Source organism: Pseudoalteromonas sp. NH0006-46, assembly GCF_057547735.1.
In genome coordinates this window covers 1-57,671 of the sequence record NZ_BAAJML010000003.1, presented here as the reverse complement: position 1 = coordinate 57,671, position 57,671 = coordinate 1, and the positions used below count along the sequence as shown (strand labels likewise).

Annotated in this window: 48 protein-coding genes (1 of these 48 running past the window's edge); 31 read left to right on the top strand and 17 right to left on the bottom strand. The window is 38.9% G+C overall.

All coding sequences use genetic code 11. From position 1 onward, the window contains the following. Together fadD and rnd are read left to right on the top strand one after the other, a co-directional pair. Window positions 1-468: the end of a long-chain-fatty-acid--CoA ligase FadD gene (gene fadD / locus AC27I2_RS08045; protein ID WP_058405299.1), read on the top strand. 1,185 nt of this gene lie to the left of the window's left edge; 468 of the gene's 1,653 nt are visible here — the last part of the coding sequence; the start codon falls outside the window, past its left edge; its stop codon occupies window positions 466-468. A gap of 51 nt (window positions 469-519) precedes the next feature. Next, entirely contained in the window at window positions 520-1,650 is a 1,131-nt protein-coding gene (gene rnd, locus AC27I2_RS08040; RefSeq protein WP_487203944.1) for a ribonuclease D, read from the top strand. 388 nt (window positions 1,651-2,038) lie between these two features. Here rnd and AC27I2_RS08035 read toward each other — a convergent pair whose 3' ends face one another. The 7 genes from AC27I2_RS08035 to AC27I2_RS08005 all read right to left on the bottom strand — a co-directional run bounded on the left by AC27I2_RS08035 (window position 2,039) and on the right by AC27I2_RS08005 (window position 9,611). Further along, window positions 2,039-2,911: a sugar phosphate isomerase/epimerase family protein gene (locus AC27I2_RS08035; RefSeq protein WP_487203943.1), complete on the bottom strand. Its 873-nt coding sequence runs from the start codon at window positions 2,909-2,911 to the stop codon at window positions 2,039-2,041. A gap of 77 nt (window positions 2,912-2,988) precedes the next feature. After that, window positions 2,989-3,744 (bottom strand): gluconate 2-dehydrogenase subunit 3 family protein, encoded by a 756-nt coding sequence (locus AC27I2_RS08030; RefSeq protein WP_487203942.1) that lies wholly within the window; start codon window positions 3,742-3,744, stop codon window positions 2,989-2,991. Window positions 3,745-3,746: 2 nt separating this feature from the next. Beyond that, on the bottom strand, window positions 3,747-5,426 hold the full coding sequence (locus tag AC27I2_RS08025; RefSeq protein ID WP_487203941.1) for a GMC family oxidoreductase: 1,680 nt from the start codon (window positions 5,424-5,426) through the stop codon (window positions 3,747-3,749). 2 nt (window positions 5,427-5,428) lie between these two features. Beyond that, window positions 5,429-6,121, bottom strand: a complete 693-nt coding sequence (locus AC27I2_RS08020; RefSeq protein ID WP_487203940.1) for a 3-keto-disaccharide hydrolase — start codon at window positions 6,119-6,121, stop codon at window positions 5,429-5,431. Window positions 6,122-6,156: 35 nt separating this feature from the next. Next, a complete protein-coding gene (locus AC27I2_RS08015) occupies window positions 6,157-7,374 on the bottom strand; it encodes an MFS transporter (protein WP_487203939.1) in 1,218 nt (405 codons plus the stop codon). A 13-nt stretch (window positions 7,375-7,387) separates the two neighbouring features. Next, the gene (locus AC27I2_RS08010) at window positions 7,388-8,443 is read right to left on the bottom strand and encodes a sugar phosphate isomerase/epimerase family protein (RefSeq protein ID WP_487203938.1); all 1,056 of its coding nucleotides are present in this window, start codon (window positions 8,441-8,443) and stop codon (window positions 7,388-7,390) included. 7 nt (window positions 8,444-8,450) lie between these two features. Further along, the gene (locus AC27I2_RS08005; protein ID WP_487203937.1) at window positions 8,451-9,611 is read right to left on the bottom strand and encodes a Gfo/Idh/MocA family protein; all 1,161 of its coding nucleotides are present in this window, start codon (window positions 9,609-9,611) and stop codon (window positions 8,451-8,453) included. A gap of 161 nt (window positions 9,612-9,772) precedes the next feature. On the opposite strand from AC27I2_RS08005, the gene AC27I2_RS08000 reads away from it, so the two are divergent. Next, window positions 9,773-10,489, top strand: a complete 717-nt coding sequence (locus AC27I2_RS08000; RefSeq protein WP_487203936.1) for a PAS domain-containing protein — start codon at window positions 9,773-9,775, stop codon at window positions 10,487-10,489. A 674-nt stretch (window positions 10,490-11,163) separates the two neighbouring features. On the opposite strand, the gene minE is transcribed toward AC27I2_RS08000, so the two are convergent. From minE to minC, 3 genes are read right to left on the bottom strand one after another with little or no spacing between them, the layout of a single operon-like run. Further along, window positions 11,164-11,427 carry a cell division topological specificity factor MinE gene (gene minE, locus AC27I2_RS07995; protein WP_487203935.1) on the bottom strand — a complete coding sequence of 88 codons (264 nt, stop codon included), beginning with the start codon at window positions 11,425-11,427 and terminating at the stop codon, window positions 11,164-11,166. Window position 11,428: 1 nt separating this feature from the next. Then, on the bottom strand, window positions 11,429-12,238 hold the full coding sequence (gene minD / locus AC27I2_RS07990; protein ID WP_006793462.1) for a septum site-determining protein MinD: 810 nt from the start codon (window positions 12,236-12,238) through the stop codon (window positions 11,429-11,431). 5 nt (window positions 12,239-12,243) lie between these two features. Then, window positions 12,244-12,948: a septum site-determining protein MinC gene (gene minC / locus AC27I2_RS07985; protein ID WP_487203934.1), complete on the bottom strand. Its 705-nt coding sequence runs from the start codon at window positions 12,946-12,948 to the stop codon at window positions 12,244-12,246. 155 nt (window positions 12,949-13,103) lie between these two features. Between minC and AC27I2_RS07980 the strand changes: the two genes are divergently transcribed. Both AC27I2_RS07980 and AC27I2_RS07975 read left to right on the top strand, forming a co-directional pair. Continuing rightward, on the top strand, window positions 13,104-13,385 hold the full coding sequence (locus AC27I2_RS07980; protein WP_487203933.1) for a YcgL domain-containing protein: 282 nt from the start codon (window positions 13,104-13,106) through the stop codon (window positions 13,383-13,385). Further along, entirely contained in the window at window positions 13,378-14,394 is a 1,017-nt protein-coding gene (locus tag AC27I2_RS07975) for a lytic murein transglycosylase (protein ID WP_487203932.1), read from the top strand. Before AC27I2_RS07980 ends, AC27I2_RS07975 begins: the two co-directional genes overlap by 8 nt. Window positions 14,395-14,428: 34 nt before the next feature. On the opposite strand, the gene AC27I2_RS07970 is transcribed toward AC27I2_RS07975, so the two are convergent. The 3 genes from AC27I2_RS07970 to AC27I2_RS07960 all read right to left on the bottom strand — a co-directional run bounded on the left by AC27I2_RS07970 (window position 14,429) and on the right by AC27I2_RS07960 (window position 19,232). Then, complete coding sequence (locus tag AC27I2_RS07970; RefSeq protein WP_058405304.1) at window positions 14,429-14,974, bottom strand: GbsR/MarR family transcriptional regulator; 546 nt, start codon at window positions 14,972-14,974, stop codon at window positions 14,429-14,431. Window positions 14,975-15,154: 180 nt separating this feature from the next. Continuing rightward, window positions 15,155-17,572 (bottom strand): TonB-dependent receptor, encoded by a 2,418-nt coding sequence (locus AC27I2_RS07965; protein ID WP_487203931.1) that lies wholly within the window; start codon window positions 17,570-17,572, stop codon window positions 15,155-15,157. Between the two features lie 382 nt (window positions 17,573-17,954). Then, window positions 17,955-19,232: a Xaa-Pro dipeptidase gene (locus tag AC27I2_RS07960; protein WP_058405306.1), complete on the bottom strand. Its 1,278-nt coding sequence runs from the start codon at window positions 19,230-19,232 to the stop codon at window positions 17,955-17,957. 143 nt (window positions 19,233-19,375) lie between these two features. Here AC27I2_RS07960 and AC27I2_RS07955 point away from each other — a divergent pair, with 143 nt between their 5' ends. The 18 genes from AC27I2_RS07955 to AC27I2_RS07870 all read left to right on the top strand — a co-directional run bounded on the left by AC27I2_RS07955 (window position 19,376) and on the right by AC27I2_RS07870 (window position 43,779). After that, a complete protein-coding gene (locus AC27I2_RS07955) occupies window positions 19,376-21,205 on the top strand; it encodes a DUF885 domain-containing protein (protein ID WP_487203930.1) in 1,830 nt (609 codons plus the stop codon). Between the two features lie 96 nt (window positions 21,206-21,301). Continuing rightward, complete coding sequence (locus AC27I2_RS07950) at window positions 21,302-21,814, top strand: YcgN family cysteine cluster protein (RefSeq protein WP_058405308.1); 513 nt, start codon at window positions 21,302-21,304, stop codon at window positions 21,812-21,814. Beyond that, on the top strand, window positions 21,814-22,329 hold the full coding sequence (locus tag AC27I2_RS07945) for an RNA methyltransferase (protein ID WP_058405309.1): 516 nt from the start codon (window positions 21,814-21,816) through the stop codon (window positions 22,327-22,329). The genes AC27I2_RS07950 and AC27I2_RS07945 overlap by 1 nt, the downstream gene beginning before the upstream one ends. A gap of 156 nt (window positions 22,330-22,485) precedes the next feature. Next, window positions 22,486-23,391, top strand: a complete 906-nt coding sequence (locus AC27I2_RS07940; RefSeq protein WP_487203929.1) for a substrate-binding periplasmic protein — start codon at window positions 22,486-22,488, stop codon at window positions 23,389-23,391. 85 nt (window positions 23,392-23,476) lie between these two features. Further along, window positions 23,477-24,727, top strand: coding sequence for a sugar MFS transporter (locus AC27I2_RS07935; protein WP_487203928.1), 1,251 nt, complete (start codon window positions 23,477-23,479; stop codon window positions 24,725-24,727). Window positions 24,728-24,982: 255 nt separating this feature from the next. Continuing rightward, on the top strand, window positions 24,983-26,872 hold the full coding sequence (locus AC27I2_RS07930; protein ID WP_058405312.1) for a methyl-accepting chemotaxis protein: 1,890 nt from the start codon (window positions 24,983-24,985) through the stop codon (window positions 26,870-26,872). A gap of 2 nt (window positions 26,873-26,874) precedes the next feature. After that, window positions 26,875-27,963 (top strand): GGDEF domain-containing protein, encoded by a 1,089-nt coding sequence (locus AC27I2_RS07925; RefSeq protein WP_487203927.1) that lies wholly within the window; start codon window positions 26,875-26,877, stop codon window positions 27,961-27,963. A gap of 8 nt (window positions 27,964-27,971) precedes the next feature. Further along, window positions 27,972-28,586 carry a DsbA family protein gene (locus AC27I2_RS07920; protein WP_487203926.1) on the top strand — a complete coding sequence of 205 codons (615 nt, stop codon included), beginning with the start codon at window positions 27,972-27,974 and terminating at the stop codon, window positions 28,584-28,586. A 222-nt stretch (window positions 28,587-28,808) separates the two neighbouring features. Continuing rightward, window positions 28,809-29,561 carry a DUF3450 domain-containing protein gene (locus AC27I2_RS07915; RefSeq protein WP_138528195.1) on the top strand — a complete coding sequence of 251 codons (753 nt, stop codon included), beginning with the start codon at window positions 28,809-28,811 and terminating at the stop codon, window positions 29,559-29,561. Window positions 29,562-29,571: 10 nt separating this feature from the next. Next, window positions 29,572-30,939: a MotA/TolQ/ExbB proton channel family protein gene (locus AC27I2_RS07910; protein WP_058405316.1), complete on the top strand. Its 1,368-nt coding sequence runs from the start codon at window positions 29,572-29,574 to the stop codon at window positions 30,937-30,939. A gap of 3 nt (window positions 30,940-30,942) precedes the next feature. Next, window positions 30,943-31,470, top strand: coding sequence for a MotA/TolQ/ExbB proton channel family protein (locus AC27I2_RS07905; protein ID WP_138528197.1), 528 nt, complete (start codon window positions 30,943-30,945; stop codon window positions 31,468-31,470). A gap of 52 nt (window positions 31,471-31,522) precedes the next feature. Continuing rightward, complete coding sequence (locus AC27I2_RS07900) at window positions 31,523-31,933, top strand: ExbD/TolR family protein (protein WP_006793481.1); 411 nt, start codon at window positions 31,523-31,525, stop codon at window positions 31,931-31,933. A 9-nt stretch (window positions 31,934-31,942) separates the two neighbouring features. Next, entirely contained in the window at window positions 31,943-32,548 is a 606-nt protein-coding gene (locus AC27I2_RS07895; protein ID WP_138528199.1) for an energy transducer TonB, read from the top strand. A 30-nt stretch (window positions 32,549-32,578) separates the two neighbouring features. Further along, a complete protein-coding gene (locus tag AC27I2_RS07890) occupies window positions 32,579-33,907 on the top strand; it encodes a CDC27 family protein (protein ID WP_487203925.1) in 1,329 nt (442 codons plus the stop codon). A gap of 305 nt (window positions 33,908-34,212) precedes the next feature. Further along, window positions 34,213-38,301 carry a hypothetical protein gene (locus tag AC27I2_RS07885; protein ID WP_487203924.1) on the top strand — a complete coding sequence of 1,363 codons (4,089 nt, stop codon included), beginning with the start codon at window positions 34,213-34,215 and terminating at the stop codon, window positions 38,299-38,301. A gap of 63 nt (window positions 38,302-38,364) precedes the next feature. Further along, entirely contained in the window at window positions 38,365-41,067 is a 2,703-nt protein-coding gene (locus AC27I2_RS07880) for a TonB-dependent receptor domain-containing protein (protein WP_219422239.1), read from the top strand. A 210-nt stretch (window positions 41,068-41,277) separates the two neighbouring features. Further along, the gene (gene asd / locus AC27I2_RS07875; protein ID WP_219422240.1) at window positions 41,278-42,417 is read left to right on the top strand and encodes an aspartate-semialdehyde dehydrogenase; all 1,140 of its coding nucleotides are present in this window, start codon (window positions 41,278-41,280) and stop codon (window positions 42,415-42,417) included. Between the two features lie 246 nt (window positions 42,418-42,663). Beyond that, a complete protein-coding gene (locus AC27I2_RS07870) occupies window positions 42,664-43,779 on the top strand; it encodes a DUF748 domain-containing protein (RefSeq protein ID WP_487203923.1) in 1,116 nt (371 codons plus the stop codon). Between the two features lie 52 nt (window positions 43,780-43,831). On the opposite strand, the gene AC27I2_RS07865 is transcribed toward AC27I2_RS07870, so the two are convergent. Beyond that, window positions 43,832-44,635, bottom strand: coding sequence for an ion transporter (locus AC27I2_RS07865; protein WP_006793489.1), 804 nt, complete (start codon window positions 44,633-44,635; stop codon window positions 43,832-43,834). Window positions 44,636-44,735: 100 nt separating this feature from the next. On the opposite strand from AC27I2_RS07865, the gene AC27I2_RS07860 reads away from it, so the two are divergent. The 6 genes from AC27I2_RS07860 (at window position 44,736) to AC27I2_RS07835 (ending at window position 53,202) form a co-directional block, all read left to right on the top strand. Further along, window positions 44,736-44,948: a hypothetical protein gene (locus AC27I2_RS07860; RefSeq protein WP_058405325.1), complete on the top strand. Its 213-nt coding sequence runs from the start codon at window positions 44,736-44,738 to the stop codon at window positions 44,946-44,948. 9 nt (window positions 44,949-44,957) lie between these two features. Continuing rightward, complete coding sequence (locus AC27I2_RS07855) at window positions 44,958-45,239, top strand: hypothetical protein (RefSeq protein WP_487203922.1); 282 nt, start codon at window positions 44,958-44,960, stop codon at window positions 45,237-45,239. A 68-nt stretch (window positions 45,240-45,307) separates the two neighbouring features. Continuing rightward, complete coding sequence (locus AC27I2_RS07850) at window positions 45,308-45,499, top strand: YwbE family protein (RefSeq protein WP_138528213.1); 192 nt, start codon at window positions 45,308-45,310, stop codon at window positions 45,497-45,499. Further along, window positions 45,499-46,014 carry a DUF4240 domain-containing protein gene (locus AC27I2_RS07845; protein WP_487203921.1) on the top strand — a complete coding sequence of 172 codons (516 nt, stop codon included), beginning with the start codon at window positions 45,499-45,501 and terminating at the stop codon, window positions 46,012-46,014. Before AC27I2_RS07850 ends, AC27I2_RS07845 begins: the two co-directional genes overlap by 1 nt. Window positions 46,015-46,292: 278 nt before the next feature. Then, complete coding sequence (locus AC27I2_RS07840) at window positions 46,293-52,604, top strand: M4 family metallopeptidase (protein ID WP_487203920.1); 6,312 nt, start codon at window positions 46,293-46,295, stop codon at window positions 52,602-52,604. 130 nt (window positions 52,605-52,734) lie between these two features. Continuing rightward, on the top strand, window positions 52,735-53,202 hold the full coding sequence (locus tag AC27I2_RS07835) for a hypothetical protein (RefSeq protein ID WP_487203919.1): 468 nt from the start codon (window positions 52,735-52,737) through the stop codon (window positions 53,200-53,202). Here AC27I2_RS07835 and AC27I2_RS07830 read toward each other — a convergent pair. The 3 genes from AC27I2_RS07830 to AC27I2_RS07820 form a co-directional block, all read right to left on the bottom strand. After that, window positions 53,197-54,459 carry a Y-family DNA polymerase gene (locus AC27I2_RS07830; RefSeq protein ID WP_487203918.1) on the bottom strand — a complete coding sequence of 421 codons (1,263 nt, stop codon included), beginning with the start codon at window positions 54,457-54,459 and terminating at the stop codon, window positions 53,197-53,199. The two genes, AC27I2_RS07835 and AC27I2_RS07830, sit on opposite strands and share 6 nt — an antisense overlap. Then, a complete protein-coding gene (gene umuD / locus AC27I2_RS07825) occupies window positions 54,447-54,860 on the bottom strand; it encodes a translesion error-prone DNA polymerase V autoproteolytic subunit (protein ID WP_010556176.1) in 414 nt (137 codons plus the stop codon). Before umuD ends, AC27I2_RS07830 begins: the two co-directional genes overlap by 13 nt. An 83-nt stretch (window positions 54,861-54,943) precedes the next feature. Then, entirely contained in the window at window positions 54,944-55,363 is a 420-nt protein-coding gene (locus tag AC27I2_RS07820) for a MarR family winged helix-turn-helix transcriptional regulator (protein ID WP_138528223.1), read from the bottom strand. A gap of 122 nt (window positions 55,364-55,485) precedes the next feature. On the opposite strand from AC27I2_RS07820, the gene AC27I2_RS07815 reads away from it, so the two are divergent. Further along, the gene (locus tag AC27I2_RS07815) at window positions 55,486-56,229 is read left to right on the top strand and encodes a siderophore-interacting protein (protein ID WP_487203917.1); all 744 of its coding nucleotides are present in this window, start codon (window positions 55,486-55,488) and stop codon (window positions 56,227-56,229) included. A gap of 329 nt (window positions 56,230-56,558) precedes the next feature. Further along, on the top strand, window positions 56,559-57,551 hold the full coding sequence (locus AC27I2_RS07810; RefSeq protein ID WP_138528227.1) for a patatin-like phospholipase family protein: 993 nt from the start codon (window positions 56,559-56,561) through the stop codon (window positions 57,549-57,551). Window positions 57,552-57,671: the final 120 nt, after the last annotated feature.

Below are 57,671 nucleotides of genomic sequence, written 5' to 3'. Positions count from 1 at the left end.
GAAGAAGCAGCTAAAGGTGAGCCTGGTGAGTTATGTGTTAAAGGTCCTCAGGTTATGCTTGGTTACTACAAACGCCCAGATGCAACTGCTGAATGTTTAAAAGACGGTTGGTTTGCTACAGGCGATATTGCAACATATGATGATGAAGGTTTCTTTTACATTGTAGACCGCAAAAAAGACATGATTATAGTATCTGGCTTTAACGTTTTCCCAAATGAGATCGAAGAAGTTGTTGCAATGCACGACGGAGTGCTTGAAGTAGCAGCGGTTGGCATTCCTCATGATGTAAGTGGTGAACAAGTTAAAGTTTTTGTTGTTAAAAAAGACCCTTCTTTAACTGAAAAAGATATAATAAACCATTGTCGTGATAATTTAACTAATTATAAGGTTCCAAAACTCGTTGAGTTTAGGGATGAGTTACCTAAAACTAACGTAGGTAAAATACTCAGACGAGCCTTGAAAGATTAGAAAACTATAAAAAAGCCGGCATTAGCCGGCTTTTTTATTGTAGGAGACTAAGTGCAATACCAATTAATTCAAACACAAGTTCAGCTCAATACTTTTGTTGAGCAGATCCAAAGTAAGCCTATTTTAGCTATTGATACTGAGTTTATGCGTCGTCGTACTTTGTATCCTGAAGTTGCACTCATTCAGGTTTTTGACGGTGAGCACCTAGCACTTATTGATCCCTTAGCTGAATTATCGTTATTTGATTTTTGGCAGGTATTAAAAGATCCAGCAGTTTTAAAAGTATTGCATTCACCTTCTGAAGATATTGAAGTATTTCAAAAATATGCTGGGTTTGTTCCTGCTCCTTTATTTGATACTCAATTTGCTTTGCAATTACTGGGTGAAGGTAATTGTATGGGCTTTGCTCTTATGGTTAAAACATTACTTGGTATTGAAATAGATAAAAGCGAATCACGTACTAATTGGCTACAGCGCCCGTTAACCACAAAGCAGCTAGATTACGCCGCCGCTGATACATTTCATTTATTACCGTGTTTTGAATTGATCATAGATCGTATTAATAAAGCCGGTTTATTTGAAATTGTATTGGATGAGAGCGAATTAATTGCTAATAAACGCGCGTTTCAAACACCAGATGAATTGCTCTATAAAGATATAAAAAATGCGTGGCAATTAAAGCCACACGAACTATCAGTGTTAAAAGAGTTAGCCGTTTGGCGCCGTAATAAAGCAATTCGTAAAAATTTAGCTCTTAACTTTGTGTTGAAAGAACAAAACATGACTGAAATTGCTAAGCGTGGGCCTTCTAGTTTAAATGCATTACGTCAAATACCGGGCGTGGAGTCGATTGAAGTTAATCGCTCAGGCGTTGAGATTTTAAAGTGTATTGAGCAAGCTAAAGCTATCCCACCTGAACAGCACCCAAAAGTACTAAAGCGTTTAATTGATTTTCCTACGTATAAAAAAGTAGCGAAAGAGATCAAACAAAACATTACTAAGGTTGCAAAAGAGCACAACATACCAGAAGACGTTATGGCCTCCAAAAAGCAAGTGAATCAACTTATAAGTTGGAACTGGAAACTTACAGATGAACAAAAATCACAGCAGATAAAACCAGATTTACTCAATTCTTGGCGCTATGAATATCTTAAAGATACACTCAAAGAGTGGGATGTTTGAATAGACTGAGGAACTCGTCTTTATATTAAATTAGTTTCACTAGTTCAGGAACTGTTTATCTTTGCGGATTAAAATTTGTTCAAGCTAGGGGGGTAATCGCGGCGCAAGGTTTGTAACCTAGCGGGCTCGATAACTGCTCCTACGTTATTCTACTGGCTTACATCCATGTAAGAATAAGTAAAAACCGAGCAAAGCTTCCGCGATCTGCTCACGCCTCTTACCTACATCCATCTAGGCAGTAAAGAGTAAATCGCCCCTAGGCAGCGCCTGTTTGGCATTGATGCTGCTTTATCGCCTATTTATGGGAAATAACCACACCACATAGGCGCTGCCTTGGCTAAATACCAAACAGACTGCTGCAAATTCAACCTTGAAAGGTAAGCAGACCCTAGTTTTGCATGGTTTTTAATATTGTATCTAAGTTTGCTTTTGATTTGGCAACGCTTTGTAATGGACTCATACCGGCTGGAAACTCTTCTTGTTCTATTACTAACCACTTCGTTTTTCCATCATTTATGAGAGAGCTAATTATTTTTTTCCATGGATAGTTGTTTTCACCGAATATAGGGCTTAAACGGTCATTTTCCTGGGTGCGAACTTTTAAATGTGCTGCATAGGTCCTACCAGTGTATTTCTTTATAAAATGTATAGGCTCTTTACCCGCATAATGTACCCAACCTATATCAAGTTGCAGTGGCAAGTTATTTGGTGTATTGCTGGCTATAGCATCCCAATAAGTTTCATTATTAAATTGTTCAAACTCTTTGTTGTGATTATGAAAACCAATATGCATATCATATTTTAGTGCAATCTCATTAAGTTTTTTTAGTTGCTTTGCCAACGGTATTATACCTTCGGGGTCCCATGCTCGCTCATCCCAAGGCACGAACAAATTACTAACGCCGAGTGTCTTATAAAATAATAGAGTACCCATTAATTGGGTGTCTGAAAGTTTATCAAAACCAATATGTGCACTACTTGCAACCAAGTTCAAATCATCGAGTTTGTTCCTTAATGCTCTTGGGTTATCTGCATAGGGGCCAAACTCACCAGCAAACTCAAGTCCTTCAAAACCCATATCAGCAAGTGCTTTAATGGTTGCATTAAAATCTGCCTTTAAATCATCTTTAACTGACCATAATTGCACGCTTACCTTAGCTGACTCGAACGAACTAGCGTTACTTGTTAAAGGTTGCAGCATGAGTATGATTAAAATGCTCGCAATAGAATTAATTAAGAAGGAATTAGAGAATTTGAACATAAGATTACACCTAAATATAAGCAGGGAATAAATCCCTGCTTGGACTGGGCTAAGAAAAAAGGGACTCAGATTACTAATCAGTCAGTATAAGCATATTGGCTTAAACCAAGTTCATTTAATATGTTATCAAGATGTTGCTTTGCTTCAGCTGTAGGGCCAGGGTAATCACCAGCTATAGGCACATTACCTAAGTAACCAATGTCTTTACAGCCTTGTGGTGTACAAAAGAAAGCGCCTAGCACTAACTCTTTAAATCGTAAAAACGTTTTACCAATACGTTTAAATTGGACTGGGGTATTTTCATTTAAATATGCAATATCATCTAAAATTGCGCGATGCTGTTGCTCATTGAGCGCAACAAACTGCATATTGAAACGAAGCTTTGATTCATCGTTAAGCCAAGCGAGTGAGTTTAATATTTTAATGCGATCTCGTTGTTGCCCTTCATAAGGTGCACTCACCCATTCATTAATCACTGCGGGTACTTGAAGTTCACTCGCCGATGGAATATCGCCTTCACGCGGTACAATATAATCAGCTAACAGCGCTACTAAGGTAATTTCGTCTCTCGTTAAGGTCAATGGCCAAGGGGATTCTGGTGGCATCACTAAGTTTGGATCTTGACCATAACCTTTTGCTGTCACTGGCTTAATATCTAAATCAGGCCAATGTTCTTTTGCAGAAACTGCTACATCATCTTCAAGTGCCTTTGTGCAGCCTGCTGTTAAACCAACCGCAGATCCTGCCGCTAATAAACCAAGCCATTTTAATGACTCACGGCGGCTCATGTTTGAAACATAGTTATATGATTCATTTTCGTTACGATGATGCATAATTAAAGTACTCCGTTATCAATTTGTTGAGCCAGCCACGTTGAGTTACGCATTGCCAACGTCATGATGGTGAGCGTACAGTTTTTATGTGGGTTTGAAGCAAATACACCAGCATCCATTACAAAAAGGTTATTACAATCCCATGTTTGACCCCATTGGTTAGTTACAGAGTCTTTCATTGAGCTGCCCATTCGGGTTGTACCCACTTCGTGAATGATTTCACCGCCTTTAGATATCGCTTTTTCAGCAGGTGGCAGTTCTCCAACGGTTGCTCCCATGTTTTCTAAAAGCTGCTTAGCTGTTTTTAAACCATGTTCGATTTGCTTTAATTCTCGGTCTGACCATTTAAAGTGGAATTTTGAAACCGGAATACCCCATTTATCTTTAACGGTTTCATCAATTTCCATGTAGGTATCTTTGTTTGGTAGCATTTCACCGCGCAGTGCAAAACCAACATACGACCCATACGCATCACGAATTTGTTGCTTAAGGGCAGGGCCATAGCCTTGTTTATCACCGGATACACCAGAGCCTGGCTGCCTAAAACCACCACCAATTTCAAAGTGATAGCCGCGCGGAAAATCGAGTTCATTTTTGGCTTGCGCTTGGTGGCCCCACCAAGGAATAAATAAGTGATTGGCTGTATGCCCATCTTCATTATATCGTGGGCGCCCTTTAAGCGCTGGAATTTGTGCACCTAACCATGCACCGGTAGAATCCATGAGGTTACGGCCTACCTGATTACTTGAATTTGCCAAGCCCTTTGGGTGTTTTTTATGTTTAGAATTAAGAAGAATACGGGCTGACTCACAAGCACTCGCTGCAAGAATAACGATATCAGCTGATAATGACTGTTCAGATACCGACTTTTTGTCAACATAAGTAACGCCGGTAACTTTACCATTATCGTCAACGGCTACAGATTTAACCATTGCATCGGTTATAATTTCTAAGTTACCTGTCGCTTTAGCCATAGGCAGTAAAGACGTGGTTGTTTGAAATGCAGCGCCAATGGAGCAACCTGAGCCACAAGGTGTTGCATAGAAACACGCTAAGCGGTCATCTTTAGGGCGTGTTAATACCGCACGGTGCATAGGCACTGCTTGGATCCCCATTTTCTTCGCTGAAGCGGCAATTAAAAGCTCTGGCACTCGCGGTTTAGGTGGCGGCTGTAGGATACCAGGGGCAGAATCTGGCATATCATCATGCCCTGTATTTGTACCACAAATACCTACTAATTCTTCTGTTTTGTCATACCATGATGCTAAATCATTATATTCAAATGGCCAATCGGCACCATGTCCATCACGGGACTTAGCTTTGAAGTCGTGCTCACTAAAACGTAATGAATAACGCCCCCAGTGGTTTGTACGGCCACCAAGCATGCGCGCTCGCCACCAATAAAAATCACTTCCTTTCGCACTGGTATATGGCTCATCAGGAACTTGCCAGCCACCATCAACGGTTGCGTCATAAAAACCAAAGTTTTTATCTTTATTACCAGCGCCCATTAACGGAGCCTCACTGTTTCGGCGAAACATCGGGCTTTCCGTTTTAGGGTCGTAATCACGACCAGCTTCTAGTAACAGTACTTTGTGACCAAGTTTAGTTAAAGTATATGCGGCCATTGCACCGCCGGCACCAGAGCCAACAACGAGCACTTTATGGTTGAATTTTGTCATCGTTATAGCTCCTTAATTTTTATATTTTTGAACCAGACTTTGTCACCATGATCTTGCAAACCAATATGGCCTTGTTTTGAGGTTGCAAAGTTAGACCATGTAGCAAATTTACTGTTCTTTACTAATGTATTCCAAGGGCTACTGCCTATAACCATACTGACGGTACTCACGCCGTTCTGCCAAACTTGCAGATGATTATCGAGCATTTTTATTCGTACTGTATTCCATTGCATAGCTGGTTTATGTGCAGCAGTCGGTGCTGAGAGTAAATCGTAAATTGACCCCGCTAAATGCGAGTCTATTTCGGTATCCGCATGACGTTCATTATCAATTATTTGAATTTCTGGGGCGTGAGAGTAAATATAACTTCCTAGTTCATCAGCAAGGACAAAAATACCACTATTGCCAACTTCACTAATTTTCCAATCGAGTTTAAGGTCAAAATTCTTATAGATTTTTTTTGTTAAAATGTCACCACCACCTTTTGTAAGTAACATTGCACTATCGTCTATTTTCCATTTTGAGCTAAGTTCATCACTTTTAAAGTTACGCCAATGAGACATATCTTTACCATTGAATAGTAATTGCCAGCCTGTGGCGTGTTCTTCTTTTGTTAATTTATTATCTTGAGTCTGTGCAATTACAGTGCTACTGAAAAGCAGTGCAAGTGACATAATCGAAATTGATTTAAGCATATGTTGCCCCTTATATTGTGTGCTATTTATTGCTATTAAATGCATTTCTCTACATTTTTTTGTTTTGTTATAAACAAGTGAAAACCAATAAATACAACAATTAGTAAAATTGGAAAGATTAATAGGTTCTCTAAAACAGCTTGTCCGGCAACGATTTCAATTTGTTCAATTGAGATATTGCTCGCTTGCGCTTGTTGTTTGGCATCATCAATCCAATAACCTATCACTGGATTCCACAGGCTCATTGCAAACATGCCTGCTCCACCAATTAACGACATACCTAATGCGCCGGTTTTAGGTGTATATTCGGCAACACAGCCAATCATGGTCGGCCAGAAATACGTTACGCCAATGGCGAATAGCGCTGCTGCAAAGTAAATTGCGTTCCCTTGAGCTTGGCTCATTAAAAATATACCGATGGTTGAAAATACCGCTGAGCCTAGTAGAACGCCAGATGGACTAAAACGATGAACAATTGGACCAGCAAAGTAACGGCCCAGAGCCATAAGACCTGTAATAAGCGCTAAAATAACCATAGGAGAGGCACCAGAAGAACCTAAAATTTGTTCAATCCATTGTTGAGTGCCAAACTCCGTTACTGCAGTTAACGTCATACAAATGATTAAGAAAATATACAAAGGTGAAAGCAGGTTTTTCACATTGCTGCTGGTGGAGTTTTTCTGGGCATCAAATTTAGGAAATTGTGCTGTAAGCATCATTGCACCATATATGGCAGTGGGTATTAATATTAAAGCCACTTGCCATTGCCAGTTGAAGCCAGCTGATGTCATTGCGCTTGAAGCTAATGCGCCTATAACAATACCGCCGGGGAACCAAACATGGAATCGGTTCAGCATTGTTGTTTTATTATTAGGGTACATTTGCGCAATGAGCGGATTACAACCTGCTTCGACAGAGCCATTTGCAAAACCAATTAGAAATGTTGAGATCAGTAACGCCCAAAAACCATCTGCTGAGATTGTTAATAACAGGCCAAGTAAATGACAAGCAAACGCGAGTGCTACTAATTTTTTAGCGCCAATGGCGTTGTAGATAATACCGCCGAGCATCGTCGCTATCGGAAAACCTAGAAAAGCCATTGCATTGACCCAACCAAGTTGGGTGCTCGTTAAGCCAAATTGCTCACCAAGTTGGCCTAAAATACCGGCACGAATCGCGAATGTCATTGAGGTGACTATTAACGCGATACAACATAGGCGAAAAATGAGGCTTTGATTATTATTGTTATTCATTGTGTAGTCCTATCTAGTTAATACCCAATATCCGCTTATTACGTTGGGGATTGGTATTCATTGCACTAAAATCATCAAACGCTTTGCTGGCAGGTGTAATTATGTGTTGTTCAATAAATGGTGCGCCTTCTTTAGCCCCTTGTTCAGAATCTTTAATGCAACATTCCCATTCCAAAACAGCCCAGCCATCAAATCCATATTGGGTTAATTTACTGAATATTGATTTAAAATCTATTTGACCATCACCGAGCGAGCGAAATCTCCCTGGTCGATCTTGCCAATTTTGATAGCCACCATAAACACCACTGCGGCCATTTTGATTAAACTCTGCATCTTTCACGTGAAAAGCTTTTATTCGCTCATGGTAAATATCTATAAATGCAAGGTAATCCAGCTGTTGCAATACTAAGTGGCTCGGATCATAGAGAATATTTACTCTTGGATGATTGCCTGTTGCAGCTAAAAAGCGCTCAAATGTAATGCCATCATGTAAATCTTCACCTGGGTGTAACTCGTAGCAAACATCTACGCCCATTTCGTCAAAGTAATCAAGTATCGGTAGCCAGCGTTTAGCAAGTTCGTTAAAGCCTTCTTCAACTAGGCCTTGCGGTCGTTGCGGCCAAGGATAGAAAGTATGCCAAAGTAGCGCACCCGAAAATGTTACGTGGTTTTTAAGTCCTAAATTTTTACTTGCTTTGGCAGCAAACATTAATTGTTTAATCGCCCATTCAGTTCTCTTTGTTGGGTTACCACGTAACTGCTCTGGTGCAAAATTATCAAACATTTCATCATAAGCAGGGTGTACAGCAATTAACTGTCCTTGTAAATGCGTTGATAACTCGCAGATTGTAAGCCCTGCATGTTTAGCAATGCTAGTCACTTCATCGCAGTATTCTTGGCTTTGAGCTGCTTTTTCTAAATCAAATATCTCAGTATCTGATGTGGGTAGTTGAATTGCTTTATAACCGAGCTTTGCCGCCCATCGGCAAATATCTTTAAAATTATTAAATGGCGCTTCATTGCTTATGAATTGCGCTAAAAATATTGCTGGGCCTTTTATTTTTTTCATACTATCTCTATCCAATTTTAAATGTGTGCCATTTAGTCTCTTCTTTAGAAGCTGCTACTGCATTTTCAATAAATGCCATGCCTCTAATCGCATCTTTTATACCTGGTACATCGAACTCAACATTAGTTGCTGATTTTCCGGCTTTTTTGGCGTTTATTTGATTTGCAAAGTTGACGTATATATTGGCAAAAGCTTCGAGGTAACCTTCTGGGTGGCCTGCAGGTGTACGCAGTGCGTTTTGTGCTGCTTCACTTTTTAGCGCAACCCCTGCACGTAATAGTATTGTTGGCGCGTTATGATTTTTCAGCCATAAGCTGTTTGGCTCTATTTGGTTCCATTCTAAACTTGCTTTATCACCGTAAATACGAAGAGATAAATTATTTTCTTCACCAAGCGCTACTTGGCTCGCAAGTAACACGCCTTTACTATCGTTATTAAAGCGCAGCAAAACTGTACCATCATCATCCAGTGTTCGCCCTGGCACAACCTGATTCAGATCAGCACAAAGTGCGTTAACTTCGAGGCCGCTAACATATTCTGTTAAATTAGCTGCATGAACGCCAATATCAGCAATACAACAACTTATTCCTGCTTGCTGTGGGTCTAAACGCCATTGGGCTTGTTTTACCTGTTCATCTTCGGTTTTACTAAGCCAACCTTGCGAGTATTCAACAATGACTTTACGAATAGTGCCTATCTCGCCTTGGGATATACGGTATTTCGCTTCTTTGATCATTGGATAACCGGTATAGGTATGGGTTAATCCGTATAAACAATCACTGTTATCTAAACTTTGTTTTAAGCTCAATGCTTCATGGAGATTTAATGTGGCAGGCTTATCTGATAAAACGTGAAAACCACTTTCAATGGCTAATTTAGCGATAGGAAAATGAAGATGGTTGGGGGTTACAATAACCACAAAATCAATGCGTTCATTAACAGGTAGCTTTGCTTCTTCAATAAACATTTGTTGATAAGTGTTATAGCTTCTACTGGAATCGATCCCCAGCATGGCTGCTGTTTTTTTTGTCAGTTCAGGGTTAGAACTAAAAGAGCCCGCGACAAGACTGATCATTCCATCGAGTCTAGCTGCAATACGATGAATGCCACCAATAAATGCGCCTTCAGCGCCACCCACCATTCCCATTCTGATTTTGGGATTATTCATCTAAAATACCACCTCAATAGTAATCTATTGAATTTAGTTAACATCATGTTATTAATAATAGAGAATGGTAATCATCAGGGGTAATAAAAATTCGGTTGACAATGCAACAAAATCGGCGTTTTATATATTTAGTTTAAAGTAAATTATCGAGGTCAAAAGCATTGGATATTCAACAGATTATTGATAGAGCAGGGGTCAATCAACTAATCTCGGCATTTGATTTGTTGCCTGATATTTTATTTTGGGTAAAAGACACTGAAGGCCGGGTTGTTTTTGCTAATCAACATTTTATTGAACATCAGGGTTATAAAACGTTTGATCAAATAGCGTTCAAAACTGATTACGATTTTTCACCAAAACACCTCGCGTTCCAATATGTAAACGATGACAAGCGAGTGATTTTGGGGGGAACTGTCACCGACAGGCTTGAATTAAACCACACATCAAATGGAGACTTGGCTTGGTTTTCTACATCTAAAAAAGCTATTTATTTAGATCAAGAAATTGTTGGAACTTATGGTGTTACACGTCACCTTCAAAAGACCTCTAAAGCTTTGTCCCATGTTAGGGCAATAGAAGGGCCAGTAGATTATATTCGCGAACATTATTCACGCCCTATCAATATAGAACACTTAGCGGATATTGCTCATTTATCTGTGAGTGCATTAGAAAGGCGCTTCAAAAAACATTTAGCGAAAACGCCGAACCAATTTATTAACGAAATACGTTTAGAAAATGCACGTAAGTTGCTTATTGAAACGCGATTACCAATTTCACAAATAGCCTATCAATGTGGTTTCTCAGAGCCAAGTTATTTTAGTAAACAATTTAAGCGCTTATTTGGTGATGTTCCATCGAAAATACGTGCAAAAATATAATCTAAGAGTAATGCTAGTTAGATACGGTAACTAGTATTTTTCAGATGGATATTAAGGAGGTCTGGTTTTTACTTACTTAGGATATTTTAAGGCCCATAATTGAGACAAAAGAAAATTACTGTGTTATAACCATTGAATAGCTAGAGCAACTAATTTGATTAGACCATATAATTTTGATTTTTAGCGACTATTGTCATTAGTCTCTTCGCCAACTTGTTTACTAAAAGAATTCCTCATAACTCTTCTTAAACCATACCGTTACAGCTATACCTCAAATGATAAGAATTATTTAAAATAGTTTATTTTATTCCTTGGTATCAAAGAACTATTTGCAAAATAATGACTTCATAAATCACGGTTTACTTAGTCAGAAATCACAGTCTTTTCGTAACTGACGTAAGTCTTATGAGCTGGTGATTTTCATATTACAAAACATTAAATTGCACAAAAGATTTATCACCATATTGATACTATCTGACGAGAATACTTCTCGGTTTTTGGAGAGTTGCAGATCTCCAAACAGCATCATCACCAGCAAATATATCAAAACCAGATTTACTCAATTCTTGGCGCTATAAATATCTTAAAGATACACTCAAAGAGTGGGATAATTAAATAAAGTTTACAAGACGAGTTAAAAACAGATGATAAAGGGCGCTTAGCGCCCTTTATCATTATTTCTTTTCTTCGTCAGGTAGTGTGACATTGAGTTCGAGTACGGCTAAATCATCTTCATTTTGATCAAACTGAACTTGAACTGCATCGGCGCCTACATTCACGTACTTGCGAATTACATCCAAAATATCTTGTTTTAATTGTGGTAGGTATTCAGGTGTTCCACGCTGCGAACGTTCGTGTGCGACAATTATTTGCAATCGCTCTTTTGCAAGAGACGCACTGTTTTTCTTTTCTGAGCGGAAATAGTCAAGTAACGACACATTAGCCTCCAAAAATCCGTTTAAAAATGCCTTTCTTCTCTACATCTAAGAAGCGAAAATCGACGGTTTCACCAAGTAAGCGGTTTATGGCATCAGCATAAGCCTGGCCAGCATCTGATTCACCATCTAATATGACCGGTTGGCCTGAATTTGATGCACTTAATACTGCTTGTGACTCAGGAATAACACCGAGCAAATCGATTGCTAATATGTCTTGTACGTCTTCTACAGAAAGCATTTCACCTTTAGCCACACGCTCAGGGTTGTAGCGTGTTAATAGCAGGTGCTCTTTGATGTTTTCTAGGCCTTCTTCAGCGCGTTTAGATTTGCTATGCAAAATACCTAATATACGGTCAGAATCTCGTACAGATGAGACTTCTGGATTGGTGGTTACAATCGCTTCATCAGCAAAGTACATTGCCATCATCGCGCCTGCTTCAATACCTGCTGGCGAGTCACATACAATATAATCAAAATCTTCTTTAAGCTCGTTTAAAACGCGTTCTACACCATCGCGAGTTAGTGCGTCTTTATCACGAGTTTGCGATGCTGGAAGCAAAAATAACTTTTCTACACGCTTATCTTTAATAAGTGCTTGGTTTAAGTTTGCTTCACCATTTATAACGTTAACAAAGTCATAAACAACACGGCGTTCACACCCCATAATTAAATCAAGGTTACGTAAACCGATGTCAAAATCGATAATAACCGTTTTGTAGCCTTTTAATGCTAAGCCTGTGCCTATTGCGGCGCTTGATGTTGTTTTACCAACACCACCTTTACCCGAGGTAACGACAATTACTTTTGCCATGAGATTTATCCTTTAACCAAAGCTGAAATTTCTAATGATTCATTTTTTTGTTGTATTTGCACAGCACTGCCCCAAAACTCACCTTGTAGAGAGTCACTGATCCAGTAGTTGCCATTTATGGAAACAAGTTCCGCTTCTAGCTTTTGGCAAAATATATGTGCGTTTTCTAATCCTTTTGCGCCCGCTATAGCGCGACCGCGAAGGGTCCCGTAAATATGTACGTTGCCATCTGCTATTACTTCTGCACCATGACTAACAGCGCCTAGTACAATAAGGTCGCGGTCTTTTGCATAAACCTGTTGACCTGAGCGCACTGTGCCGTTAATTATTTGTGCAGGAAGTATAATGTTTTTTTCAACAATTGATGTGTTTGGTTGTTTTTCAACGGGCTCTGCTTTTACGTCTTGCGAGTAATTTAAAACTGAGAAGCCAGCTTTTTTTGCACTTGTATGTTGCTCTTCAGAGCCATTACATATACCCACTGCGTTAAAACTCATTCGCTCTATAAGTGACTTTAAATGAACAAAGTCCAAAGAACTGCTTTTTACTTCTTCTAAATTAACAACAACAGGCGCTCCCTCAAAAAAACGGGGGGCTTGGGCTATTTTTACGTAGAGTTGCTCTGCTAAAAGATTAATATCAGCACTATAAAGATGTAAAACTGATAACGTAAAAAGATTCCCTTTTAACTCAAAAATTTGGTCCGACATACACGCTCAATTGAATTGTATGATAAGAAATTGTAATTAAATAAACACAGGCTGAATAAGGCGTTTATCGAAATTTCTAATCTAAATTTTCTAACTTATTATTACTCTCATGGTATAGTGTGCGGCATTGTTGTGCAAGAATTTATAAGGTCATAATGTTAACTGCAGTGTATAAAAGTAAGAAAAAAGCGGATACCTTCTTATTTGTTGAAAAAAGAGATGATTTTAGCAAAGTTCCAGAACCTTTAATGGCTATGTTTGGCAAACCCCACTATGTGATGATTATTAATTTGGCTAATCGTGAGCATCTAGGCGGTGCTGATTTAGAGACTGTTAAGGGTGCATTAACCGATCAAGGTTACTATTTACAGCTTCCACCACCGGAAGATAATTTGCTTACTGAACTAAGAAAACAAAATGGAGCCGATCGTGATTAAAAAACTGGCAGTTGTATTATGTGGTTTATGTTTAAGTTCGTCAGTGGTTGCAAAAACACAAGCCGAATTTAAAGATTACTTAACAAACTTAAAAAAAGAAGCAATCGCAAAAGGCTACGAAACATCGTTAATTGATAGTGCGTTTGCAACCGCGACCTACAAAGAAAAAGTAGTATCGGCTGACAAAAACCAGCCTGAAGTTAAAGAAACACTTGAAACCTATTTACCAAAACGTGTTCCGCAATGGAAAATTGACCGTGCTCGTAAACTGTATGCTGAAAATAAAGACATTCTTGAGCAAGTAGCTAAAGAGTTTGGCGTACAAGCGCGTTTTATAGTGGCTTTGTGGGGGCTTGAAAGTAACTTTGGCACCATTCAAGGGGGGCACAATGTTATTTCATCATTAGTGACGCTTGCTTTTGATGGCCGCCGTGAAGCTCTTTATAAACGCCAATTATGGGCAGCTTTAGACATTTTAAAATCGGGCCATATTTCCTTAGATAAATTTAAAGGCTCTTGGGCTGGCGCTATGGGGCAAACTCAATTTATGCCTACGTCTTTTAATGCTTACGCCGTTGACTATAACAACGATGGTCGCAAAGATATTTGGACGACTAAAGAAGATGCGTTTGCTTCTATTGCTAATTATTTAAAGCAAGAGGGTTGGAACGATTCATTAACTTGGGGCCGTCAAGTCAAACTCCCAGATGGATTCGATAACAAATATATCTTAGTACGTGGTACCAAAACGCGTAAGCAATGGCTTGAATATTGGGATGATTCAGAGCGTTCACTTGCTGATTGGCAGGCACTAGGGTTGAGAAAAGTCGACGGCAGTGCTTTACCTAATGTAAACGTACGTGCTGCGTTAGTGATGCCTGATGATATTAACGGCCGTATGTTTTTAGCCTACGATAACTATAAAGTGTTAATGCATTGGAACCGCTCGTATTATTTTGCAACGAGTGTCGGTTATTTATCTGATCGAATTGGCTATCCAAAAATATAATATTTAATTAATAATAAAGCCGCACAGTGCGGCTTTATTCTTTTTTAAAAATCTTATCTTTTAGGTCTATTACCTTGCCAATGCCAGAACCGAGTTTCATTAGTTTATTGAGTTGCTCAGGAGTTAAACGTTGTAATTCAGAAGACCATTTAGTCACTGTTTCAAGTAAGTTGTGAATTTCACCCATTTGTTTTTGTGCATAGATTTCTTCTTCATTACTTGCTTCGTCTAATAAGTTGTCGCGCAATAGGCTAAGTGTTGGATCGATTTCACGTTTTTTACGCTCTTCAAATACACGATTTGCCATATCCCAAATATCGCCTGCGGGTGCATAATACTCTTTACGGTCACCAGGAATGTGCTGAACTTTAATTAATTGCCAAGACTGAAGCTCTTTAATGCCCATACTCACATTGCCTCGTGAAATACTCAGTGAATCGGCAATTTCATTCGCGGTCATTGGGTTTTTAGTGATAATAAGTAATCCACACATTTGACCAATAGTACGGTTAAAACCCCAGCGGCTTCCCATTTCGCCGCAATGCATTACAAAGGTAAAATTTTTCTCAGATAAAGTCATATCATTAACTTTCAGTAATTTCAGAAACTAAATGCTAGCATGTTGGTTAGTGATAGCAAGGAATTAGACTCATTAAAATACAGCTTAAGGTAAAACCTTAAACTTAACTAATGTCCTTGGCTAATCTATCCGTTATGATTAAAAAGCGCTCACAAATGCAAGCGCTTATACATGAGCAAACTACAGTGTATAGCTAAAGCTTAGCTTAGCGTTACGTTCTTCACCCGGCATACCACCTAAAAACATCGCTTTAGAATAATATTGCTTATTGAATATATTGTTTAAGTTAAGTTGCATATGCCATTTGTTTGTTGTGTATGAAACAGCCGCATCATGAACCGTGTAACTTGGTACATAGCCATCAGGAATACCAAAACTTGATGAGTTGGTACTCCTATCATCAACATAAGTTACACCTGCACTTATATTTAGCGTTTCAGGCAAACTAAAAACAGTTGCGTAGTAAGTTACCCACGTACTGGCAGTTACATAAGGAACCCCTTTTTTACGTGTAGCGTGATTGTTTATATTAGGGTTTAGTTGGTTTCTTGCATCTTGATAAACACCATTTATATTTACTTTCCATTGCTCATTTAAATGCGCATTTAAATCAAGCTCAACCCCTTTTGTTTTTTCTTCCCCATCATAAAAGCTTTTAACTACATCTGGTGCCGAAACGCCCGCTTCATAAAGTGGATTGCTGTATTCTAGGTTGGTTCGCGCACTTTCAAAAACAACGAAAGAGGCAAGCAGTTGGTCGTCAAACGCTTTATATCTAAATCCTAAGTCGTTGCTCATTGATTCTGAGTCTTCTCTATCCGCTTCGTTACCAGCAATGGACCCTAATACACTATATGCAGTGCGGCCTTTAGCGTGATTAGCAAATATAGAAAAGTTTTCAGTGGGTTGATATGTTGCGCCTAAATTATACGTTAAACCACTGTCTGAAGTGTCAGCCTCTGGTGTTGGTTCTGCTCGACTTGCGCTATAACGCTCATCTACACCAAAATGTTCATAACTTTGTTTAATGCGGTTATAAGCAACACCTACGCGTGTTGTTAATTGCTCATTAATATAGGCAACATGTTGGAGGCCCAAACCCCAGGCCTTTACTTTTTTATTGTAGTCACTGGTTTTAAGAGGATCGTAATCGTAAAAATTACCTGTTGGCCAATTGGGATCTCGTATATCAAATATATAGGGTAGGGAACCTTGATATGTTACTTCGTTGTTTGTATCTGTAATAACGTAATCTTTATCCCATATAGAATATTGTTTAAAACGAATATCGCGATCTTCATAATTAGCATTAACCAAAAGTTCGTTATCAATATCACCCAACATAAAATCGTAGCGCAAATCTAAAAAGTACTGCCATGACTTTTCATCAGCCTCAACTTGGCGGTATTCTTGGCGACGAGCAGCAAAAGGGTAAAGCACATCGTCAACGACTAACGGTGAACGTGGATCTTGATTAATAACACCACGACGATTCCAATAAACATAGTTATAAGCCCCCGTTTGACGTGCGAAACTTGATGTGTAATTACGGTATTGTAACTGTTGATTTAAAAATAAGTCATCAGTAATAAAGTAATTATGAGTAAGCTTAAAGCGCAACTCTTCACCTTCGTTATCATCAGCCATTGGCGAAATAATTCCGTTAGTTCCAAATTGATAAGGTGTTAATCCGTCGTTATCTGACAATGAGTTTGCCAGTTCATTGCGCTGAGATTCACTAAGCTGTAAACCACTACCCGTAGGATCGTTAACTAAATCAGATCCTGTTACTTTTGAGGCTGTTAAACCATTAGCAGAGTCTGCATTATAAATTCGAATAGGGTGACCAATAGAGTCCACCGCTATTGAGTCTTTAATGTATGCAGCAGAAACCATAACGTCTTGTTGATCACTCAAAATGTATTTAAGTGATGTATATATTTCGTCTCGGTCTTCTTTTAAATCACGAAAACCATCACTTGATGCTGTTTTAGCCATCACGCGGAATGCTAAGTCATTGGTAATTGCATTGGTGCTATCAAAGGCAAGTGAATAGCTATCCCACTGACCAAGCTCTATGGCTACTTTATGCTTTTCTTCAAATTCAGGTTTTTTTTCAATTAAGTTAATTACACCACCAGCGCTGCCAATACCATACAAGCCTGTTGCTGGACCCTTTAACACCTCGACCGACTCAACATTGGTTAATGAGCGCGTTGGATTAAAGGTGTTACCAAGGCCTGCTCCGCCATACATCCCATCGTAAGTATAATTAGCATCTAGACCTCGAATAACTAAGTTATCGCCAATCCCGTAGTTATTACCTGCTTGGGTTAATCCACTTACATTACGTACAAGCTCTTGCAGGCTATCTACACCTTGGGATTCAATTAGTTCACGGTCAATAATAACGACAGGTGCTGGGGTTTCCATTAACGACATATCTGACTTAGTTGCAAGCCCTGAGCTCATAACAACTTGGTTTTGTTTTTGATAAACACTTATATGTTCGATATCTTGATTTGCAGTGGCTTGTGCTAAAACGGCTTGCGCATTTAAACAAGCGAGGGTGAGTAATGAGTAATTGAAACTTTTCATTATGATAATCATTCGCATTTAATAAAGTGCGGCAATAGTAATGATTGTTATTTGCAAAATAAACTAAAAGTTCAATTAATATTAGATTTAAACAACTGCTTGCATGTTTTTTAAACAACCGAGTAGATTTAGAGTATGTAAATCAACGAAATATAAAAGAGGTGGGAGTTACGTGGCGATCATAATAAATAGATTGCAACATGCCTTGGCTAAAACAACCTCTCAATGAAGGGTAATCAGATCAAAATGACAATAGAGCTAAGCTAAAGTAATGCTATTTAAGTGTAACTTTTAACATATTGTTTAGCTAAGGCCTTTAATTTTTTAACGTTAAATGTAAAGGCTAACACTATAAAGTTAGCCCTTATTTAGAACGAAATTTTTATTTTTCAGCTTTATAAACAATACCCGCTTTCATAACGAAAGGAATTTGCTCTAATGTAGAAATGTTTTTTAATGGGTTTCCCTCTACTGCAATAATATCTGCAGCAAATCCGGTTTTTATTTGCCCGAGCGTATTTTGCATTTTTAAAAGCTTAGCACTGTTTATAGTTGCTGATTGAATGGCTTGCAGTTCAGTCATGCCAAATTCAACCATGCGTGAAAATTGCTTTGCATTATCACCATGTGGGTAGATGGCCGCATCGGTTCCAAAGACCATATTTACACCGGCTTTAACTGCTCTGCTAAAGCTATCTCTTTGTTTTTTTGAAACTTGACGTTCTTTATTTAAGTTTTCTTCGTCTACACCATTTTGTTCGCCAAAGCTTAATGTATATTCTGTGTTGTATATGTCCATTGAAAGCCAAGTCCCATGCTTTTTAGCCAAGGCAATGGCTTCATCGTCTAAAAAGCTTGCGTGTTCTACGCTGTCAACGCCTGCAATAATGGCTGTTTTAATCCCACTTGTACCATGTGCATGAGCAGCAACAGGAAGGTCGCGCATGTGTGCTTCTTCAACAATGGCCTTCATTTCTTCAAGTGAGTATTGTTGTACTCCTACTTTTGTGCCCTTTGAAAATACACCGCCTGTTGCGCAAAACTTTATAGCATTGGCTCCATACTTTATATTTTCACGCACTTTTGTCCTTACGGCCCATGGCCCATCGGCTACGCCGGTTGAGGTATATTTTAACTCAGGCGGTAAGCGGTTATTGTCACAATGCCCGCCTGTTATACCAAGAGATGGACCTGCAGCCCAAATTCTTGGGCCTATAATATCACCTGCATTAATACCGTCACGCACCGCAATAACACTATAACCATCTGCGCCAACATTTCTCACAGTGGTAAAACCGGCTTCGAGCGTTTTTTTAGCAAAATAGGCCGATTTAACGGCCATGCGTGGGATTGACTGACCTAACCGCTCACTACGTGAAACAGTAGGATCACTTGTTAAATGCACATGCATATCCATTAAGCCAGGCACTAATGTTAACTGCGGTAGATTTATATGTTCATCACTTTTGCCAAGTTGCGGCTTTTTGTTGCGTTCTATCGAGGTGATCACGCCGTTATCAACAGTAATAAGAGGGGATTGAATAAGTGTGCCATTTTCTACATCTAACATGGACTTTGCAGAAATGTAGGTGACTGCTTGGGTGGGTAAACTACTCAAACTTAATATTGCGACTGAGGCTGATAACAAGTGCTTTTTCATTTTTTAATTCTTTTATATGACATTAAAGTTGTTTTGACTTTACCAAGCTTAAGTAAAAGTGCAATAAAATAACGACTAAGTTACTACTTTATTTAGCTTAATTTAAAGCTCATAATCGGCTTGTATTTTTTAAAAGGATTAACATGAAATTATTAAAATTAGCACTTGTGGCTACATCAGTGATAGGTGCTTTAACGGGGTGTAGCAATACTGCGCCTCAACAAAGCAATAGTAAACCGGTTTCTTCATCTATAAATGCTGTGGTGTCAGAGCTATCTTCTAAGCAACAACTTGATGTGCTAGTTAACCAATATTATGAAGAGTCACTCACGTTTGCACCAATTCGTGCTACATACAGCGGAAAAAATGAATTTAATGATGTATTCACGCCTGAGATCTCAGTTTTAAACCGTGATAAGAAAGCGGCTTTTTATAAAAAGTATCAACAACGCCTTGGCTACATTGATTCCGAGCAGTTAACAGGGCAAGCGCTATTAAGTTATGAAATTTTAAAGCGCGACTTAGCACTTAATTTAGAAGGAATGCAGTTTCCTAGTTATCTTTTGCCAATAAATCAAATGTCGGGTGCGCATAATATTTTTGCGGGCTTTGGCTCGGGTCAAAGTGCACAACCTTTCAAAACTATGAACGATTACGCTAATTTCATAAAACGTAGTGGTGGGTTTGTTAAGTGGCTTAAAAGTGTTGAGCTTTCTATGGCTGAAGGTATAAAACAAAATATTGTTTTACCTTCTCCACTTGCCAAAAAATTAGCGCCACAATTTAGTGCGCATGTTGTCAATAAGGCTGAAGACTCACTGTTTTGGGGGCCTATCAACAATTTACCAGACTCGTTTACAGCAGAGCAAAAACAAGAAATAACAGCCCAATACCGTGATTTGATCATGACGCAATTAGTCCCAGCTTATCAAAGCATGCACACATTTTTAATTAATGACTATATTCCTAATAGTCGTGCTTCAGTAGGCTACAGCGATTTTACCAATGGTAAAGCTTGGTACGAATATCAAATAAAGAAAAACACAACACTTAGACTGTCTGCCGATGAAATTCATGATATAGGTTTAAGTGAAGTATCTCGTATTTTAAGTGAAATGAAACAGGTCAAACAAACAGTCGGCTTTGATGGCGATTTACCTGCATTTTTTACTCATTTACGTGATTCTGATGAGTTTTACTTTAATACCGCTGAAGAGCTTGTTGAAGCGTACGAAAACGTTAAGAAAAAAATAGATGCTAAAGTACCGCTGTTATTTGATGTTGCGCCTAAAGCCCCTTACGTTGTTAAACCAGTTGAAGCGTACCGTGCGCAATCTGCGGCAGGTGCTTCTTATGCTGCTCCAGCCCCAGACGGTTCTCGCCCAGGTATTTTTTATATTAATACATTTAATTTAAAAGCACAGCCTAAGTTTTTGCTTGAAACACTCTCCATTCATGAAGCGGCGCCGGGTCATCACTTTCAAATTGCTCTTCAACAAGAAATTGACGGCTTACCTGATTTTCGTAAATTTGGAGGGTATACGGTTTTTGCTGAAGGGTGGGCGCTTTACGCTGAAAGCTTAGGAAAAGAGCTTGGTTTATTTACCGACCCGTATATGTGGTACGGGCGTTTAGCCGACGAGCAATTACGAGCTATGCGCTTAGTACTTGACACCGGTTTTCATGCAAAAGGATGGACACGCGAGCAAGGTATACAATATATGCTTGCCAACTCTTCAATGGCTAAAAGTGATGTTGTTGCAGAGGTTGAGCGTTATATTGCGTGGCCCGGGCAAGCTCTCTCATACAAATTAGGGGAGTTTAAAATTAAAGAACTTCGCGATTATTGTAAAAAAGAGTTAGGAAACCGGTTTGACATTAAGGCGTTCCACACGCAAATATTAATAGATGGCGCATTACCAATGCCTATTTTAGAGAAAAAAATTAAACGTTGGGTGCAGTCGCAGCAATAAACTACGCGCAAAGCGAGTATCGTTTTAAGGTATTGGCTTTGCGCCATTTAATGCATTGCGGTAGAATGCGCGCTCTAAAAGGGGCGTGAGTAAACTATGTTTGATCAACAGTTAGCAAATACACAATTTTGGCTTAAAAAAAGCCTGAGCGAAATGAGCCAAAGTGAATGGGAAGCTATTTGTGATGGCTGTGGTAAGTGTTGTTTAAATACATTTATAGATAGTGAAGACGAAGATGATTTTGCCCCAACCGATCAGCTACGTGAAGGTGAGCAGCTTATTTTCACTAATATTGTTTGCCAGTATCTTAATAACAATACCTGTGGGTGTAGTGAATACGAAAACCGACAAACTTTGGTGCCCTCTTGTGTAAAACTTACTAAAGAAAACCTTAAAGATATATTTTTTATGCCGCAAAGCTGCAGTTACCGACGTTTACACGAAGGACGAGGCCTTGCATCGTGGCATCCGCTAGTGAATAACGGCGATAAAAGTCACATGCACGAACTCGGTATTTCAGTGAAAGACAAAACAGTGAAAGACTGTGATGTAAAATTAGATGACTTTGATTTATATATTGCAGAATGGCCAACAAAGGATTGCGATTAATGAGTAAGTTACAAGCAAGTATTGGCTTAATAAACCCAAAAAGTCCCACCAACGTTGGCGGCGTTTTGCGAGCTGCAGGGTGTTACGATGCAAATCAGGTTTACTTTACGGGTAATCGTTATCTTAACGCAAAAAAGTTTCATACCGACACTAAAAATGTGGTTGAGCGTATTCCATTAACACCTACGGATTGTTTGGAACAATGTAAACCGCAAGGAGCTACTGTCGTTGTTATTGAGCTCATTGAGGGGGCGACCCCTTTACCCGAGTTTGAGCACCCAGAAAATGCATTTTATGTATTTGGCCCTGAAGATGGCTCAGTTTCAAAAGACGTACTAAAGTGGTGCGACGAAGTCGTGTATATACCGACCATTGGCTGTATGAACCTTGCAGCAACCTGTAATGTCGTGCTTTATGATAGGCTTGCTAAATTAGGTGGCGTTAAAAGTAGTGATGACACCATAATAAGCTCGCGCGATACCAACAACAAAATGAAATGGGTAAAGCCAGCTTAATACCTTCCTTTAAACGCCAATAAACCTTATTAATTGGCGTTTAAACTTTGTATAAATTCCCCTTTTAACGCTTACTTAGAGTCATTTTAATTAAATTTTATTTCACTGCTAGTATGTGAACTACACTTAACTAAATAAATTTTTGATAATTTTAATATGTATATTGTTATTATTTTATTAGCGTTAGTTAGTTGTTTTAGTGCTGCAAGCACATCAATGAGTTATCTTAACAAAAGCACACTTACCACTGTTGAGGGTCAGCGTTATAAGTCAGGAGTATTATATAAATCACCTAACAATAAGCGTACTTTGCATATTGCTACTTTGAACTGGCCGCCTTACATAAGCGATAGCCTTTGCAATAAAGGTTGGGTTTATCATTTTGCTGTTGCTTTACTAAATAGCCGAGGTTATGACGTTTATATCGAGTTTTTACCTTGGGCGAGAGCTGTACGAAATGTCGAAATAGGGAAAGCCGATATTTTAATGCCTGAATATTTTATAGAAGACACAGCCCCTTCTGACTTTGTTGAAAACAAAACCAGACGAGAGTTATTAGGTATTTCAAATACATTTAAAGGTGGGAATATTGCTTTTTTAAAACGTAAAAACTCACCGGGTATTTTTACAGGCAACTTAAATTCGTTAAAAGGTGCAAAAATTGGCGTTGTTAGAGGGTATCAAAATACCCCTGAGTTTGATGCAATGATGGATAACAATGAATTTAGTGTTATAGGTGCTGTAGATGACCTACAACTAGTACAGCTACTCGCTGCAGAACGTGTGGATCTTATTATTGGCGATCCAGTTGTATTGGCGCATTCAGTCAAATACTCAACATTGAATGACAATGCTAAATCAAAGTTGCTTGATTTTATAGAGCAAGATGGCAAGCCACTTCGTTATAACCCATTGTATTTTGCCATTAGTAAGCAAACACCTAATTGGCGTGAAGTTCTTGAAGATATAAACCAGGCTTTATATCACTTTAATAATAGCGGCGAAACTAAGCGATTAATTGATGTAATTTCAGCTGAGTGTCCGAGCACAAGTTTGAATTGAATTGGAACGTTCTTAATTTGGTGTGGTAAAAAAACTTATTAACAATGTAGAATCAGTTTAACTTGTTAATGGAGTGAAAATAAAAATGAGCACACTGAACACTAATCAACCCTATGGCGTGAATGAACAGCAAAAAAATAATTATCTGTTTCCTTTGACTGCCATGACTACCTTATTCTTTTTATGGGGATTTATAACCGTTTTAAACGACGTGCTTATTCCTAGATTAAAAGGTGTATTTGATCTCACATATTTTGAAGCAATGCTGGTGCAGTTTTGCTTTTTTGGTGCCTATTTCATTGTATCTATCCCTGCTGGTATTTTAGTTAAACAACTAGGCTATAAAAAAGGAATATTAACGGGGCTCATTGTTGCCTCTATTGGTTGTATGCTTTTTTACCCTGCCGTAGTGGTTCATGAATATTGGTTGTTTTTAGGCGCATTGTTTGTACTTGCTGCAGGTATAACGGTGTTACAGGTGTCTGCCAACCCATACGTAGCGGCTCTTGGTCCTGACAAAACCGCCTCTTCACGATTAAATTTAGCACAAGCGCTTAATGCACTGGGCACTACAGTAGGGCCTTATGTAGGAGGGATTCTATTTTTCGGAACGGCAGGCACATTAGCAGCATCTGCTGCATCTGCAGAATCAGTAAAAGCACTTTACCTAATGCTAGCTGCGGCACTTTTACTTATTGCTATTATGTTTGCATTTATTAAGTTACCAGAAATAGAAGCCCACAAAGAAGACAGCACTGATACCGAAACGCGCTCATTAATGCAAGCACCGCATTTAACCATGGGGGTTATTGCTATTTTTTGTTATGTAGGTGGCGAAGTGGCCATCGGTAGTTTTTTAGTTAACTATTTTGGTGAAGCACACATTGCCGGGCTTGAAGAGCATGCAGCCGCTGCACTAATTAGTTATTACTGGGGTGGCGCTATGGTAGGGCGTTTTATTGGCTCTGCTTTATTACAAAAAATTGCGCCCTCTAAGGCTATTGCTTTTAATGCGATAAGTGTTATTGCTCTGTTATTAATCACTATCTTTACACAAGGTGACGTGGCTTTATATTCAGTACTGGCAATTGGTCTATTTAATTCAATTATGTTTCCGACTATTTTTTCTGTCGCAATTGAAAAATTAGGCGCGCTAACAAGTAAAGGCTCTGGTTGGTTATGCTTGGCTATCGTAGGTGGAGCTTTGGTTCCATTATTACAAGGATATATTGCTGATACTGTGAACATTCAAGATAGCTTTTTTGTTCCTATGCTATGTTATGTATTCATCGCTTGGTATGGTTTAAATGTCGTTCGTTTAGCTAAAAAGTGGTAAAGAGCAGGCTGTATAATAATGACTGAATACGTATTCAGTCATTATTAACCCTCATTTTAACTGGAACATTCCAAAATGAGTTCTTATCTAAAAATAAATATGTAAAATTAATTACTTAAAATTTACAATCAAATTTACCTAATCCTTTTTTATTGTTTTTAAGTGGTATTTTCGTAAAAAGCGAAAATTGCTAAGACAATCCTCCCAATATTTGCTAAAACTAAACTGCTAAAAATTAAAAAATAAAGGGCATTTATGTTTGGGGCACTTAAGTTCACAACAAAAGTTACAATAGCAGCGTCAGTAGTACTTGTTTTGGTGTTAGGCTTATTTACCGTAAATAACTACACCACTTTAAAAAACCAAACACAAACGCAACTTGCTTTGGTGCTTCAACAAAACTCAGAGTCAGTGTCGCAAAACATTGCAAGCTGGCTAAATGCCAAACTATCAATCGTCAATGCGTTTGCCCAAACGCACAAACCATCTGATTCAAACACATTGACGCTTTCTCAATTAAATACGGCTGAATTAGCAGGTGACTTTAAAAATACTTATATAGGCCAATCAAACGGTAATTTTATTTTAAACGACCAAACAGTAGTTTTACCTCCTGATTTTGATGCGACGTCGCGCCCCTGGTATAAATTGGTTGAAAATAAAACCAACACCGCTTTTACAACTCCTTATATAGACGTAACAACCAATGAGCTAACTATATCTGCCGTTGTGCCTATAAACCACAATGATCGCTTTGTTGGGGTTGCAGGCGCTGATATAGACATGCAAACGGTCACAGACATTATTAACGACATTGACTTTTTAGGGTTAGGCTACGGCTTTTTGCTCGATGACAACGGTCAAATATTAAGCCACCAGCAAAGCAGCTTTAATTTAAAAAATATTTCAGCGCTTTTTGGCACTAAGCCACCTCTGAGTAGCGAGTTTGTTGAATATAAAATTGCAGGCGAAACTAAATTGGTTTCGTTTAATAAAATCAGTGGAATCGAAAATGTAAATTGGTATTTAGGGGTTGTTATAGATCAACAAAAAGCATTTGAGAGTGTATCCAGTTTTGGTAAAACAGCATTTATATATTTAATTGTAGGTACGATAGTCATTGTAATTTTAATGCAATTTTTGCTTCGTTACTTAATGCGCCCAATGAATCGGTTAAATGATGCTATTAAAGATATTTCTCAAGGAGAGGGCGATTTAACACGTCGTTTAGAAATAGAAAATGACGATGAGTTTGGTGAGTTAAGTCATTCATTTAATGTGTTTATCGAAAAAATTCAATCTTCAATAGGGCAAGTTAAAGATACAACTGTCCTTCTTGATGGTGTTATAGCAAGCCTTCTAACGCAAACGCATTCATCACTTGCTATGTATGACGATCAAAGTATGCGTACTGATAGCGTTGCAGCTGCAATTAATCAATTTACAGGGATGACATCAGATATATTCAATAGTGCGTCTGACGCATCAACACTTGCAAAAGATGCAAATCAACACTCGACAAAAAATCAAGAAATATTAAGTAACAACGTTGCTGGGATTCACGAACTGTCTGCCAATATAGAGCAAGCTCAACAAACTATTAATAGCTTAAATGCACATACAGAAAGCATTGGTAATGTTTTAGAAGTGATTAAAGGCGTGAGTGAACAAACCAACTTACTTGCATTGAATGCGGCTATTGAAGCAGCTCGCGCAGGTGAAGCAGGTCGAGGTTTTGCAGTAGTGGCAGATGAAGTTCGACAATTAGCTCATCGCACCAAAGAATCAACACAAGAGATAGAAGAAACAGTTATAGAATTGCAAAAAGGGTCAACTTTGGCGGTTGAGTTAATGAAAACAAGCTTGCAAGGCAGCGAAAAAAGCGTGTCAGAAGCGGATGCTGTTGGTGAATTAATGCAGCAAGTAATAGAAGATATAAAACAAATAAGCGCTGCCAATCATGTTGTTGCAGGCGCTACAGAAGAGCAAAATCAAGTTGTTAAATCACTTGATGCGGATATACAAACCATTAGCGAGTTGTCGATTCAAAGTAAAACCAACCTAAATAATACGCTAAACGAATGCACAAAACTGAGGCAACAATTCGGTGATTTAGAACAAATGGTTAAAAAGTTCAAAGTATAAATATGGAAAAGGAAACCTTGAGTAAGTCGAGCTGGCGCAATTTAATTAACATAGATAGCGTTTACAATTCTGACAGGCAGCGTCAAGCATTTTCGTTATTTGCAATGATAGCCTTCGCAATTGTTGTGTTAGTTTTTTTACTTTTAGCTAATTATGATGTGTATTCACCTATTCTCAGTGTCGCTTTGCTCGTTGCTAATATGACGATTATTGCCTGTACCGTTTACTTTTTTAAAACAGGTAAACTAGAGGTTGTATCTATAACGACCATGTCGATCATATTTATTATGTGTATTGCGCTGATATATACGGGAGGGAAAGAAAACACGGCGCTTTACTGGCTTATGTTTTACCCAGTTGTTACTTTTGCAACGTTAGGAGTAAGATTGGGGTTTTGGCTAAGTTTTAGTCTGATCCTTTGCTGTATAGCGCTTTTATATGGTCCTAATTTTGGACAAGTCGATTACGGCATTGTTGAAAAATCACGCTTTATGGCTTCGTTTAGTTTGGTATTTACGTTTTCGTTTATTGGTGAATTTTTTAGGCAAAAAAGTCACGCGTCTATTGCTGAAATCACATTGGCACAAAAAAAGGATGCGTATACCGATCAGTTAACAGGAGCTGCTAACAGACGCTTTGTTACATCTCATTTTTTTAAACTGGTTAGCGATAATCCCGATAATTATTTACCGTTCTCAATTTTACTTTTGGACTTAGACCATTTTAAATCTATTAATGATAACTATGGCCATGACAGTGGTGATACGGTATTAATTGAATTTACTAAAATGTTAGAGTCACAATTTAGCCGTGATTCAATAAAAGCGCGTTATGGTGGGGAAGAGTTTGTGGTGATATTACCTAAAGAAACAATCGAAACCGCTGAAAAAGTTGCTAATAGTTTTAGAGAAAGTGTCGCCAATACAACGCTTTTGAATGTTGACAGCAAAAACGTAGCACTTACCTGCAGCATAGGTGTAGCACAAGTTAATAAGCTAACAGACTACAATGATGCGCTAAAACAAGCCGATCGATGCCTTTATAAAGCAAAGGAAACGGGTCGAAATAAAGTTGTCTCAGCTTTTACTTAGGAGTTGTTATGTTTCAAAGTAAGTTAATTTATATACACGATCCAATGTGTAGCTGGTGTTGGGGCTATGCGCCTACGTGGCTAAAATTAAAAGAACAGCTTGAGCACAAGATTATTGTTGAATATAAAGTGGGTGGTTTAGCCCCCGATAGCCAGCAACCCATGCCAAAAGCAATGAAAGCAATGCTTGAAGATACGTGGCATAAAATACAGAAGCAGTTAGGCACAGAGTTTAATTATGACTTTTGGCGTAATTGCGAGCCTCGTCGTTCTACTTATCCGGCTTGTAGAGCAGCTCTTATCGCGCGTAAAACCAATAAAGAAGCACAAATGATAGAAGCAATACAGCATGCATATTATTTACACGCGCAAAATCCATCAGATGAAATCACGCTAGTAGAACTAGCTGAAGGAATCGGTTTTGAAAAGACTGCGTTTGCAGATGAGTTAGCGTCATTATCATTAAATAATGAGTTAAGTGACGAGCTTAATTTTATAAAAACGTTGCCTATTAACGGCTTTCCTTCTTTAGTGTTAATTCATAACAACAGCTACTACCCCATTGCGGTTAATTACACAGATTGGCAAAGTACCTATGACAAAATTACTAGCATTATTGATTAATCGCTCTTCAACAGCCTACTAGTTTATTTATTTTTAATTTACAAAACCTCTTTAATACCAAATTATGACAGCTGTCATAAAAGCGACTTTTTTGCGCAACATCCTTGTCATCTTTTATCTATAAACTTCCTTTCATTGAATTATTCAAGCCAATAAATCTCTGTTTATTGGTTTGAAATACAACCTAGCAAATCCGCTAATTAACGAGTAAAGGTGTATGCGATGAAAGGCGTTAAACCATTAATCTTAGCTGGTATTGTGGCCGCAAGTGCAGCAGTACACGCTAACGATTTAGACAAGGTTATTGATAAAAGCAGTGAAATAAATATATCAGCTGCGCAATCACAAACAAAAATAGACAAGATTGCAGATTCAATGCAAGGTCGTTTACAGCAGTTTAAAACACTCAATAAAGAAATTGATGGTTTAGCTGTATATAACGCGCAGTTAACTAAACAACTTAATAATCAGATTGAAGAAATGGAATCGCTTAACCTATCAATGGATCAGGTTTCTATTATTGAGCGCCAAATTACCCCGCTTATGATGCGAATGATCACCGGTCTTGAGCAATTTGTATCGTTAGACATTCCTTTTTTACAAGACGAACGCGCAAAGCGTTTAGCATCACTTAAAGCCATGATGGACCGTGCCGACATTACGTCTAGTGAAAAATTTCGTCGTGTACTTGAAGCTTACCAAGTAGAGGTCGATTACGGGCGCACTATTGAAGCTTACACTGCATTGCTAGATGTAAACGGTAAAGATCGTGAAGTTGATTTTTTACGCATTGGCCGATTAGAGCTGATTTACCTAACGCGTGATGGTAAACACGCTGGTAGCTACAACACAGAGACCAAATCGTTTGAAGCTTTACCTGATTCAACAATAAGTCAAATAAATAAAGGTTTACGCATAGCGCGTAAACAACTTGCCCCAGACATGCTAACTCTGCCAGTACATGCAGCAGAATAAGAGGTTAAAAATGAAATTGTTTACTCAAATAACAAAAGTGGCGCTGTTTGCAACAAGCATTAGCTTTGCAGGTGTTAGCACTGCGGCAGAAACAATGGATCTAGATTCATTATTAAAAGCATTAGAGAGCGGTAAGTCTGCACAAAGCGAGCAAAACAAACAACGTGAACAAGAGTTCGCGTCTCGTCAAAGTGAACAAGTGCAAATGCTTAAAAACACACAAGCTAAACGTAATCAAATGCTTGTTGAATCAGAGCGACTTGAAACACAATTTGAAGAAAATGAAGTTAAACTTGCTAACTTAACCGATACCTTGTCAAAACGTATGGGGTCACTTAAAGAATTATTTGGTGTTCTACAGCAGGTAGCTGGAGACTCTAGCAATAAATTTGCAACGTCGGTTGTATCCGCTCAATTACCGGGTCGTAGTGACTTTATGGATGAGTTAGCTCAAAAAATGGGTTCAACGTCTAAACTAGCGTCAATTGAAGATATTGAAAAAGTTTGGTTTGAGCTACAACGTGAAATGACTGAACAAGGAAAAGTAAGTCGCTTTAATACAACCGTTATTATAGAGGGTGGTAATAAAGCAGAGCAAGAAGTTGTACGCGTTGGTGCGTTTAACTTAATTTCTGAGGGGCAATATTTAGAGTACAGCCCTGGGACAAATACACTGAGTGCGCTTACTCGTCAGCCAGTATCTCGTTATACCTCTACGGCTGCTGATTTACAAAATGCCAAAAGCGGTGTTGTACCGTTTGCATTAGACCCAACTGGCGGTTCTATTTTAGGCTTACTTGTTCAAGCACCTGATACATCAGAACAAGTACACCAAGGTGGTGCAGTTGGTTATGTTATTTTAGGTGTTGGCTTATTGGCTTTATTAATTGCTATTGAGCGTTTTATTTCATTGTTGCTTGTTGGCGGAAAAATCCGTCGTCAGCTAAAGGATTCGGTTGCTCGCGACGACAACCCATTAGGTCGTGTAATGAAAGTAAAAGACGACTACCCAAATGTAGCGTACGACACGCTTGAGCTTAAATTAAGTGAAGCAATTTTACGTGAAATGCCAAAAATTACCCGTAACTTAACGTTGATTAAAATCATCTCAGTGGTAGCCCCCCTGCTTGGCTTACTAGGTACCGTCACGGGCATGATCAACACATTCCAAGCTATTACATTATTTGGTACGGGCGACCCTAAACTAATGGCTGGTGGTATTTCCCAGGCACTAGTTACGACCGTACTTGGCTTAGTTGTCGCAATCCCAACTGTGTTTATTTATACATTACTAAATACACGTTCAAAAGGCTTATTGCTTATTTTACAAGAGCAAAGCGCAGGTATTATTGCAGAGCGAAGCGAGAAGGGAGAATAAACCATGGTGCTATTGATTGACTCAATCAATGCTATCCGTGATTTTCTCGACACCGGTGGCCAAGTCCTCTTGGTCATTGGAGTGTTAATCTTCGCGATGTGGTTATTGATACTCGAGCGATTTATATATTTTTTTAATGGTTTTCGTGGATATAAAAGCAGCGTTAAAGGCACATGGTCAACGCGTACCGAACGCAATAGCTGGAACGCGGAACAAATACGACAGGCTATGATTTCGCGAGCAAGTATGCGCTTGAATGCAAACCTTGCGCTTATAAATGTAATGGTGGCTTTATGTCCGCTGCTGGGCTTACTTGGCACAGTAACGGGCATGATAGAAGTGTTTGATGTAATGGCTATTACAGGTACAGGGAGTGCACGTTCAATGGCGTCAGGCGTATCTAAAGCGACAATTCCGACAATGGCGGGCATGGTCGGGGCGTTATCTGGGGTATTTGCCTCAACCTACTTACAACGTAAAGCCAAACGCGAAGTAGAACTACTTGAAGACAGCATGTTGCTAGATCACTAGATAAATTTTATGGGCGGCAAAATAAATCCCGCTCATATTAGGAGAATAAAAAATGAGAGCCCCTTTAGGTAACTTAATGCAAGAAGACGAAGCAGAAGAAATAAACATGACGCCTATGTTAGATGTTGTATTTATTATGCTTATTTTCTTTATTGTAACGGCATCGTTTGTAAAAGAAGCAGGCATTGACGTTAACCGCCCAGAAGCTGCAACTGCGGTTAAAAAAGAAAGAGCCAACATTTTAGTTGCTATTTCAGACAAAGGTGAAATTTGGATTAACAAACGCCAAATAGATGTTCGCGCTGTGCAAGCGAATATTGAACGCTTAAAAGCTGAAAACCCACAAGGTAGTGTTGTAATTCAAGCTGATAAAAAAGCGACTACCGATACGTTAATTAAAGTAATGGATGCCGCACGCGCTGCAGGTGTGTTTGATGTTTCAATTGCGGCTCAAGAAGCGTAAGGGTAAGTAATGCGTTATTTAGTAGCATTAATAGTAGCCGGTGTAGTCACGTTTATGCTGTTTTTGGGCATGCAAGCGCTTATAACCGGCGGCGAAGGGGCTATGAGTGAGCCTGCAAAAGGTAATGTACTTGATTTTGTTCGTTTGAAAAAAGAAGAAAGTGTTCAAAAGAAAGAGCGTAAACCACAAAAGCCACCTACGCCAAAAGAGCCACCACCACCCATGGAGTCGCCACAAATGCAAAGTAGTGATGCCAATGCCAACGCCAATAATTTTGATTTTGGCGCAAATGTTGATGCCGATGTTAATTTGGCGGGTGGCTTAGCACTGGAAACCAGTGATGGCGAATACTTACCTATTGTAAAAGTTGCTCCGGTTTATCCGCGTCGTGCTTTATCACGTGGCATTGAAGGGTATGTAATTGTTGAATTTACTGTTACAAAGCAAGGCACAGTTCGCGACCCTCAAGTATTAAAAGCTGAGCCTGAGTCGTTATTTGACCGAGCTGCAATGGATGCAGCCCTTAAATTTAAATACAAACCTCGTGTTGTCAATGGTGAAGCTGTTGAAGTGGCGGGTGTTCAGAACAAAATATCTTTTCAAATTGGCGGATAACAGCCAATTTTTAAAGTCTGTGAGGCGATTATGAAATTACTAACTACAGCTCAATTTTTAAAAGTAACACTACTTTGTACCACTGCGATAGGCATGAGTATTGTTACACCGAGTGCACTAACGTTGTTACCTGGCGTATCTATTATAAGTGCGCAAGCGGCGCAGCAGCAAAAAACTAAACGCGTACCTGCACTACGTGAAAAAGTGTACAGCCAATTAGCGCGTGCACAAAAACTGGCAGACGACGGAGATGTTAAAGCGGGACTTGAAGCGCTAGATAGCATTAATGAACGTTCTTCAAGTATGAACTCATACGAAATAGCCATGATGCATAATTTTTATGGGTTTATTTACTACAATCAGAACGACTTACCAAAAGCGATTGCTTCTTTCGAAAAAGTAGTAGCAGAAGAGGGTATCCCTGAAACATTACGTTTAAGTACCACTTTTAGCTTGGCGCAATTGGCTATGGCAAACAGTGATTACGACAAGGTTATTGCGTTTTTAGATAGTTGGGATGAAATTAACACTCAGCCAATCCCTGAAGGGTATTACTTACTTCGCGCCCAAACGTATTATCAATTAAAAGACTATAAGCAAGGGCTTAACTATATAACGAAAGTTATCTCATTAAGTGATGACGAAGGCAAAACGCCAAAAGAAAACTGGCTTGTGCTGCAACGCGCAATGTTTTACTCATTAAATCAAACCAATAAGGTTGTTGAAGTACTTGAACGTATGGTTAAACTTTACGCCAAACCAGAGTATTGGGTACAACTTTCAGGTATGTATGGTGAAACCGGGCAAGAGAAAAAACAATTAGCCATCATCGAGGCAGCATACCAACAAGGTTTTTTAACTTCTAGAGCTGATTTACGCCAACTTGCACAAGTTTATTTATACAATGGGCTTGCATATAAAGCGGCACAAGTAATGAGTAAAGCAATTGATAAAGGCATTGCCGAACAATCAGCTAAAAACTATGCGTTTGTCGCTGAAGCAATGATCCAAGCAAAAGAAGATGAAAAGTCGATTACTTATTTTGTAAAGGCGGCTGATTTATCAGAGCATGGTAAATATGACCAACGTTTAGCTGAAGTTTACGTAAACATAGAGCAATACGACGATGCTGCTGATTCAGCTCGTAAAGCCCTTGATAAAGGCGGCCTTGATTTTGAATCAAATGCATTTGTTGCTTTAGGGATGGCGCAGTACAACCTACAAAATTTTGATGCGTCTATATTAGCGTTTGAACAAGCTGAAAAACACAAAAAATCTCAACGTTTAGCACAACAGTGGATCAAGTATGTAAAGCGTGAAAAAGTGCATGCAGAAACCCTAAAAACTGCGCTGCTTTAAATTTAAAACAACCAAACGCCAAAATTTTTGGTGTGTAATACCTATTTCATAATCGCACTACGCAAGCCGACTCAATAATAATTGAGTCGGCTTTTTTATTGTTTCTACAATTAAGTTGTTGAATTTTAATAATATAGTTTTGTCATGTTATGTTTATTAAAGTGTAACTCCAGTGTCATATAGCTCCCGTAAGGTAAGCCCTGCTGATAACTCAAGTGACCTTAGCGCATTACTCAGTGCTTTAAAGTGACTTGAGTTTTTATAAAGCGCTAACAAAATAATTAAATACTTTAACGGAGTGAACAATGAAATTATCTGACTTATTCAAAGTTAGTTTGATTGCAACTGCAGTATCTTTAGCGGGTTGTGGTGGTGACTTAGTAGTATCTGAAGGCGACACAACAATTAATGAAGGCGATACAATAACAAACGTTGTTGAAGGCGGCTCAGACACAGGCGGTGAAACGTCATCTCGCGATGACTCACAAAACGGCACAACTGGTTTTCCTACCACTATTGATAACGCATTTGTTCAAGGTTTAGCTACTGATGTTTCTAGCGAATTTCCGGCAATTACAGACAAGCCAGTATATCGTCTAACAGCAGATACAACGTTCACTACTGATGCAACATTTACAAATGATGCACATTGGATTTTAAATGGTCGTACAGCGGTAGGTAATGACCGTGCAGATAACGCAAAGCTATACATTCAGCAAGGTACAACAATTATTGGTGAATCAGGGGATGACTTTTTAGTTGTTCGTCGTGGTTCACAACTTGAGTCGGTTGGTACTGTAAGCCAGCCAATAACAATGACCTCAATTCAAGATGTAACAGGCGGCGAAACAGCCATTGGTCAATGGGGTGGTTTAGTATTATTAGGTAATGCACCTGCCAATTCATGTGGCGACCAAGAAGGTGAAGCAACTGCAGATGAACTTGCTAACTGTGGTGTGTCTGCAGAAGGCGATGCAGGTCAATTTGGTGGCGATGTTGCAGACGATGATTCGGGTACATTAAAGTATTTAATCGTTAAGCAAGCGGGTAAAACATTAGGTAACGGTGATGAGCTAAACGGTATTTCGTTTGCTGGTGTCGGTTCAGCTACAACAGTTGATTACATTCAAGTACACGAAAACCTTGATGACGGTATCGAGTTTTTTGGTGGTACAGTTAATGTAAGTAATGTTGTATTAACCAGTATTGGTGATGATTCACTTGATTGGTCGTTCGGTTGGACAGGCTTTGCAACAAACGTATACATTCAGCAAGCTGCAAACGTGGGTGATAACGCAATTGAAGCTGACAACTCTGAGTTTGATTCAAACGCTACACCATTAACTATGCCTACAGTATCTAATGTAACAATTGTAGGTGCAGAAGGTAATAATGGTATTCGCTTGCGTGCAGGAACTGCAGGCGCATTAAGCAATGTATTCGTAACTGGTCCCGCTACTTACGAAAATTGTTTACGTGTGGGCTCTGACTCTGTACCTCGCGCAGAAGACGGCACACTGACTATTACTAATTCAATTGTTGCATGTCAAACAACGGCTAACAATTTTGGCAGTGAAGCGATTAATGGCGGCGATGTTAAATCGTGGTTTGAGGCGCAAGACGGCAACCAAACACTAACTCCAGCAGACTTAATGCTTGACGATAATGGTTACACACCACTTCCAGGTTCACCGCTTATTGCGAATGGACAAATTGGTGCATTTAATGGCACAACCAATTGGATGGAAGGATGGACTGTAGGTATTAATGGTGGCTTCCCAACAGATATTTCAAATGCATTGGAGCAGGGTTTAGCGACTAATGTATCAAGTGAATTTCCACAAATTACCGATAAGCCTGTTTACCGATTAACTGAAGATACTACATTTACAGCCGATGTAACGCTTACAAACGATGCTCATTGGATTTTAAATGGTCGAACTGCGGTAGGTAACGATCGTGCAGATGAAACAACGCTTTACGTTCAAGCGGGTACTACGCTAATTGGTGAAACAGGTGATGACTTTTTAGTTGTGCGTCGTGGTTCGCAAATTAACGCAAATGGTAATGCAACAGCGCCTATTACCATGACATCTATTCAAGATGTAACGGGTGGCGAAACAAATATTGGTCAATGGGGTGGTTTAGTATTACTTGGTAATGCACCTGCTAACTCATGTGGCGACCAGCAAGGTGAAACAACACCAGAAGAGCTCGCTAACTGTGGTGTATCGGCAGAAGGTGATGCCGGTCAGTTTGGTGGTGATATCAGCGATGATAACTCAGGTGTTCTTCGTTACATTGTTGTAAAACATGCTGGTAAAACGCTAGGTAATGGTGATGAACTAAACGGTATTTCGTTTGCGGGCGTGGGCTCACAAACTAAAGTTGAATATATTCAGGTTCATCAAAATCTAGATGACGGTGTAGAGTTCTTTGGTGGTAGCGTTAATGTACGTAACATTGTACTGACTGATATTGGTGATGATGCATTTGACTGGTCGTTTGGTTGGACAGGTCGTGCACAAAACATCTACATTCAACAAAGTGCTGTTGAGGGCGATAACGCCATTGAAGCTGATAACTCTGAGTTTGATTCAAATGCAACGCCTTTGACTAAGCCACTTATTTCTAACGTCACTATTGTAGGTGCCGATGGTACTAACGGTGTTCGTTTACGTGCAGGTACAGCGGGTGTGCTTCGCAATGTTGTTATCACTGGCCCGGATGGATATTCAAACTGTTTACGTGTAGGTTCTGACTCGGTAGCTAATGCAGAGTCGGGTGAGCTTTCTATTGAGAACTCAGTAGTAGCCTGTAATGAAGATAATAACTTCGGTAGCGAAGCGATTGCTGGTGGCAACGTTCAATCGTGGTTTGAAGGCCAAACGGGCAACCAAACACTCACCGCTGCAAGCTTAAGCTTAGCAACAGATGGATTTACACCTAAGTCTAGTTCACCTTTACTAGGCGCAGGTGTTGATACCTCTGACCTTGATTCGTTCTTCACTAAAACCGATTACATTGGTGCGTTTGATGGCGATAACAACTGGATGGAAGGGTGGACCGTTGCTATTAAACCTAGCTTTCCAACTGATATCCAAAACGCATTAGAACAAGGCCTTGCAACAGATGTGTCTGCTAGTTTCCCAGCTATTACCGATAAGCCAGTTTATCAGTTAAATTCTGATGTGGTATTTACCGCTGATGTGACACTAACAAACGATGCGCATTGGATCTTAAAAGGACGTACAGCTGTGGGTAATGACCGCGCTGATAACACAACATTGTATGTTCAGTTTGGTACAACATTAATTGGTGAATCGGGTGATGACTTCTTAGTTGTTCGTCGTGGTTCTAAAATTGAGGCGGTAGGCACAGCAACGCAGCCAATTACCATGACGTCTATTCAAGATGTGACGGGTGGCGAAACAACAATTGGTCAATGGGGTGGCTTAGTATTATTAGGTAACGCACCGGCCAACTCTTGTGGCGACCAAGAAGGTGAAGCAACTGCGGATGAACTTGCAAATTGTGGTGTATCTGCGGAAGGTGATGCTGGCCAATTTGGTGGTAATGACCCAGAAGATAACTCAGGTACGTTAAAGTATGTTGCTGTAAAACAAGCGGGCAAAACGCTAGGTAACGGTGATGAGCTTAACGGTATATCACTGGCTGGTGTAGGTAGCCAAACAGAGCTAGATTACATCCACGTTCATGAAAACCTAGACGACGGCGTAGAGTTTTTCGGTGGTACTGCAAACATTAGCCACTTAGTGCTTACAAACATTGGTGACGATTCTCTAGATTGGTCATTTGGTTGGACGGGTAAAGCGCAATACGTACTTATTAAGCAATCAGGCTCTGAGGGCGATAACGCGATTGAAGCTGATAACTCTGAATTTGATTCAGATGCATCACCACTTACTATGCCTACTATTTCTAATGTAACCATTATTGGTGATGCAGGCGTAAACGGTATTCGCTTACGTGCAGGTACTGCCGGCATACTTAAAAACGTAGTGGTCACCGGCGGCGCAGATTACGCAAACTGTTTGCGTGTAGGTTCAGACTCAGCACCACGTGCCGAAGACGGTTCACTTAGTATTACTCACTCAGTGGTTGCGTGTGAAACAGCAAACAACTTTGGTACTCAAGCAATTGGTGATGGCAATGTTGAGTCTTGGTTCTTAGGTCAAGCTGGTAACTCAGTACAAGCTGCTGCAAGTCTTGCACTAGCGAGTAACGGTTACATGCCTTCAAGTGAGTCATTATTACTGGGTGCTGGTTTTGATTCGTCTAGCTTAGATAGTTACTTTGATAAAGTAGATTACATTGGTGCAATGGATGCACAAACAGACTGGACAGCGGGTTGGGTAAAAGTAGGTCTTTAACCTTAAACGCTTTAGGCCGGGCGAAAGCCCGGCTAATGTCTTGTTTTGTTTCGGAGTATAAAAATGAATTCTTATAAACCCTCTAAACTTGCCCTATCAACATTAAATTGCGCCGTTTTGGCTGCACTATTTGGTTGGTCGGTAAATACTGCCGCTGCTGCAGAAGCCGATATTCAAGAGCAAGAAATAGAAGAAGTGGTTGCAGTAGGGCAACGACTCAAAGGGAGCGCAGGTGCAGTACTGCAAGAACGCCAAAATCAGGCGTTTGTTGCTGACATTATGGGTGCCGACCAAATTTCACGTACCGGCGATGGTGATGCAGCATCGGCTCTTCGCCGTGTTACAGGCTTAACCTTAGTTGATGGTAAATTTATATATGTGCGTGGTTTAGGTGAGCGTTACTCAAGTACACAATTAAATAGCATGTATGTACCAAGTCCCGATCCTACCCGCTCAGTTGTACCTCTTGATTTATTTCCATCTGAAATAATCGAAAGCTTAAGTGTACAAAAATCTTTTTCACCCGACATGCCAGCGCACTTTGGTGGTGGTAATGTAAATATTCGTACTAAATCAATTCCTTCTGACTTTTTATTTAAAGTACAAGTAGGTACTGCGTACAACACATCAAATAGTGACACGGGTTACTTTTACGAAGGTGGTGATGATGACTGGATGGGGCGCGATGATGGTACGCGAGCTTTATCAGGTGTTTTTACTGATGCACTTACCAGCGACGTAGGCCTTGAAGGTAATATAAACTCTACGCTAGATGAGCGTAAAAACCTGATTCAATCGCTTGATTGGAATGTGGGTATTAGCAAGGAAGATGTTGACCCAGCTATGAGCTTTTCTGTTGCCGTGGGCGATAGATTTGAAAGCGAAATAGGTACGTTTGGTGTGCTTGGTGCTGTGTCCTATGACAACGAGTGGGAAGTTGTTCAAGAACAAAGTGGTTCAAGCTTAGGTAGTTTGGGCTGTGAGAACAAATGTTTTGCACAATATTACGATGGTACATCGACTGAACAAAATGTTCGTTGGAGCGGTACATTAAATTTAGGGTACGAACTTAATTCAAATCATAAGTTTGAGTTAACCAATATAGCTTTGCATGATATGAGCGATCGTGTTCGTAACCGTAGCTACTACGACGCCAATGAAACCGAAGAAGGTGAGACTGAACTTCGTCGTGTTGATATCAGCTATGAAGAGCGTGAAATGTTTTCTTCTCAGCTAAAAGGTACGCATAACTTTCCAGATTTAAATAACTTATTTGTTGATTGGTATGGTGGTTTAAGTCGCGCAAATCGAAACGCACCTGGTGGCTTAGATGTCGTTTTTCAACAAAACTTTAATAACGGCGTATTTGAGTCTGAGCAACTTCAAGATGTGGCTGCGACCAATATTACGCGTGAATACCAAGTACTTCACGATGACGTAGAAACGTTTGGTTGGAATATGGGGTTACCTTTTTATGGCGATGGTTACGAGCTTGAACTAAAAATTGGTGGAGATTTTTCAGAAAAAACGCGAGATGCAAGCAATGTTAAATTTGGCATAACGCACCGTGGTATAAGCGATGAGTTTACGTTTGGTAATAACATTAGCGATATTTTTGCCGATGCAAACACATCAAACGACGCCTTTTATACAAGTAGCACAGGCGCTGGTATTTTTGACGATGGTACAACTGACGGCGACAAATACAGTGCAGCGCATAAGTTAGATGCTTATTACTTTATGGCTGACTACTTTTTTGAAAATACGTGGCGTATTACTGGCGGTGCTCGCTGGGAAGATTTCAAGCAAGTATCGGTAGGGTATCAGGCACATAGCAATTTATTTGAAAATACCCTTGAAGAAATTCAAGACGTTGCGATAAACGAAAATAATTTTTTTCCATCGCTTGCTGTTACGTACATCATGGATGAAGAAATGCAGTTTCGTTTAAACGTGAGCGAAACTACAATCCGTCCTGATTTGCGTGATGTAAGTACCTCGTTCTTTGTTGATCCGCTAACTGAATTTTTGGTTCGTGGTTCGCCTAGCTTACAAAGCTCTGAATTAACGAATGTTGATTTTAGGTTTGAATGGTATATGCCAACGGGTAACAACCTATCGATTGCCTTATTCTATAAAGATATAGAAAACCCAATTGAAATGGTTGAGCTTGCAGGTGTTGGTGGTGCGTCACCGCAGTTACTTACGGCGAATGCGCAATCGGGCAAACTTTCAGGTATTGAGGTCGACTTTTTAACAGACTTTGGTTTTATTAATAAAGATTGGTCGTCTGCATTTTTGTCGGGTAACGTAACGCTATCTGATTCAAGCGTTAATTTAGGTATAAATGACTCAGATAATGTCGATTCGTTATTTGAAGCTCAGCTTAAAGAAGCGCTAGAGGCTGATACTGTATCAAACATTGTTACTAATAATAAACGCCGTTTGGTTGGCCACTCTGAATGGGTTGCTAACTTACAAATGGGTTACGACTCAGGTGATGGTTTTCATTCAACATCAGTTATTTATAACGTTTTTGGTCCGCGTATTATCGTACCCGGTACGCGTGGAAATGAAGATGCTGAAGAAAAGTCGTTCCATTCTCTTGATTTAGTTTATTCTTACTTTCCTAACTTTAACTCTAAGGTTAATTTTAAAGTGAAGAATATTTTAGGCCAAGAAAAGCAAATAGAGCAAGAAGGGTTAACACTTTGGGGCCAAGAAACTGGCACCGAATTTAGCTTAAGCTACAGTTACGAGTTTTAACTTTTAGCTTTATTGATTCAAACATAGTTTATTTATGTTCTTTATAGCCCTGTATTTTATACAGGGCTTTTTTATACCTTATTGATGCATGAAAAATATTTAAGTTCTATTTTATTCACTAGTTTTAGCCGTCTAGCAGTGTTAGTTTGTTAACTTGAAAATTAGATCTCACGCAATGAATTTAATTTTTAATGTATTAAGGCATTTTTTATGAACAAAACAGTGGGAAAAACAATGAAAAAAGTAGGTTTAGTCGGTTGGCGTGGCATGGTTGGCTCTGTGTTATTAGAGCGTATGAAAAAGCAAAATGATTTTGCCAACATAGACACCACTTTTTTTACCACCTCACAAGCCGGTCAACTTGGTCCTGATTTATCCGGTGACGCAAAACCGCTACTTGATGCTAGTAATGTATCTGAACTTGCAAAGATGGACATTATAGTTACCTGTCAAGGGGGCGGTTATACCAAAGCGGTTTACCCAAAACTTCGTGAGTCGGGCTGGAATGGTTACTGGATAGATGCAGCTTCTGCACTTCGTATGAGCGACGACAGCATTATTGTACTCGACCCTGTAAATAAAGATGTAATTACTCAAGGCTTAGCGCAAGGCGTTAAAACCTTTGTTGGCGGTAACTGTACGGTATCGTTAATGCTACTTGCTTTAGGTGGGTTGTTTGAGCAAGACCTTATTGAATGGGTTAGCCCAATGACTTACCAAGCGGCTTCGGGGGCGGGCGCACGCAACATGAAAGAGCTGATTGCACAAATGGGTTCTATTCATTCAAGTGTTGCCGAGCAATTAAATAACCCAAGTTCAGCTATTTTAGAAATTGATAAAATAGTTAGTGAAAAAATGGCTTCAAGTGACTTACCACAAGATCAATTTGGCGTGCCATTAGCCGGTAGCTTGATCCCATGGATTGATGTGCCAATGCCAAGTGGTCAGTCTAAAGAAGAGTGGAAGGCACAAGTTGAAGCTAACAAAATTTTAGGTTCTACCCATCAGCCTGTCCCTATTGATGGTTTATGTGTTCGCATTGGTGCTATGCGTTGTCATAGCCAAGCAATGACCATTAAATTACGCGAAGACATTAGCGTTGAAAAAATAGAAGAAATATTAGCTTCGCACAACGAATGGGTTAAAGTTATTCCTAACGAGCGTGACATTACATCCACCGATTTAACACCGGTTAAAGTAACGGGCACATTAAGCATCCCTGTTGGGCGTATTCGTAAACTTGCAATGGGGCCTAAATATATTAGTGCTTTCACCGTGGGTGATCAGCTTCTATGGGGCGCAGCAGAACCCCTTCGTCGTATGCTTCGTATCATTGTAGACGCTGAGTAATTTCAGTTTTTTAATTTATTTATTTTATAGGGTTAGCATAGCGCTAACCCTTTTTAGTTTTTATTCCTTCCTTTCACACTTTTTTGTGACCTTTAAATAACCGTCTGTGTGGCATAGCCATTGCAAAGTTAAAATAGTATTTTGCGTGCACCTAGTAATTTAAGTACTTAACAGCTTAGTTGTGCTTATTTTTGTGTAGTTTTTACACATCGTCATGCTAATAATTACACAAATAAGGATGGTTATATGGCGTTAATTTCAAAGGTTACTCAAGCTAAATGGTTTACTACTTTTGTTTTAATCATTGTGCTTTTATTACTATTGCGCGTTGCTGCGCCCCATGCTATTCAATATTATGTTAACCAACAAATTAAACACACGCAGGGAATTACAGGCCACGTAGGTGACGTAGATTTATATTTATACCGCGGTGCGTATGCTATTGACGGCATAAAAATTTATGCAAAAGAGGATAATTTAACCCCTAAACCGCTACTTAGTGTTGCAACACTCAATTTTTCACTTTCATGGTCAGCACTTTTAAAAGGGAATTTAGTAACTAACATGCAATTTACCCATCCTGAAATTGTTGTTTACGACAAAGCCCCTAATAAAATGGAGCAAAACAAACAAGTTAAAAACGAAACAACATGGATTGGGCTTGCTAATAATTTAGTCCCTTTTTCAATTGATACATTAATTATTGATAACGGTAAGGTTTCATTAGTTAATGCCACCCGCGAGGGTGATAAACCTACTTATATTTCAAATATTAATGCTGATATTAAAAACATTACCAATGCCCAAAACCTAACTAAAACGTTAGTAACTTCTTTGAACGTTGAGGGGGATTTAATGGGCGAAGCTGCACTTTCTTTAACGGGGAAATTAGATCCATTTAGTGAAAAAGCAAACTTTGACTTTAATGTAGAGGTCCAGCGCTTTTCTGTTAAACACCTCGAAACTGTTTTTAAAGTCTATACCCCGTTTGATATTGAAGCGGGCGGAATAGATGGAGCAATGGAACTTGCTGCAAAGAACAATGTTTTAAACGGTTATGCAAAAGCTGGCGTGTATAATTTGAGTGTTTTTTCTTGGCGTGAAGATATAGAAAAAGACGATGACGGACTGTTAACCGCTATTTTTGAAGGCAGTATTGATGCTGTCAGTGCTTTACTTGAGAACGCTGAATCAGAGTTAGTTGCTGCGCGTATACCGATCGACGGCACATTAAACAATACCGACATATCAACGTTTCAGGCAGTGGTATCAGTATTAAAAAATGCGTTTTTAGACGCGTTTAAAATGGAAGTGGACGACGTGATATCGTTTGAAACAATAGAAAACACATCAGATGAATAACAGGTTAAATGAGTTTTAAGCCCCACAAACATATTTTGTGGGGCTTAAAGTGTTACTTTTTACTCAGCAATGTTTTTAACTCTGCTATTTGCGCTTGTAACTCGTTAACTTGCCCTTGTGTTGCAGGAAGTGAGTCGTTATCAGCTTGCTCTTCTCGTGCATTTCGGTGTTCTTCACCCATTACCTCTAAAATAGCGCCAACCATCATGTTTAAAAATACAAAGGCGGTTAAAAATATAAAGGTCAGGTAGTAAATCCAGCTTAGCTCGTACACCGCCATTGTTTCGTACATTATGTCGGTCCAATCTTCAAAGGTCGCTATTCTAAATAGTGTTAGCATTGAAATAGACACATCTTGCCAAAGCACAGGGTTAATGTCGGCAAACATCATGCTGCCCATCGCTGCGTAGATGTAAAAAATAACAAACATAAGCAGTGCAATGTAGCCCATTTGTGGGATTGCTTTAAGTAACGAGTTTACTAATAATCGAAGCTCAGGGATCATCGACACTAACCTAAGCACTCTGAATATACGCAGTAAACGTGCTATTAGCATTGTAGAGCCCGCGGCGGGGTACAAGCTACCCAATACAATAATGGTGTCGAATATATTCCATCCCTTTGAAAAGAAGTCTTTTATGCCTTTACTTGCAACAAAGCGAATAATAAGTTCAATTAAAAAGAATGCGGTTATGCCAATATCCATCCAGTTAAGAGCAAGCTCAACCGTAGGATGAAGACTATAGGTATGAGCGCCTACAGTTAGGGCAGAAACAATAATGACAGCTATAACAAATGATTGAAATATCTTGCTTTTGTCTATACGCTGAAACAAGGCTTGTAACTGCGACATCATAATAAGTGGTCCTGTAATACAAAGGTTTTTATGGCGCTAATATACAATATAATCGCCATAAATTAACGTCTTTTTAAACGCAATTGTGTAAGGAAATTTAATGGTTATCAATAAACTAAAAACCGCGGCTGTTTTTATAATCGGATTACCTATTTTAGCCGGGTGTAGTTCCGATGCACGCTTTGAGCAATTGCAGTCAGCTCGCCTTAACGAGTGCAATTACAAAGCAGATAAAGAGTATTATGAGTGCCTTAAAGAGCAAGACTCAAATTACGAAGAATTTAAAAAACAACAAGCAGAAAAAAGTAAATAATTTATCCTCATGACTAAAACACAAAAGCAACGAGATAAACAAATACGCGCTGCGCTGACTAAAGCGTGTGAGTCCATTAAAGACTCAGTGGCCGGTTTTTCATACCTTACTCACACCGTTGATTTAAATAACGAAGCCAACACCTTAAAAGTTAACTGCTATTTTGAAGACACCAAAGTTCTTAATAACGCTGACTCTGAGATTGAACACCTTAAATCTATAATACTTACGCAACTTGCGAGTATTAAGTTGCCGATAAAACCGTCACATATTGTGTTTTTTGCTAAATAAAATGGGTTTTGTTGGTTTGCCTGCTGTTGGGCGGTATAATTAAGAAAATTATATTTAGGGTTTAAATAATGGCTGTTCCTTCTCGTTCGCAAATATCACCAGGTACTGTAGTTAATATTGTTTTAAAAGAAGACCAACGCAGCGGTACATTAACCGAAGGCGTAGTTGAGCGTTTATTAACTAAATCGCCAACCCACCCGCATGGTATAAAAGTGAGATTAGAAGATGGCCAAGTGGGCCGAGTAAAAGAGATTTTATAATGGCAGCGTTATCAGAGCAGGCTTTTTGGGAATTAGTAACTACACCCGACTTAGGTCTAGACCCAGAAAGTGTCAGCGAGAATTTAAAAGCTAAACTAGGTGATTTAACTGACGAGCAGCTTATTGCCTTTGACAAATTTTTTGGTATTAACATGCGCAAGTGTTTTACCTGGGATTTATTTGGAGCGGCATTTGTTATGGCAGGCTGTAACGATGAATACGGCTTTAGTGAGTTTAGATGTTGGCTTATTTCACGCGGCAAAGCCGTGTTTGATAATGCACTTGTTAATGCCGACTCCATTGCATTATGTACACCTGTTTATCACTTAAATGAACAGCCTTACCCATATATTGACGAGTACGACCTTATCGCCGGCTTATTATATGAAGAGCGCAACGAAGATGAACTTCCCTTCGTGCCATCAGGCGATCAACCCGCAGGCAAACGCTTTAAAGACAAAGCAAAATTTTTAAAACAAGCCTATCCACAATTATTTGCAAAGTATTGGCGTTAACACGCTAATTTTGCATTACTCTTAACAACTTTTTGAAACAGAAATCTGCGTAGATGTTTAATTTTTATGCAGTCTTTTGTATGCTTATTATTTATTTTTCTCACCTTTAAAATTCAAATCACAGTTTCAATTAATTATTTAGTTACCTTTTACATTAGTTAACAATTGTACCTATTAAACTAGTTTTTTGGATGACTCTTCATTATCAAATATGTTACATTTGACTGTTTTTAAATGAATAAACACTGAATAATTACAATATACGACATAGGAATGTTATGTATAAAACACTTTCATCAGGATTGATAGCATTTTGCTTTTTGAACACGCTAAGTTCTCAAGCTGCTGTTTCACAGCGAATAAATAAATCATCCACCCAAGAAGTTAAGCAACTTTTAAATCAAAACCCTTCTATTGCCAATACATCTTCTGCAAGTTCTTATTTTGTAGAATTAGAACAACCTCAATTGAGCCTTTCACAACAAGTTAATGCATCTTCTAAAAAGATGCAGCAATACTTTTCTGGGGTTCCAGTATGGGGTCAGCAAATTAGAGTTCAGTCTAACTCTGAACATATTAGTGGTTTTTTTGCTAAAAACATTAACTTTGCATTTTTGAATAAAACCGCGAGCACCACTTTTGATCAGTCAAAGGCGGTTAAATCGTTGCTGACTAAGTCTAAATTAGATGATTCACTAGAGAGTGAAATAATAAATAATAAGCGCTACATTTATATTCATGATGGCAAGGCTTATTACGTTCGCTTAATTGAACTCAAAGTAACTGAGAATGGCATTGAAAAAATGCCAATAGGTTTAATAAGTGAATCGACTTATCAGATTTTTGAACTGTGGGACAATATTCAAAGTGTTGACGGGACAGGACCTGGTGGTAATCAAAAGATTGGCCAGTATGAATACGGTACAGATAAAGACGCATTTAATGTTACCCAAGTTGGTGAGACCTGTTTTTTAGAAAATGACAAAGTAAAAACGGTCACTATGGAATCGGGCTCTGAGCCAAGTGAAGCCTTTTCATTCACATGTGATCGTAATACACATAAGGAAATAAATGGTGCTTTTTCTCCATTAAATGACGCTCATGCATTTGGAACCGCTGTTTTTGATATGTATCAGCAATGGTACAACACTGCACCGCTTACATTTCAATTGTTAATGCGAGTTCACAGTGGGGATAACTGGGAAAATGCCACCTGGAATGGCCAAGCAATGACCTTTGGTGATGGCGCTGATAGGTTTTACCCGCTGGTTTCACTTGATATTGTATCTCATGAGGTTAGCCACGGCTTTACTAGTCAAAACTCCAATCTTATTTACTCTAATCAATCAGGCGGAATTAACGAGTCTTTCTCTGATATGGCAGGTGAAACTGCAGAGTATTTTTTACGTGGTGAAACCGACTGGTTATCAGGGGCGGATATTTCAAAAGTAGATCCAGCCCTTCGTTACTTTGAAACGCCTTCATTAGATGGTGTTTCTATTGATAAAGCCAGCGATTTTTACCCGGGCATGGATGTTCACTTTAGTAGTGGTGTTTTTAACCGTGCTTTTTTCCTGCTTTCAAATACTGATGGTTGGGATCCTCAAAAAGCGTTTGAAATAATGCTAAAAGCAAATCAAAACTACTGGGTTAATTCGAGTGGTTTTATCGATGGTGCATGTGGAGCAATCAACTCTGCAATTGACTTAAACTATAATGCATCTGATGTAATTTCAGCATTTAATGAAGTAGAAGTTATTTGCGATAATATTAAGTTTGTCGATACTGATTCAGATTTAATGGATGATAACTGGGAGCTTTTATACGGACTAGACCCTTCAGATGCTGATGACGCCAATTTAGATTTAGACCAAGATGGCCTTTCTAACTTGGAAGAATACTTAGCAAATACTCTTCCAAACTCAGTTGATTCTGATGCTGATAGTTTATCTGATTACGATGAATTAAACGTCTACATGACACTGCCTAACAATGCTGATTCAGATTCCGATCGTATGCCAGATGGTTGGGAAGTTACTTTTGCTTTTAATCCACTTGATGCAGCTGATGCAGAACTTGATTTTGATGCCGATAGCTGGGCTAACTTAATTGAGTATTATGGTAACAGCGACCCAACTGATCCAAACTCTGAACCTTCTGTTTTTCCTGAAACTACCTATAATTTTGATGACGCAGTTGTCCCTGAATTATTAGTTTCTTCAAATCCTCAAGCGCCTTGGTTTATTACTAATTATGACGGTCATGATGGCTTAGTGTTATCTAGCAGTGATATTACTGATTCGCAACAAACGAGCATTGAGTTTCAATTTTTAAGTGACGAACAACGTTTTGTTAACTTTAACTACCTATTGGAAACTGAAGCAACTTATGACTTTTTCAAAGTTTATATTAACGATTCATTAGTGCTTAATGAGTCAGGCCTAACTGACTGGAAGGTGGCTTCTTTTCCAGTTCCTGCTGGGTTCAATACAGTTAAGTTTGTGTACACTAAAGACGTTATAGTGTCTGAAGGTTTAGATGCTGTATTTATCGATAATTTATATATTGGGCCTAGCTTCCCTGATTCTGACGGTGATGGTATGTCAGATATGTGGGAATTATCTTATGGTTTGGATATAAATACTGACGATTCAGCACTTGATTTAGACAACGATGGTTTATCTAACCTTCTTGAGTTTTTAAATAATGGTTTACCTAACAACTCAGATACTGATGGCGATTTAATGCCTGATGGGTGGGAATATAACAACAGCCTAAATCTTACGGATGCCTCAGATGCGTCACAAGATGCTGACAATGATGGATTTACTAACCTTACAGAGTTTCAAGCAAATACAGATCCTCAGTCAGATACCTCTTACCCTGTTGCTTTAAATATCACAACGTCATTTGAAAGCGATACACTTCCAACATGGATGATTGAATCAGCAAACTCAAGTGCGCCGTGGTTTATCACAGACGACTTTGCCACACAGGGCTCACAAAGTATTCGTTCAGGAGATATCTCTGATTCTCAGTTTAGCGGGTTTACTGTCACGGGTTTATTTGAAGAAGGGGTTTTAGCGTTCGATTATAAAATTGATTCTGAATATTGTTGTGACTTTTTTATGGTGACTATAGATGGCCAAGAAGTCATTGGTTTTGCTGAGCGTGGAAATTTAGAAGCACCTGAACCAACTTCATTTTTAGTTAATATTAGTGAAGGGGTGCATAAGATTGAGTTCAAGTATACCAAAGACGGATCAGTATCAACTGATGCTGATGCAGTATGGCTTGATAACTTTGTTATGCTTCCAGTCGGTGATCAAACCGATACTGATAACGATCAAATACCAGACTACTGGGAACTACTAAATGGTTTAAATCGTTTTGATGCAAGTGATGCACAATCTGACAATGACGCTGACAGCCTTTCAGCCCTTGATGAGTATAACCTAGGAACAAATCCAAATTCAGCTGACACAGATTCTGATGAGTTAAGTGATGGCTATGAAGTTAATAATGGCTTGCTACCACTTGACCCTTCGGATGCAAGTTTAGATTTTGATGCTGATGGTTACACTAATATCCAAGAGTTCTATGGGCAAAGCCTTGCTAATGACGCAACATCAACTGTGCAGTCTTTTTCTCAGCTAAATGAAAGCTTTGAAGAAGGGCTTTTGCCAGCTATATTTACAGAGCTTGCAGAACATACTACACAATGGCAGCTTAATACCAACTGGTCTACGGATGGTTCATCAAGTTTAAGCCTAAATACTTCTCCAGCAGGTAGTATAAGCGGCTTTGCAATTGCAGGGTTATTTGAGGCAGGGTTCATTAATTTAGATTACTTTTCAAACAATAACTCATCATTCCAAATTAGTGTTAACGGTACTCAGTACAATATTAAGCATTATCGCTCTCGCTTGTTAATTCCGGTAAATGATGGTTTTAATATTGTGAAGGTAAAATACGAAAGCCCTTACTTAGCAGATATGCCTTTTTCAGTTGATAATATTTCATGGACTGCTGAGCTGGATGTAGTTAGTGACTTTGATGGCGACGGTATTCCAGATTATTGGGAAGCACAGAATGGACTAAATGCACTTGATTCTAATGATGCATCAAAGGATTCAGACTACGACGGTTTATCTAATTTAAACGAGTATCAGATGTCTAGTAATCCGCTTTCTACAGATACAGACGGCGACGGTGTGCAAGATAGTGAAGATAGTCACCCAACTGATTCTAGCTTGGGTGAAAATATAGCCCCTGTTTTTGTATCAAGTTTAGAGCCTATTACTCTTGAAGCAACGTCTCAAAATACTAACCTTACAAATATTTTTGTTCCTGAGGCGACTGATAACGGACATTTAGAACCTTATGTTTATACTTTCTCTGGCTCATGGTTGCCCCTTGGTGAACATCAAATCACATGGGTTGCTCGTGATTATGTTGGTAACGAAACGACGGCTATTCAAACGGTAACCTTAGTTGACACAACGCCACCTGTTATACAAGACTATTACTCAGTTAATGTTTATGGAAGCTCAATCGATGACATAAAAGCGGCATTATTTAACTCTAATGCTATCTACGATAGTGTATCGGGTGTGGCTATTATCGATATTGATAGTAACTTTGTGTTTAGAACCGGGGATATTTTAATTCCTGTTTCTGCCGTTGATGGAGCGGGTAATACTTCTACAGGTGAAATAAATGCTTATGTTTTTCCTAAAGTCAGTATCCAGCCTACTACGTATGTTTACCAAAATGGTAATGCGGTTATTGATGTACTCATAAGTGGTAAAAGCCCATACGGTTCAGTAAGCTTTGATCTTATTGGCAATAATACTAGTAAATATATATCTACAAACCATCATGGCCTTGTCAAGGTAGAGCTAGAACGTGAGTTCTTTGAAAATGCGTCTAATATTCGCATTAATACGACAAACAATTCATTTACCGATGGAAATGATACTAGCCAGTTAGTTTTTCTAAATGAAACTGCAAAACCTGAATTTATTACTAATCTATATCAAAATGGAAAAGTAATAAGCAAGATGGTTCAACGTGATTCGTCAGACTTTATTGTTGATGTTCATGCAGTTAATTTACCTAGTGCAGAAGCTGATAATTCAATAGAGCTCCAGCTATCTTCACAAGGTGATTATTTTGTAAATAAAATTGGTCCCTCAAAGTGGAATATTACTTTTACGCCTCAATTGCTCACGGACTCTAACAATCTAGACATTACGTTTACTATAAAACAGAATAGCGAGACTGTTGCAACGGATCAAATTAGTTTACGTGTGATTGACGCAGTTACTTTTAATGATCCTGAGTTAGATACTGATGGTGATGGTATTCCTGATGCTGAAGAAGGTGTGAGCGATGGCGATAAAGACGGCATTGTTGATTACTTAGATAGCTCTTCTATTACGCATTCAGCTGTTTTAGATTCAGGTGATATGGTTCGTAGCATCGATGAGTTTAATCACTTGTCAGTAGGTAACATTAAACAGACTAGTGTAACGCAAATGATTGCTGATATGTCTATTTCAGAGCAAGACTTAAGTACTTACTTTGATAGCTTAGATATTACAGAACCTCACTTTCAAGCTAAAAGTGATATTGTAAATATTCATATTACCCTTTCAAACTCATCGGGTACCGCTGAAATTGCGATACCAGAGTATGTTAACTCTATTTTAAGTTCAGAAATGCAAATTCGTTTGTTATCTAATACAGGTTGGCAGTCGGTTGCAAAGCTAACTGGTAACGTGTACGAGCAAATTTGTTCAGGTTGCTTTACTTTTGCAGTAACAGACGGCAGTGAATTTGACTTAGACGGTGAAGTTAATGGTGTGATTGAATTAGTTGCTAAGTTAGCTGAAGAAAGTTTAAACCAAGCGCCTGTTTTAGATATAACAATTCCAGCAACCATTGAAGAGCTTTCAACTACTGAGCTTGATGCGTCAGGAACAACAGATCCTGATGGTGATTTGCTAAGTTTTGAGTGGAGTATTGATCATCCTCAATTATCACTGGCGCCTTTAGAGACAGACAGTAAAGCGACACTGACTGTAGGTGAATTAGAGGAAACGTTTACTACAGATATCACTTTATTAATCTCAGATGGTTACGAGCAGTTCACAGAGGTATATACAGTGACCTTTATGCACGTTAATCAATTACCAGCAGTTGAGTTGAGCTCATCTTCTTTATCGGTTGATGAGGGTAAAGACGTTAGCGTTACAGCAACTGCAACAGACAAAGAGTCATCTGAACTTACTTACAGCTGGGTTCAAACACAAGGTATAGAAGTCGCAATTGAAGATGCTAATTCAAATACATTGTCGTTTATCGCACCAAGTGTATCTGTAACAAGTGAACTTGGCTTTAAACTCAGCGTTTCTGATGGTGAAGGGGAGACAGAGCAAAGTGTTATCGTTACCGTTAATGATGTACCTGTTGCACTGCCAACACCTAAAGAAGGTGATAAAAGTGGAGGAGGTTCTTTCAGTTTCTTCTTATTACTCTTAACCGCTTTGTTTGTTTACAGAAGAGCACAGTTGTTTTACAAATAACAACAGTCTAATTGTATAACTATTAAATCCCTTGATTGCTATCAAGGGATTTTTTTTGCATAAATTTTAAAATAAGTAAGTAGGTTTAATGTGTTAAGCTAATTGTATTGTGACTTGTTAGGTTTCTTTAATGAAAAATTATAAAGTTTTACTATGTGTTTGTTGTTTATTTTTTGCTAATCAGTCTTTTGCTAAAACGATTTTACCTAGTAACAAAACTAAGTTTGTTAGCTTGTTTAATAGTAAAGTTGGCGATTATGAATTAGTTTCTGGCGATGCTCGCTATTGCGATTCAGGCTCATTAATGTGGCTTGATAAAAATAATACTGATTTGGGTTTTAGACTTGGCAGTTTAATTTCTTTTATTGATTTACATAATGGCACACAAACTAATAAAGCCCCTGATTTTTGCCTAGTAACTACAAAGTTTAAATATACGAGTATTGGCTTAACAATGGATTTACGCCAAGACCGGTGTGACAGTAATAACGATATATTAGATGTTAGCCGCACGCTAAATTTTGTTTCTGATACACAGTTAGAATACTTGATTAAAAATGCTAATGTTCAGTGCAAGTTTGAATTAAAGCGTCTATAAATCGCATTTTATTTTTGGTATATCGCGCCAGCGGGTTGTGTACTGAGGCGATAAAAAATCTCTGTTCATATGCCAGCGATCGTTTAATTTACTACTTGCTAAGCCCAACATACCCTTGCCGTATCGGGTATTAATAGCATCTAAACAGCCCATCAACTTTGGGTTATCTTGTTGTGGTGCAAATAAGTCACTTTGCTGAAATTGCTCAGCGGTGAGTTCTAGTGCACCTACACCACACTTATAAAACCGCACGCCAGGTTGGTAAATTTTTTCAAATACCTCAGACACCGCATTGGCCATAACGCAGGTATCGTTTGTTGGCATGCTAAACTGATACATATAAGACTTTTTATAAAATACGTCTTCATGGGATGAACTCGATGCAAAAATATATAATTGCTTTGCAAGCGACTTTTGCGATCTTAGTTTTTTACCCACAATAGTAACATGGTTAATTAAAGCGGTTTTAAGAGCGGTTGGTTCATAAATACGCTCTCCAAAGCTACGAGTTGAGTAAATTTCGCGTTTATCTTGGCGTACATCATCCCAGTTTAAACATACTAAGCCATTAAGCTCGCTTACTGTGCGCTCTACCACCACACTAAAAGCGCGGCGCATAGTTTTTGGGTTTTGTTGGGCAAGCTGCCATGCGGTATTTATGTTCATTATTTTTAGCTTTTTAGCTAAGCGTTTGCCAATTCCCCATACATCTTGGCAGTCCATGCGTTGTAAAATTGCACGGCGGCTTGCTTCGTCATTTATGATAGCAACACCGTCAAAGCCTGTTAATTTTTTAGCTGCATGATTTGCTGCTTTTGCAAGAGTAGGCGTTGGACCAAAACCAACGCCCACGGGGAGCTTTGTTTCTCGCCATACGGTTCGTCTAATAAGGTGCCCGTATGTATGCCAATCTTTTACAACGTTTTCATAGCCGCTAAAGTGCAAAAACGATTCATCAATACTATAAATATGCTGGATGTCACAAAAGCGACCAATCACACTCATCATTCGGTCGCTTAAATTAGCGTATAGTTCATAGTTACTAGAGCGTACAACCACATTGTTTTGTTCTAATAACTGCTTAACTTTAAAGTAAGGGCCAAATTTAGGAATATTAAGCTTACGCGCAATAGGGCATACCGCACACACGCAGCCATCGTTATTGGTAAGTACTACAACAGGTTTTGAGCGAATGGCGGGATCAAATACTTTTTCGGCGCTGGCATAAAACGCCACTGCATCGACTAAGGCATACATGAAAGTAACTCAGGGCTTTGGCGGTGCATACGAATTGACAAACTGACTACGCCTTCAAGCTGAAATTCATCGCTAGGCGTAATATTAACGGGTTGATATAAAGGCGAGGCCGATAGCAATCGAGCGTTTGTTTTATCAAGTAGCTTACACACAAATAAGCCATTTAAATTAGCCACAATTACATCGCCATCTTTAGCGTGCTCTGCTCGGTCTACTACGAGTAAATCACCCTCAAAAATCCCTACTTCTTGCATAGAGCTACCCGACGCAATACCAATAAATGTGGCATCAGGGTGCTTTATTAATAGCTCATCAAGGGAAACGCCAAGCTCAGTGTATTGTGCTGCAGGAGATTCAAACCCGCAAATACCTGCTTCTATATAAATAGGAATAACAAACATAAATAAACAACCAAAACGCATATACTGTATAAGTGTACAGTATATGTGTTTTGTATTCGTTATGCCAAGTAATGAATGGCAGATCAATCCATGTTTTTGATCATTTGTTGGGCCGTGTGTAAAAAGTCATTGATTTGCTGTGAGTTTAAATTTTTACACATTTGTGCATTTACTTGCTGTTCGGCAGCTAATAGCTTGTCATAAAGCGTACGACCTTCAGAGGTAAATGACAAAATAAAACAACGCTTGTCGTGTTCACTGGCCGTTTTATTAATCAAGTTTAACGCGAGTAGTTCTTTCACTAACCGTGCTATTTGGGCTTTATCGCGCTGAGTTTGATTCACAATATCGTTTGCTGTGCACTGAGTTGTGGTTGCAATAATATGAAAGCAGCGTACGTGCATTGCGTTTAATCCAAGCTCGCCCGCATTAATCGCTTCGCGTATGGTAACGCGGTAATTTTGCATTAAAGTAAATAATGTATTGGCTAATGAGGTATACATAATAAATCCATAATGGTTGACAATGTCAATTAAATTGCTATAGTTGATTTTATCAACCAATGGGGCGTTGTGCAACATCTGCTTTATAAAGCAGTAATTTTTAATCAATGAGGTTAGTTTATATGGCAAAAAAAATACGCAAAGTAACAGTATTAAGCACAAAGCAAATAACCCCACATTTACAACGTATAGTTTTAGGTTCTGAAGAGTTTACAGATTTAACCTCTGATCACATTGGCAGTTATGTAAAAGTGCTTATTCCAAAAAACGGTGTGGCCGACTTCAATTTAAAAACGGCGTGTATGCGTTCGTACACAATACAAAATGTAAATAAAAGCAATGGTGCAATTACGCTCGATTTTGTTATTAATATGCACCAAGGCCCTGCGACTAATTGGGCAAAAGTTGCCAAAGTAGGTGATGAACTAGCTATTGCAGGCCCTGGTCCTAAAAAGCTTGAAAATTACCAGCACTCACATTATGTGTTACTAGGCGATTTAACCTCGGTGAATGCTATTAAAGGGTATGTTCAGCAATTGCCAATAAACGCTAAAATTGACGCGTTTATTCATACCCCGAATAAAGCGGATATTATCAGCTTAGATTCAACGCGCCAGGTCAATTGGTTAATAACTACAACGCCAGAGATTGAGATGGCTAATGCCTTAAGCACACTACAGCAACACGAACAGTCACCTATTATATTTATGGCACTCGAGGCAGGATTAGTACGTGAGCTGAAAACGCTATTAACTAGTAAGCTTGCTGTACCGCGTACTAATATCGTGTCATCAGGTTATTGGAAAAAAGGCTTAAACTCAGAAAACTATAAGTTAGAGCGCCAAGCTAATACACAAACGGCTTAATTTTTTATAGCTAAGTAAAATAGGTTACTTAGTTATTTAATACACTCATTAACACTCATTTTTATTTTAGTTAAGCAAGCGTACACCTAAGGCTTGTTAAAGTAGGGGCATCAATCAGTAATTTACAATTTAAATTAATTGATGTGATGCCTAAACATTTAAAATAAAACAAAACGCATTAGTAACTATTAGTTAAGTGTATTAATAGATGGTTTATCGTTCTATTTTATCAATCAAACTGATTTAAACAATCAATTTTAAGGCATTACTTTAATTCTATAAAATGTATTTATTGAAACAAACATCATTAAATTAAAGGCAGGTACCCCGTGAACTCTCTAAACAGCGCAACAGCTTCTTCAGTAACTAAAATAGCACAGCCTAAGGTTGCGTTAATTGCTGAAGGTGGCGGACAGCGAGGGATTTTCACCGCAGGTGTACTTGATGCGTGGTTAGAACAAAACTACGACCCATTTGATTTATTTATTGGCACATCGGCAGGTTCACAAAACTTAACAAGCTATTTAGCTCGTCAAAAAGGTTACGCTAAACGCCTGATTAGAGGGCTGTCTCGTAATAAACGTTTTTTTCAACTAGGTCGTGGCTTAATGGGAAAACACATTGTTGATTTAGACTGGTACTTTGATAAAACCAAAGAAGTAAATAGAGCAATTGACTTTAAAACAGCTAAAACATCATTAGGTGAACGTGAGTTACTTATTACTGCTACAAACGCACGTGACAGAAAAGCGTATTACTTATCACCAACAGGTGAAGAGCATCAATGGCGCGAGCTATTAAAAGCGTCAAGCGCATTACCCTTTTTGTACAAACAAGGTGTTAAATTAACACCTTGGCTAAATGCACAAGCCGCTAACGAAGCAAACACAATTACCGAACCTCAAGAAGACTTTTTTCTTGATGGGGGGCTAGCTGCACCATTACCAGTCCGCGAAGCGTACAACCGTGGCGCGCGTAAGATTGTGGTTATAAGAACGGTAGACGCTGATTTTCAAGCGCAATCGGCATGGGTTCAAAAGCTTAGATCGCTTGCTACGGCAGCAGGTTACTGCCCAAAAACGCTCGACTACCTAATTCAGCATGAACAAGCTTACCTAGACGAGCTAAACTTTATGACAAACCCGCCTAGTGATGTAGAAATTATACAGATTTTTGCAGATGAAACACTGCACAGCAAATTGTTAGGCAGTACAAACGACGATTTACGTAAAGATCATAAGCTTGGTGTAAAAGCAGGCCGTGAATACTTAAAAAGCCAAAATGCACGTATTGTAGATTACGCACACAGCTACGCAATGTAGCTGTAAAACAAATAGTTTAGAAACAACCGTAAAAAATTACGGTTGTTTAACTGAATAAGCCTTAACTAAATATGATAGTCACATATGTGCTGTGAGAAGAGATTGAAGGTTTTTAATGTG

Excerpts from the sequence above, each read along its gene's own strand:
- AC27I2_RS07850 (WP_138528213.1), top strand. The coding sequence starts at position 45,308 with ATGGCTGTTCCTTCTCGTTCGCAAATATCACCAGGTACTGTAGTTAAT.
- AC27I2_RS07915 (WP_138528195.1), top strand. The coding sequence starts at position 28,809 with ATGAAAGGCGTTAAACCATTAATCTTAGCTGGTATTGTGGCCGCAAGT.
- AC27I2_RS07855 (WP_487203922.1), top strand. The coding sequence starts at position 44,958 with ATGACTAAAACACAAAAGCAACGAGATAAACAAATACGCGCTGCGCTG.
- AC27I2_RS07920 (WP_487203926.1), top strand. The coding sequence starts at position 27,972 with ATGTTTCAAAGTAAGTTAATTTATATACACGATCCAATGTGTAGCTGG.
- AC27I2_RS08025 (WP_487203941.1), bottom strand. The coding sequence starts at position 5,426 with ATGACAAAATTCAACCATAAAGTGCTCGTTGTTGGCTCTGGTGCCGGC.
- AC27I2_RS07925 (WP_487203927.1), top strand. The coding sequence starts at position 26,875 with ATGGAAAAGGAAACCTTGAGTAAGTCGAGCTGGCGCAATTTAATTAAC.
- AC27I2_RS07955 (WP_487203930.1), top strand. The coding sequence starts at position 19,376 with ATGAAATTATTAAAATTAGCACTTGTGGCTACATCAGTGATAGGTGCT.
- AC27I2_RS07910 (WP_058405316.1), top strand. The coding sequence starts at position 29,572 with ATGAAATTGTTTACTCAAATAACAAAAGTGGCGCTGTTTGCAACAAGC.
- AC27I2_RS07885 (WP_487203924.1), top strand. The coding sequence starts at position 34,213 with ATGAAATTATCTGACTTATTCAAAGTTAGTTTGATTGCAACTGCAGTA.
- AC27I2_RS07895 (WP_138528199.1), top strand. The coding sequence starts at position 31,943 with ATGCGTTATTTAGTAGCATTAATAGTAGCCGGTGTAGTCACGTTTATG.
- AC27I2_RS08020 (WP_487203940.1), bottom strand. The coding sequence starts at position 6,121 with ATGCTTAAATCAATTTCGATTATGTCACTTGCACTGCTTTTCAGTAGC.
- umuD (WP_010556176.1), bottom strand. The coding sequence starts at position 54,860 with ATGTTTGTTATTCCTATTTATATAGAAGCAGGTATTTGCGGGTTTGAA.
- AC27I2_RS07835 (WP_487203919.1), top strand. The coding sequence starts at position 52,735 with ATGAAAAATTATAAAGTTTTACTATGTGTTTGTTGTTTATTTTTTGCT.
- AC27I2_RS08030 (WP_487203942.1), bottom strand. The coding sequence starts at position 3,744 with ATGCATCATCGTAACGAAAATGAATCATATAACTATGTTTCAAACATG.
- AC27I2_RS08010 (WP_487203938.1), bottom strand. The coding sequence starts at position 8,443 with ATGAAAAAAATAAAAGGCCCAGCAATATTTTTAGCGCAATTCATAAGC.
- asd (WP_219422240.1), top strand. The coding sequence starts at position 41,278 with ATGAACAAAACAGTGGGAAAAACAATGAAAAAAGTAGGTTTAGTCGGT.
- AC27I2_RS07860 (WP_058405325.1), top strand. The coding sequence starts at position 44,736 with ATGGTTATCAATAAACTAAAAACCGCGGCTGTTTTTATAATCGGATTA.
- AC27I2_RS07905 (WP_138528197.1), top strand. The coding sequence starts at position 30,943 with ATGGTGCTATTGATTGACTCAATCAATGCTATCCGTGATTTTCTCGAC.
- AC27I2_RS07970 (WP_058405304.1), bottom strand. The coding sequence starts at position 14,974 with ATGACTTTATCTGAGAAAAATTTTACCTTTGTAATGCATTGCGGCGAA.
- AC27I2_RS07965 (WP_487203931.1), bottom strand. The coding sequence starts at position 17,572 with ATGAAAAGTTTCAATTACTCATTACTCACCCTCGCTTGTTTAAATGCG.
- AC27I2_RS07900 (WP_006793481.1), top strand. The coding sequence starts at position 31,523 with ATGAGAGCCCCTTTAGGTAACTTAATGCAAGAAGACGAAGCAGAAGAA.
- AC27I2_RS07870 (WP_487203923.1), top strand. The coding sequence starts at position 42,664 with ATGGCGTTAATTTCAAAGGTTACTCAAGCTAAATGGTTTACTACTTTT.
- AC27I2_RS07950 (WP_058405308.1), top strand. The coding sequence starts at position 21,302 with ATGTTTGATCAACAGTTAGCAAATACACAATTTTGGCTTAAAAAAAGC.
- AC27I2_RS07865 (WP_006793489.1), bottom strand. The coding sequence starts at position 44,635 with ATGATGTCGCAGTTACAAGCCTTGTTTCAGCGTATAGACAAAAGCAAG.
- AC27I2_RS07820 (WP_138528223.1), bottom strand. The coding sequence starts at position 55,363 with ATGTATACCTCATTAGCCAATACATTATTTACTTTAATGCAAAATTAC.
- AC27I2_RS07945 (WP_058405309.1), top strand. The coding sequence starts at position 21,814 with ATGAGTAAGTTACAAGCAAGTATTGGCTTAATAAACCCAAAAAGTCCC.
- AC27I2_RS08005 (WP_487203937.1), bottom strand. The coding sequence starts at position 9,611 with ATGAATAATCCCAAAATCAGAATGGGAATGGTGGGTGGCGCTGAAGGC.
- AC27I2_RS08035 (WP_487203943.1), bottom strand. The coding sequence starts at position 2,911 with ATGTTCAAATTCTCTAATTCCTTCTTAATTAATTCTATTGCGAGCATT.
- AC27I2_RS07960 (WP_058405306.1), bottom strand. The coding sequence starts at position 19,232 with ATGAAAAAGCACTTGTTATCAGCCTCAGTCGCAATATTAAGTTTGAGT.
- minD (WP_006793462.1), bottom strand. The coding sequence starts at position 12,238 with ATGGCAAAAGTAATTGTCGTTACCTCGGGTAAAGGTGGTGTTGGTAAA.
- AC27I2_RS07980 (WP_487203933.1), top strand. The coding sequence starts at position 13,104 with ATGTTAACTGCAGTGTATAAAAGTAAGAAAAAAGCGGATACCTTCTTA.
- AC27I2_RS07840 (WP_487203920.1), top strand. The coding sequence starts at position 46,293 with ATGTATAAAACACTTTCATCAGGATTGATAGCATTTTGCTTTTTGAAC.
- AC27I2_RS07880 (WP_219422239.1), top strand. The coding sequence starts at position 38,365 with ATGAATTCTTATAAACCCTCTAAACTTGCCCTATCAACATTAAATTGC.
- minC (WP_487203934.1), bottom strand. The coding sequence starts at position 12,948 with ATGTCGGACCAAATTTTTGAGTTAAAAGGGAATCTTTTTACGTTATCA.
- AC27I2_RS07815 (WP_487203917.1), top strand. The coding sequence starts at position 55,486 with ATGGCAAAAAAAATACGCAAAGTAACAGTATTAAGCACAAAGCAAATA.
- AC27I2_RS07940 (WP_487203929.1), top strand. The coding sequence starts at position 22,486 with ATGTATATTGTTATTATTTTATTAGCGTTAGTTAGTTGTTTTAGTGCT.
- AC27I2_RS07830 (WP_487203918.1), bottom strand. The coding sequence starts at position 54,459 with ATGTATGCCTTAGTCGATGCAGTGGCGTTTTATGCCAGCGCCGAAAAA.
- AC27I2_RS07890 (WP_487203925.1), top strand. The coding sequence starts at position 32,579 with ATGAAATTACTAACTACAGCTCAATTTTTAAAAGTAACACTACTTTGT.
- AC27I2_RS07930 (WP_058405312.1), top strand. The coding sequence starts at position 24,983 with ATGTTTGGGGCACTTAAGTTCACAACAAAAGTTACAATAGCAGCGTCA.
- AC27I2_RS07935 (WP_487203928.1), top strand. The coding sequence starts at position 23,477 with ATGAGCACACTGAACACTAATCAACCCTATGGCGTGAATGAACAGCAA.
- AC27I2_RS07845 (WP_487203921.1), top strand. The coding sequence starts at position 45,499 with ATGGCAGCGTTATCAGAGCAGGCTTTTTGGGAATTAGTAACTACACCC.
- AC27I2_RS08015 (WP_487203939.1), bottom strand. The coding sequence starts at position 7,374 with ATGAATAACAATAATAATCAAAGCCTCATTTTTCGCCTATGTTGTATC.